This window comes from Butyricicoccus faecihominis (genome assembly GCF_014648015.1).
GTDB classification, from domain to species: domain Bacteria; phylum Bacillota; class Clostridia; order Oscillospirales; family Butyricicoccaceae; genus Agathobaculum; species Agathobaculum butyriciproducens.
The window spans coordinates 261,487-315,827 of sequence record NZ_BMQH01000002.1 but is presented as its reverse complement, the minus strand read 5'-3'; the positions used below and the strand labels follow the sequence as shown (position 1 = coordinate 315,827).

The window sequence follows — 54,341 nt, the reverse complement described above, 5'->3', positions numbered from 1 at the left end:
TTATCTTGTTACAAAGGCGGTCTCGAATTACAATGCCGCCTTGTGAATATTTTACTCTGTTTTACATCCAATGCGGAGTTTACACAGAATTCGGGATAGAGCCTATCTTTATGTTTGCCGCAATTCTTTTCAGCATCCTTTTCATTACAATATCTTTATGGGATAGCATGACAGACCCCAAACAGGTCAAAGACACATTTGAAAGCACATACCTTGTCATTGGCTTATTGATGTCATTCATTTTTCTTGTGTACTCGTCGGTCTTAACGGCAAAGCTGGTTATTGGAGAATATAATCATCGAACAATTACGATTATGTTTTCTTATCCTTTAAACAGAATAAAATTGATTGCCAGCAAATTAACTATAATCATGGTTTATACAGCGATTTCAATGACGATTGGATATATCTGTTGTAGCAGTTATATTATATTTGCGGATAAATCCTTTAATATGCTGGAGGGAACATTTCAACCATCAATGCTCCGAACATGGATACCAATGGCAATAACCACTGTGATTATATGTATGGTGCTGTCTCTGTGGTCATTTATTATTGGCATGATCAGAAAATCTGTTCCTGCAACAATCGTTACTTCTTTGATTGTTATTGTGTTACGGCAAGTTATTATCACCAAAAACATAACCAATCAGGAGTCCATAATGCAAGTTATCTTAGTTGCTATTGTTACCGTCATTGCTACACTACTTATCTTTAAAAGAAAAGTGCCTGAACTATATTGATTATTTCTATTTTTACAAATGGTAAAAGAAAAAGCCGTCGCAAAGCAGATTCAAATTCATGTATTTATATAACGGCGGCTTTGATTTTTAAAGTCAATGTTTTTAGTGATTACACAAACAGATGACAACTTACATGTATGTGGTAGCTGACGTAAGTTTGGATTATTTTAAAAGATTTCCAATGAATCTTCCGCATCTACCCACATCTGCATATTCCCATCCAGATATAATCGTACATATTCAAGCGGTTCATCAATTGCAAGTGCATTTAATGCACAATCTGAGCCAGGCGTAGTTTTTAAATTCTTTTCTGCTTCCCAACAGTCAATGCGGAGCATATAGCTCGCAGAGGTATAAACATCAACACTATTACGTTGTGGATTGTATTCTGCAAATATTGTTCTCATTGTATCAAATCTCCTTATCATTCAATCAATCATTTCTTACAAAAATCAGAAGCGTTTCAATCAGTTCACCATGTCATTTTCATTTTGTGCTATAATGTGTTATCAGTTTTTTTGCCCTTGTATTTGCCCTTATCAGAGTTCGTAAACACTGGTGGGACGATATAACACAAGGGAAACAATAAGGGAAAGCTCACCTGCGCCAAACTTAGTGTTTTCAAAGGCTTGAGAGATATTTGATAATAAAATATAACAATTATTAAATCCCTTGGAATACATGAAATCTCAATTCCAGATTGCCGAGCGACTTCGCCATGTTCGGGATCACAAATTTCAGTTCCATAAAATTACCTCCAAATTTTAATTCATTACTTCCGCGATACCCGCCATCACATATTCTGCACACGGCAGGGCAATCGAGTTGCCAAGTGCGCGATAACGGGCATGATCGCTGATTTCTTCATTCTTGCAGCCGTACTTTGTCCAGTTTTCAGGCAGACCCATCAACCGCTCACATTCCAGCGGTGTCAGCACGCGCAGGAATCCGTCCCGTTCCTCACCCTCGTACCAAAACGAAAACGGCGCCGTTACACTCGCAAGCAGAGTTGGGAACGGTTCTCCTCCTCGTCCGAAGCTGGCACAGAACCCTTTTTGATCTCCGACCTGTGCCATAGTTCGCATACGTCGAAGGGAAAACGGTCTAACGATGGGTACCTGCCGCCCTGTTTGAGCAACAGGCACTCCACCTCTTTGGGTGGCGGACAACCCGCCCGGACCGCTAATCGTAGAAAACGGGAGCACAGTCCGGGGCTTAAATAATACTTCTCCGGCACGCTGGTCTGCAAAATCTGCCACGACGAACACGCGCTTGCGCCGCTGTACGAGGGCGGGTTCTCCCCAATACTGGGCGTCCAGCAGTCGCCAAGCGGTATCAGCGCATCCCCCTCGCACCATTCCGGCGTGTGCCCATCCACGAGGAGGCACTGAAACCTCGGCACCTGTGAACGCACTGAGCATGGCTGCAAAATCCAGCCTGTCATTTGAAGAAAACGCTCCCGCAACGTTTTCCCAAACAGTGAAAGCTGGATACCTGCCGTTTGTTGCATATCTCATCTCCTCGATAATTCGCATTGCCTGATAGAACAGGCTGGATTTTTTGCCTGCGAAACCATTTCTCGTGCCAATCTGCGACAAGTCCTGACAGGGCGAACCGAATGTAATCACATCGACCGGCGGTATCTCTGCACCGCTGATCTTCGTAATGTCACCCAGGTGCAGCATATCCGGGAAATGCCGTTTGGTGATGGAGATCGGGCGTGCTTCGATCTCGCTCGCCCACACAGGTTCCATGCCGCAGTGTACCGCCGCCAATGGAAACACGCCGATTCCATCGAACAGACTGCCGAGTTTAAGTGCGGTCACGCGCATACCTCGTGCGGCCCATCGTGCCGTGGATACGACAGTTGCCCGTGCGGATTTTCTTGCCGCGTACACGGGCAAGGCAGTCGCAGTGCTCATCCGGGTCTAAGTGTGCGCCGCAGTGCGGACAGGTGTTGTAGTACATGAGTATCCCTCCTGCTATTACATGAATTGCTATACTATCTGCACACTGAACGGCGGCGGTCTGGCAAGCAGACAATAGATTTTATATTGAGTAAGCATAATCTTCTCCTTTTCGGGTAATGAAAAAGCCGTCCTCACTCGAGCACGGCTTTTGACCTGTATTGATATATCAAATCTTACAGTTTTCAGAAACAACTTATCTTATCGGCAAAATATAAACCAATTAATTATATATTTTCGTATATCTCTTGCCGATAATATGGTATACTATAAATACAGCTATCCCGCTCGGAGGTGAGCATATGAACTATCTTTCTGTTGCAGAAACAGCGAAAAAGTGGAATATTTCTGAACGAAGTGTGCGAAATTACTGTGCACAGGAACGTATTCCGGGTGCTGTGCTGATCGGCAAAACATGGCAGATTCCCGAGAATGCAGAAAAGCCTGCTCGCAGTAACGGCAAAAAAACGCCTGTCAAAACATTGCTTTCCATTCTGCAGGAAGAAAAACGAACCAAGTATGCCGGAGGCATCTATCACAAAACCCAAATCGACCTGACCTACAACTCTAACCACATCGAGGGCAGCCGCCTGACGCACGACCAGACACGTTATATTTTTGAAACCAACACCATCGGTGTAGAAAATGAGGTGCTGAATGTGGACGATGTGATTGAAACCTCGAATCACTTCCGTTGCATTGATCTAATCATCGATCATGCAGCCAGCACGCTAAGCGAGCATTTCATCAAAGAACTGCACCATATTCTGAAAAGCGGCACCAGTGATTCCCGTAAGGACTGGTTCGCCGTTGGCGAGTATAAGCGCCTGCCAAACGAGGTCGGCGGTATGCAGACCGCACTTCCAGAAGAAGTTGCCGATAAAATGAAAGCTCTGCTATCTGACTATAACGCCGTTCCTAAAAAGACACTGGACAATATTCTGGATTTTCACGTGCGCTTTGAGCGTGTCCACCCATTTCAAGACGGCAACGGCCGCGTTGGACGGCTTATCATGTTCAAGGAATGTCTCAAATACAACATCGTTCCGTTTATCATAGAAGAAAACCTCAAGATGTTTTATTATCGCGGTCTCAAGGAATGGTATAACGAAAAGGGATATCTTACGGATACCTGCTTAACCGCACAGGATAAGTACAAAGCCTATCTTGACTATTTCCGTATTCCATACTAAAATATTGTTCCATCCCCATATCCAAAGGAGTTCTCCCAGACTACCAATCACTCTTAACATCCAATGATACCTTTATCCGTAGTCGTTATATATTTAGAGGCGAGCATTCCCACCTTAATAAATAACGCTACTATAATGTGAAAAAACATTGCAGTGTGAAATAGCATATTACGTTATATTACAAATTTGTAATTGAAAGTGAGCGTAAAATATGATTATATCTGAATTAAAGGTTTATAACTTCCGTCAGTTTCAGTCTGTAGATGGTGCTCCCGGCTTAAAAATCACTTTTCACAAAGGCCTCAACGCGCTAATTGGTGAGAATGACTCAGGAAAAACCGCTGTAATCGATGCATTAAAATTAGTTTTACTGACTCAAAGCAATGAGTATATCCGACCATTAGATGAAGATTTTTATAAACCTATTGTCGGAGAAGCATGTTCAGAGTTTAAGATTGATTGCACGATTTCAGAATTCACACAGAATGAAGCAAAAAACTTTATTGAATACCTTTCATTTAACAAGGCCGAAAATGAGATTGAATATACGCTTGAGCTTCACTATCGCGCATGGAAAGAAAATCACAAGATTTATCAGGAATTGCGTGTCGGTGATATAGATGACGGGATTTCAATCGATGGAAAAGTAAGAGAATTGCTGAAAGCCGTTTATCTGAAACCTCTCCGTGATGCCGAACGAGAAATGAGTTCTGGGCGTGGTTCTAGAATCTCGCAAATACTTCTCAATCACCCTGTTTTCAAAGATAAGAAAGAACATACTATTCTTGACATTTTCCAGATCGCGAATAAACAAATCGAAGACTATTTTATCGGTGATTCAGATGGAAACCGTATTCTTCAGACAATTCGTGATAATTTAGCATCGTTTAACGATAAAAATCAGGCCAGTAATGCAGAATTGAAAACTTCGGATATCCAGCTCAAAGCTATACTGGAATCACTGTCGTTAAATGCACCAGAAATAAACCCCGGACTGGGCGAATTGAATCTACTGTTCATCGCAGCAGAGTTATTGCTTCTTAAAGATGATACAGATGGTGGTCTAAAGTTGGCTTTAATTGAGGAATTAGAAGCTCATTTGCATCCCCAAGCACAACTCCGACTAATCAGTTATCTTCAGAACGAGTATAATGAAAATAATGTTCAAATCATTATATCTACACATAGCCCCATTTTGGCATCAAAAATCAACCTCAAAAATTTGATTTTAATGAAAAATGCTACTGGATATGATTTAGCGGAAGGGCAAACCGGATTACAAAAAGGGGATTACCTGTTTCTCCAGCGTTTTCTCGACTCAACAAAGGCCAATCTGTTTTTTTCTAAGGGTATTATAATGGTCGAGGGTGATGCAGAGAATATTTTGATACCCGTCCTTGCAGACATTCTCGGCTATCCATTAGAGAAATATGGTATATCCATTGTAAATGTTGGAAGCACAGCTTTTCTTAGATATAGTAGGATTATGGTGAGAAAAGATGGTGGCGATATTGGAATACCAGTTTCTGTAGTAACAGATTGTGATGTAAAACCGGTATATAACACCAATCCGGCATCGCATGACAAGGAATTCAATGAAAAAGCAACCGAATCCTTGCAGGCTCAAGAAGAAAAAAACATCAAGTATACAACTGGTTCCGTCCACGGATTCACTTCACCTCGCTGGACACTTGAGTATTGCATTGCCATGAGTTGCCTTTCAGATGATTTCCATAAGGCAGTTCATTATGGAAAGAAAATTCTGAATGCACAAGAGTATATTTCGTTGACTGATGCCAAGATTGATGAAGCAAATCGTGCTGCCGAAGCAGAAGCGCAAGAGTGGAATAAGTTTTCCTCTGCCGAAAGTGCATACCATATTTATAGTTTAATGCTCAATAGCGATGGAAAGAGCGGCCTGAAAGCGATTGTGGCTCAATGCTTAGCTTCGATTTTGCGTTGGAAAACATCCATCATTCCGAATGGGTTGACACAAGAAAAGATGTTTGATTTAGACTTATATAGATTCAACACCGATGAAGATAAAAAAGCCGCATTAAAATCTAAGATTGAGAGCGATTCATTTTTACGCTATATTGCGAATGCTATCAAGTATGCAGCAGGAGAAACGATATAGATAAGGGGGATTCTATGATGGAATGGCAGATTTCCAATCAAAATATTCAAACTGTAGAGAAACTCCTTTTGCCACATGGTGCACACTTCTCGGAAGATGCAATAAAAGTTATACGTTGTTGGCATTCAACAGATGTAGCAGCCTGTCCGGGTAGTGGAAAAACAACGGTTCTTCTCGCAAAGCTAAAACTGTTGGCAGATAAAATGCCGCTCGAAAAAGGCGCAGGAATCTGCGTGCTTTCTCATACAAATGTTGCTGTCAATGAGATCAAAAATCGCCTCTCTGATTCTGCTGATAGACTTCTCGCTTATCCAAATTACATAGGCACAATCCAATCATTTATTGACAGATTTGTGACTATGCCATACTTGCGAAATATTTCTAGGCAAAACATTCAAGTGGTTGATAGCCTGACTTATGCACAATATATGCTTAACAAAATACAGCATAACGTGAAGTATAAAGCCCTTGACTATGTTACAAAATATAATTTTGAAACTGGCGGACAATTCTCAGAACGAATCAATCACACCCAAGCGTTGTATATACGAGATGATGGAGCGCTTTGCGTAGGAAAGCAGAGAAGGCCTTTGGCTGGCGCTGAAAAAGCTTCTACCAAGCAATATAAAGAACTGTTGACCGAACTTCTTAATGATGAAGGAATAATACGGTATCAAGATGCCTATGCATATGCACGAACTGCCATTAATGAATTACCAACAGCGTATACTGACCTCTTTTCATCACGTTTTCAATATGTGTTCGTCGATGAGTACCAAGACTGCGACGATATTCAGCGACAAGTCATAGCCTCAATATTTGACTCAACTAAATGCACGATATTCAAGATTGGCGATTCAGATCAAGCCATTTATAATTCCGACGAAAATACAACGCCAGATTGGATACCTCAACCGAACTTTCTCCCCATTAGGACATCTTGCAGATTTAGCCAAGAAATTGCTAATGTACTTTCTAAACTGAAAAAAGACAATACAGACATCATAACGCTTACGGGAGAAACGGGTGTTAAGCCTGTTCTCCTCATCTTCTCCCCGGAAACAATCGACAGAGTTATCTATGGTTTTATTTCAGAATTGGAAGCTCACGGACTCTATGATAATAATGGTATCTATAAGGCAATCGGTGCTATCAAAAAAGTAGATTCGTCCGGTCTAAAGATTGGAAGCTATTGGGCGAAGTTTGACAGTTCCTCAAACAGAAAAAATGAAAATAACTATTGGACTTTAGTAGATGAGATTATTCAATCTCTATCAGACGGTAGATTATATACAGCAGAACAAACAGTCCGCAAGCTCTTATGCCGAGTATTCCACCATGTTTCAAGAATACACTCCTCGTCAGGTAAAGAATATACTTTGTCAACACTGAAAAAGACTCTCGATGAAAAATACAGTGAGCCATATCGTCAATGGATATATGAGATGTCGAGAATGCCAATCATTGATCGACATTCTATAGATCAAATGGTACGGCAAAGAATAAACGATTTATTGAGAATCAACAATCCGAATCTAATCGATATATTCGACAAACTTCCAGTGCATTTTCTTAATGGACATATCGTTATCGATCATCCGAGTATACCTGAAAAGAACATACTGATTGACCCTATCAGAGGGCGCAGAATTGTATTCGACACCATTCACAGAGTCAAAGGTGAAACGCATGATGCAACGCTGTATCTTGAGACCGATAGACATGGAGCATCAGACTTAAAACGAATCCTTCCCTACTTTGGTGTCGGTCATTGCGGAAGTGCAAAACTCTATGATTACAGCCGTAAGCTTGCATATGTTGGTATGAGCAGGCCCCAAAAACTGCTATGCGTAGCAATGCAGGAAAAAACTTATCGTCAAAGCAATGGTGCATTCGATGATGATTGGGAAATTGTTGATTTAACGGACTGTTGAACGTAAGTATGTTTCATCGTTCTATAGATGTATCAGTCGCTCATGCAGACTTTCTTACTACTTTCAGACAACTGGAAAGACATCCATCTTTAAGAATGACTTCGGACTTATGATTATTTTCTGCTGCATAAAACAAAGCGCCACGTTTTTCCGTGGCGCTTTTGCCCTATTATCACTTGAAACTATCCCACCATGCTTCAAACGATTTCTTGGGAATCCGAATCGAATTGCCAATGCGGATAATCCGAAAGTCTGCTTCCTTAACAAACTTATATGCAGCCGTGCGACCAATATCAAGTATCGCTGCAATCTCCTCCACCGTGTAGGTACGCGATTCTGGCAAGCTCTTTTCCTGCTTATTTTCCATGATAACCTCCATATTTTCGTCTTGTCATTTTGCACAAACCATTGTAAAATGTCAGTAGTGGTCAGCCTTTATTGACTGTACCCTTGCTAATAATTTGCTAATTAGACTGTCTGACAGACGCATAACGACACATCACCTTGTGCAATTTGCACTATGGTTTTCTTGTGTTTTTCGTTGATTACGCGAACAGAACAACATGGGAAGTTACTATATGAACGGTTTGAATCGTTCACGACATGGTTCGCTGTACTCCTAAGCGTGGGACCAGAGGTTCAAATCCTCTCTGGGACGCCAGCTAACAACGCCGAAATCCTTTGTTTTCAAGGATTTTCGGCTTTTCTTATATAAAAAACTGTGAAAAAGCTCTTTCACTATATGAGATAAAATTCTACTCCAAAATTTGATTTTTGACAACCCCTCCGGAATCGAACGGTTGTTATAAGTCAAAAACGCCAGCTAATGTTTAGCAGAAAACGGGCTGTTCTTGCTAATGAAAATGCCCTTCCTGCTAATCAGACCAAAAATCGTGCTAAAAAACCTGCTAATCAAAAAGGCGGATGTTTTGAGTACCATGCTGTTATAGCGGATAAAATTGAATATCGTTATATACATAGAGCGTCTATTTGCCCCGCATCGGGGATATATAGGCGCTCTTTTTTTGCCCAAAACCATGGGCAAATACAAGAGATTGGAGGTGTTTTATTTGAGCAAGCCTGTTTATGCCGCAGAAAAGCCGAGCGATTGCCATTACTGCGACTTCTGGACGAATGGCAGAAAGGGTTGCCGTCTGGGTAGAAATAATTGCTACTACTTAATCTCTTTGCCACCGAAACCCAAGTCGGAATGTGATGGCTGTCCCTATGGGCGAGATCACCCGTGCATTGGTTGGTGTACGAAGAAGGTTATGCGTGAAGTGGGGCTTCGTTGATATGGATGCGTATGAACAGAAATACCGCTTCTGCTATTTTGCCCGATGTCCTTACGAAAAGACGGATATGGCTTTCCGCAGCATTCCGCTGACAACAGAAAGTTTTCCGCAGAAAGAAGGTGGTGAAGCCGTGTGGGTTTTGATTATTTTTACGGTCAGCAAGGCGTGGATTTACTTCCCACCGTCCATGAGGGCGCAACCGTCCGGGCGATGGAGAAGAAAGGCATACGCACCGAAAAGGGCGAGTTCAACCGCTGGATCAAGGCAACCAATGCCGTTATCCGAGACATCAAGAAGAAAATCGCTCTCCTGTTTGATTGGATTGCCGAAGCAAAAGCAGAGCTTGCCAAGCCGCAGGCACCCGACCTTGTTTCTCTGCTGAACGCCTATTACACCCAGCGCAAAGCCGGGGCGTATTCCCAGAAAGGCAAAATCAGCAACCTAAAGGAGATGAACGATACCTTCAATTACCTGCGGGAGAATGGCATTTACTCCCTTGAAGATTTGGAACACCGTGTCAGCGAACACAGTGCTGCCACAGAGAGCTTGAAGGTTGGACGCTGATGAATGGATTGATTTTCCTTGCGGTTTAGCGTACAATAAAATTGTCGAAATTACTCAAAACAGTTCAAGGAATAACACCTATTACGAATTACGCTATCGCACAGGAGACTTCTTTCATGCTTGAACAAGGCCTTTACGAGCAAGTAGTGAATACCGAAATCAAAGATGAGCTGCGTCAGCTTCCGGAAGGCAGCAAGCACGTCGAGAAAATCGATGCTGCCGAGTCCTCCGCGGTCTTAACGCAGTACCTGTCCGAAGTCGTTCACAAAGGTCTTGACCGCATTGCCGGTGACGATATTTCTGCGCAGTTAAATCTGGTCAACAAAATTGTTGATCTGATTTCGCAGGAGACAGCGCAGGACGACCTGCGCGATTTTACTGTGGACGATGAGGGCGAGCAGTTATTCGCATTGCTGTCCCGCGATGATCCTATGATGCGCATCGGTCAGAAAAAAGCAAAGGACCTCCCCCGCCCCGAAACATCGATTGTGCAAAGCAGCTTATTTACCGGAGCAGTTCATGAGCCGCAGATGTTTTCCGAGCTGAAGAAAGAAATCGCCTCCGCAGACCGCATTGATATGCTGGTTTCGTTTGTCAAATGGAGCGGTCTTCGTTTAATCATCGATGATCTTCAGCATTTTGCGGACCGTGGCGGCAGGCTCCGCGTTATTACGACAACATACATGGGCGCAACGGACGTGAAAGCGGTGGAAGCGCTTCGCAAGCTCCCCAACACAGAAATCCGTGTATCTTACGATACCGAGCGTACCAGACTTCATGCAAAGGCGTATATGTTCTATCGTGAAACCGGCTTTACCACGGCGTATGTCGGTTCTTCCAACCTCTCCAATCCGGCTATGTCCAGCGGACTGGAATGGAATGTTAAGCTGACAACCAAGGATATGCTGCCGACCATTCAGAAGATGGAGGCAACCTTCGATAGTTATTGGAACACCGCCAGCTTTGAAGTCTATGAGGACGGGTGCAAAGAAAGACTGGAGCGTGCACTGTCGACAACCGGCAAAGCCAATCCGACAAGCGAAATGCAGTTCGTTTTCGATATTCAGCCCTACCCCTACCAGCAGGAGATTTTGGATCGCCTGCAGGCAGAGCGCGAGGTTCGCGGCTATTACCGCAATCTTGTCGTTGCAGCAACCGGCACCGGAAAAACCTTAATCTCTGCCTTTGATTACCGACGGTTCTGCAAAGCCTTTTCCGGCTCGAAGCCTCGTCTGCTGTTTGTCGTTCATCGAGAGGAAATTCTGAAACAGAGTCGAAGTGCCTTCCGCGCTGTATTAAAGGACCCCAATTTCGGAGAGCTTTTTGTGGGCAGCTTCAAGCCGGGCAGCCTGGAGCATCTATTTATTTCAGTGCAGATATTAGCTTCTCAGAAGCTGTATGACTTTCTCCCGGAGGACTATTACGATTTCATCATTGTGGACGAGTTCCATCATGCAGCAGCACCTACCTATTAAGGACTGCTGAACCACTTCAAGCCGAAAATCTTATTGGGTCTGACCGCAACGCCGGAACGTATGGATGGAAAAAACGTTCTGGATTACTTTAATGGCCGCATTGCATCTGAAATTCGACTGCCGGAGGCAATCGAGCGCAAGCTGCTCTGCCCGTTCCAATACTTCGGCGTTTCCGATGATGTTGACCTGTCCAATATTCGCTGGACGCGCGGCGGTTATGATAAAGCTGAACTTAACAACGTGTTTTCTCTGAACCGTGCTGTTGCCGAAAAGCGCGCCGGCCATATTGTCAATTCTCTCTACCGGTATGCAACCGACATCAATAAGGTTCGCGGTCTTGGGTTTTGCGTCTCTGTCGAGCATGCTGAATTCATGGAGGAATATTTCTCATCGAAGGGTATCCCCTGCATGTCCCTTACCGGTACTTCTAGCGACAAGGAACGAAATGAAGCCAGACAGCGTCTGGTCTCCGGTGAAATCCGCTTTATCTTTGTTGTAGATTTGTATAACGAGGGCGTTGATATTCCCGAAATTGACACCATCCTCTTTCTGCGCCCTACCGAGTCGCTCACGATTTTCTTACAGCAGCTTGGCCGCGGTCTGCGTCTCTCGGAAGGAAAAGACTGCCTGACCGTTTTGGACTTTATCGGTCAGGCAAACAAGAAATACAATTTTGAAGAAAAGTTTGCTGCACTGCTCTCTCACAGCAATCACAGCATGCAGTACGAGGTGAAAAAGGGCTTTGTATCACTGCCGAAGGGCTGCTATATCCAGCTGGAAAAGAAGGCTTCCGAAGTCATTCTGGCGAATATTCGCCGCTCCTTCGGTGACCGTGCCGGTCTGATTGCGCGTATCGAAACCTTCACACCGGACAGCGGCCTTCCCCTTTCCTTGAAGAATTTCATCAGCTACTATCGCCTCGACCCGCGGTCTATCTACGGTAAATTCTCTTTCTCCCGTCTCTGTGCAGATGCAGGCGTCCTTGATGATTTTGCCGAGCCTGCCGAAAGCATTCTGACAAAGGCGTTCAGCAAGCTGGTTGCTGTGGATTCCCGGCGCTGGATTACGTTCCTGATGGATATTCTTCCTCGCTTCTCCTGTGAACTTGCGGCTTCGCTTTCCGATTTTGAAAAACGTATGCTTCAAATGTTCTACATCACCGTATTTCCGGAGGCGGCAGACTGGCGTTCCCATACTACGCAAGCCAACATGCAGCTGCTCACGGACAGTCCGATCATGATGCACGAACTGTATGAGCTTCTGGCGCTCAATCTGGAACGTATTGACTTTATCGATCAGCCTGTCCCGCTTGGCTTTGATTGTCCGCTGGACCTGCATTGCACCTATACCAGAGATCAAATTCTGATTGCAATGGACTATATGACGCCGAAAAATGTGCGGGAAGGTGTCAAATGGCTGCCGGACAAGCAGGTCGATATGTTCTTTATCGCGCTCAACAAGGCAGACAAGGACTACTCACCGACTACCATGTACAACGACTATTCGATCAACGAAAGCCTGTTCCATTGGCAAAGTCAAAGCACGACCTCCGATACGGCAAGCACCGGTCAGCGTTATATCAACCACCGGCAGCGCGGCAGCAAGGTCGTTCTCTTCGTGCGGGAGTTCAAGCAGGACAGCATTGGCGCTGCACCGTATACCTGTCTTGGAACGGCAGCCTATGTGAAGCACACCGGCAGCAAGCCAATGAATATTACATGGCATCTGGACCAGCCGATTCCGGCGAAGTATCTTCGCAAGACGAACAAGCTGGTAGTCGGATAAGGAAGGCATTTTATGAAAACAATTCGAGTGGTCGCCGCAGTCATTCGTGATGGCGAAAAAATCTTTGCCACCATGCGCGGCTACGGTGACTTTAGGGGACTATGGGAGTTTCCCGGCGGAAAAATCGAGTCCGGCGAAACACCGCAGGAAGCCTTAAAAAGAGAAATCCGGGAGGAACTTGCCTCTGAAATTGCTGTTGGTGAATTGATTGATACCGTTGAATTTGATTATCCGACCTTTCACCTTTCAATGGATTGCTTCTGGTGTCAGCTGATTCGCGGTAATCTTGAACTGTTAGAGGCCGCCGAAGCGCGATGGCTGACAAAGGAAACGCTGAAAAGCGTGGAATGGCTGCCGGCTGATTTAGCGCTGGTTGATAAAATTGAGAAAGCGCTCACTTTGCTGCCATCATGAACTGTAATGCAAGGCGGTGTACCATCCTCTACAAAGCCTTTCAGGTATTCAAAAACGAGGGAATCCATCACGGCAGTCTTGGCATTGCTCTGCTGGTCGGACTGGATGACGAAAAGGCGGACGCGATACAAAGTAACGCCGAAACTTGTTGACAGCGAAACCAATTGGAGGTATATTGGTTTACACAGAAACCAGACGCAAGCCGGTATTATGAATACCGAACTGATGCATTTATTCGTTAATCAGACAGCAAATTACATGAATGTTGCAAGAGGAGCATTACTTTGACCCATCTTTTTGCCCTGTCCGCAGCGGCCGCCGATATTATGAATATTTCGCTTCGTTCCCGCCTGTCCGCCGCGCGGCTGACGTATATCGACAGCCTGCACGGCACCTCCCGTCAGCAGAGCTTCACCGCTTCCCTGCTGCTGGATGAGGCAATCCGCCTTTGCTGTCCGTCCGTGCCGCGCCCGCTCGACATTGCCGCGAACGAGAACGGCAAGCCATATCTGACCGCCGCGCCGGATGTTCATTTCAGCCTGTCGCATTCCGCCGCATGGGCAGTCTGTGCGGTGAGCGACCACCCGGTCGGCGTAGACATTCAGCAGTGCCGCTCCTTCAAGCCCAATATTGCCGACCGCTTCTTCCACCCCGATGAAGCGCAGTATCTGTCCTCGCTCTCGCCTGCCGAGCGCGAAAACGCGTTCTACACGCTGTGGGCGCTCAAGGAAAGCTACGTCAAGGCCGACGGCCGCGGTCTGCGGCTGCTGCGGCAGTTCTGCGTAGATATTGCCTGTCAGCCGCCGGCAATCACCGTCGGCGCACCCGGCTCCCTGTTTGTGCCGGATTTCCCCGATCCCGCCTACAAACTTGGCGTATGCGTACAGGAAGAACACTCCGAAGCACCTGCTCTCACTGTTTTACAGCATCTATCCACCCCATAAAACGCAAAAAAGAACCGATACCATAAGGTATCGGTTCTTTCTGTTTATTCAGACTCTTTCGCCTTGCGGACCGCTGTTGCCAGCTGATCCGAGCAGCTTGTGCCGCGTCCGTTGCATGAAATACCCTTGAAGTAGCCTTCAATCTGCTCCACGGTCATGCCCTCGACCACGCGGCTGATCGCCTGCAGGTTGCCGTTGCAGCCGCCCTTGAAGGATACGTTGTGCACGGTATCGCCGTCCAGATCGAACGAAATATTCATCGGACATACGCCGTGCGGCTTGTAATCAAAATGCTGCATGTCTTTTCTTGTCCTCCCTAACTTATCAGAGCAGGGTGCGGATATGCGCCGCTGCCTGCTCGAATGTGCGTACCTCGGTATAGGACAACTCACCGACCGGTTTCGGCTTGTCCGTCCAGTTGAGCCATACGCCGTCAATGCCGACGTCAAGCGCGCCCTGAATATCGTGCGTGAAATTGTCGCCGACCATGACGGTCTCCTCCGGCAGACAGCGGCATTTGTGCATCGCCAGCCAGAAGATCGCCGAACCCGGCTTATCCACACCGGCTTCCTCACTCGTAACAAGGCAGTCCACCTTGTCGGCAATGCCGAGGTACTCCAGCTTTTCCATCTGGATATCCGCCAGCATGTTGGTGCAGATGGCCACCTTAACGCCCGCCGCACGCAGCTCATCCAAAAACTCAGCCACGCCCGGACGCAAGGTCATCTTGGCGAACACCGCATCCCAGTACACGCGGAATGCCTCGCGCGAATAGCGAACGGCGTTCAGGCCCATGCGCTCGAGTGCGCCCTGTGCAAACAGCACACGGTCATGCGTGGGCGGCATGGCAGGCTGCTGCCGTGCCAGACGCTTGCGGTTGACGCGGAATGCGTCCGCGAACCCCTTGCCCTTGTCTCCAAACGTGCTGATGGCCCACTCCTCCAGCTTTTCGTAGGCGTAGGCGTCCCCGGCCTGAAAGCTGGTGTATAACGTGTCATCCAGATCGAAAAAAACTGCTTTTAATCCCATAAAATCCTCACAAAAGTTTTTCGTTATAGACTGCGCGGCTGCCGCCTACAAACTTCGGACGGCGGCGTGCGCACAGCAGAACGGCTTCGCCGATCTTCTTGGTCTCAATGCGCAGCGGTACGACCACCGGCTTGATATGCATGCCGATCAGCGTTCCGCCGATGTCCATGCCCGCAGAGGCGCTCTGCTTGAGCGACTCAACCGCCACCGGATCATCAAAGCGCTTGTACGCGGTCGTGCCGAACGAACCGCCTGCCTTGGGCTGCGGAACGACGTTGACCTCCTCCAGACCGAACTGCTCTGCCACAGCACGCTCCACGATCAGCGCACGGTTGAGGTGCTCGCAGCACTGTGCCGCCAGTTCCACGCCGTGCTCATGCAGTACGCTGTGAATGCCCTCGAATACCGCTTCGGCTACCTCTACACTGGAATGCGTGCCGATCTTCTCGCCCAGAATCTCACTTGACGAGCAGCCGACCACAAACAGGTCACCGATCTTCAGCTTGGCTGCCTCGCAAACCTGCTCTGCCGCCTTTGCACTTTGTTCTCTGATTTCAGAAAGCTCCATTTTTCATGCCTCCTTTTTATCTATATAGTATAACACAATTTTGAGAACTTGTTAAGACCCCAGAGCATAGCATGACAATGGAGAATGCAATCATTATAGCTTTGTTATATTGCAGGGTGGGGTGCCCGGCAATATTTCGTTTCATTCATTTTCTATTCTCCATTCTTAATTTTCAATTTACAGGGTGATCTTATGAACAAAAATCCACAGACCAAGGAGAGTATTCCTGCCGGTCTGCTTTCGCTTGCGATGGCCTTTGTGCCGACGCAGGAATTTGATACGCCGTATGATCCGGTGCTGGCGTTCTCGCGCGGCACGATCTTTCCGGCACTTGACAAGCCGTTTCTCGGAGAGGAGGCAGTGCCGCAATGACCGAAAAGGAGAAGCTGCTCGGGCGCGTGCGCATGTACGATTTCGCGCTCGTTGAGGTGATCGAGTACCTCGACGGCCATCCGGACAACGCTGCCGCGCTCAAATACTACAACGAAATGCGCACGGCGTTTGACAAGGCCGCCGCCGAGTACGAAGACGCATTCGGTCCGCTGACCGCCCGCGAGGTGGATACCCGCAGCGGACACTGGACGTGGATCGACGATCCGTGGCCGTGGGAAGGAGCTGAGGACTGATGTGGTCATACGATAAACGATTGCAGTTTCCGGTAAAGATCAAGAATCCGAATCCGCAGACCGCCAAAATTGTTATCTCTCAGCTTGGCGGCCCGGACGGCGAGCTGGGTGCGTCCATGCGCTACCTCAACCAGCGGTACGCCATGCCGTATAAGGAATGCAAGGGCATTTTGACGGACATCGGCACGGAAGAACCCGCCCATCAAAGTTATCCATAACAAAAGCGCCGTCAACCGACGGCGCTTTCGCATTTTCTTATCAGAATCCCAATCCTTTCAAACCGCTAAGCCCCTTGAGCTGTTTAAGTCCGCCGGAACTGCTGCCTCCCGACTTCCTCGAGCCGCCGGAACTGCTCTTTTTGCCAGCCGCCGAGGACAGCTGCGTATAAACCGGCGAACCCTCGTAAACATACCCCGTCTTTGCGTTCTTGTAATCGCCAATCAGCGAGGCAGGGTCAACCGGCGTGCCGTCCTTGGTAATCGTCAGATCGAGGTGCGGACCGGTCGAGTTGCCGGTGCTGCCGACATTGCCGATCGTCTGCCCCTGCTTTACTTCCGTGCCGACCGCAACGCTGCTCTGGTTCTGCATGTGGTGGTACATGCTTTTGTACCCGTTATCATGCGTAACCTCAATCGTCCATCCGTAACCGGAGACCCAGCCGTTTGCGGTTACCTTGCCACCCTGCACCGACTTAATCGCCGTACCGGCAGGCGCGGCAATGTCAATGGACTTGTGCCAACGCGAGGACGAGGCACCGTTGCTTGTAGCGAACGTGTCACGCGGACCAAACTTGCTTGAGATAGTGCCGCCCTCAACCGGGTTTGCGAACTCGCCGCCCGAGTAGTGGTACTCGGAAACCGTTGCCGAGCCGAACGGGTTCTTCTTCCATTTCCGGTTCGAGCTTTGCCAGAGGTACGCCTTCTGCGCCTGCGTCAGTCCGTCAATGGATTCCACGGCCGCCTTGGCCTTTGCCTGGCTTACGCCCTTGCCGTCCGTGTCTGCGGCCTTGAGCGCCATCTGGTAAAGGGCGTAAACGCCCGGCGAAATACCGGCTTCCTTGGCAACTGCCGCCTTGGCCTCCCAGCCGGACAGCTTGTCGTTGTCCGCCACATGATTCTCGTAGCTGTTGAGCATGGAGCGCAACTCCTTCTTTCCGGCGTCCTTGAGGTAGCTGTAGAACTTGCGGTCCTTGATCGCGTCCTCGTATATGGATATATGGAACGCATTGCCGGAAGCGCTGTCGCTGTACGCGCCGAACAGCGCGTCCTTCTGCGTGTCGGACAGATTGCCATAGCCATTGAGAATGGCCTGCATCGCGTCGCTCTTGCTCATGCCGGAACCCTTGAACTCCTTGTTGTACGTTGCCATGTCGCCCGCAAACTGTACAAAGTCAGTTGCATTTACTGTACCCTTTACCGCATCCCAACGCTCCTTGTCGCTCTCGCCCATGGCGGAAACGAGCACATAGTCCGCAAACGCGTTCTTTTCCGCATTCGTGTGTTCGCCGTCCTTGGCATACTCGTCGAGGATGTTCTGCAGCACAGCGTTTTTCGCGTAAAGCTGGTTGTTCTCTCCGTCCTCGTAGTCCTTTGCGTCAACATAGTTGTCCGCCAGTGTCTGCTCGATCACGCTGTCCCACTTGACAAAATCATCGACAGAAATGCCGTGCTTGATTGCCTCGGCCGCGTCGTCCTGTCTGGACTCGCGCACATACTGGCTAATATCAAACGCATCCTGAGAGGTGTAGTCTGCGGAATCACCGGCTGTGATCAGTTCGCGGTCGAGCGTTTTCTTCTGCATCGGCGTAAGGTCGTTGTTTTCCAGCAGCATTTTGCGGATGGACGCCGCCGCAATCTCCTTGTAATTCTCTCTGCCGTATTTCTTCTTGGCGTCTGCAGTGGTTGCCTTCATCGCCTTAATGGCGGCAAATACTGCCTCGGAATTGTCGATAGTATTGCCATTCTCGTCCTTGTTCCAGCTCATGCGCTGCCGCAGCTCCTCGAATACCTTCGTCTCGTCTGCGTTCAGGCTGTTGTAATCATCGTCAGCCCACTCCTGCGCAGTTTTGAGCGAAGACTTGCCGAACAGCATCGCCTGTGCCCAGTCGCGCGGACTCTGGCCGTAGGTCGGAAACTGCAGGATCTTCTCACCGTTCTTGTCCAAACTATAGCTGCCGCCCGCGTAAACCGTGGCCGCGCCCTCGAGCGCCTTCTTCACCGCACCGCCGCCGAACGGCAGCAGCAGATACGCCGCCGAATTGGCCGCGCTCTTTGCCGCGTCAAGCGCAATGCGCTTACCGTCGTAGCCGTTCTCGTATTCCTTGGTCAGCTTATCAAACTCCGGAACCGCCGAGAATAATGGCACACGGCCGCCGCCGATTAAGCCGCCCACAAACGGAATCTGCTCTGCCACGTTCTCGCCGAGGTCAAGCGCGATATCCACACCGGACTTTTTCTTCTTGTCCTTGTCGTCATCGTCACCCAGACCGAACGCCTCCGCGATCAGTTCCAGCGGGTCAAGGTCGAACGCATCACCAACTATGCTGATGGGGTCAAACGCCGAATCACGGCCGGTCAGCTGATGGTAAACCGCGTTGAACAGGTACGCGCCGGTAAATACCTTCGTATACGCCCAAGCCAGTTTTGGTACGCTCTGCTTTGCCCGCGGCAAGTCCTTGAACAGATAGGAAAGCTGGTTGTTCACCTCAAGCTGGAACATGGTAAACACCTTGCGGACAGGGTTCACGCTGTTGAACGCGGTCGGCTGCGCGCCCTTGGAGCGGTCCGCCATCAGGTTGGCGGCAAACGTGTCCGCATTGTCGAACGCCTCCTGCACATTCATGCCGTTCTGAATATTCTGCAGATACTTTGCTCTTGTCACCACGTTGCTGGTGAAATGGTCGATTGCCTCCATCGGCATGCCGGCAATATCGGAGATTTTGCGCGTCAGTGTCCGGTCAAGGAACTGCGTGCCCTCGCGGTTGGTCAGGAAAACCGAGCCGTCCGTAAAGCCGTCATCCTTCACAGCGCTTTTCACCGTGTCGCGCATGGCTTTGATGAGGTTTGCCGTGCTCACCTCGCCTGTGGCCTGCGTGATGGGGATAAAGTTCGTGATCCACGAGCCGGGATTCATTGCGATCATGTTCGCCGCCACACGTCCCTCAACGTTCTTTGCCACCGTGTAAATCTGTCGGCCGATCATTTCCTCCCAGCCGCGATCCGCGCGTGCCTTCTTGCCCGCAAGGTTGTTGATATACTCGTGTAAGTTGGAAACATAGCCGCCCATGCCCAGCTTCTTCTGGTTGTACAGCTTCTGGATATTGTCCTGATTGGGGTTGTACGCCTCATCAATCTTCTGGTGCCGTTCCAGCGCGTTCAGACTGCGGTCGTTGCGGATCTGGTTTACCTTCTCCTTCGTGCCCTCGTCCGAAAGCCGGTACCGCAGCGCGTCCTCAAGCGAGCGCAGCTGCTGTACGCTGTCCGTCAGAAAGATAATGTCACCGGCAGTCTCAATGTACCGGTCAAAGCCCGCCACCGCGTCATAATCGGTGAGTTCACCTTCACGCTGCAGCAGGTTGCCGAACCACTTCTTTCCGGGTGAAAAATCATCTGTAATGCCCGCAAGGTCAGTGCCGATATTTACCGAACTGTCCTTGCCCCAGCCAAAGCTGTAGCGAATACGCGAAAGCAGCGTGTCCGGCTTGTCCTTCACGAAATGCGGCGCATAGTTCTTGCGGGCGCGTACCGGCTCCATGCCGTTAGAGAGCAGCGTTTCGTTGAGCGCTTCATACAACTCCTTGTAAATCGCCTGAAACGTTGCCACGCCGTCCGCCACATTCTTCTGCAGTTTGCTCGTCACCTTGATCTTGTTGTTCTTGATGTACTCGGCAGCAACGTCATTCCGTCCCTCAAGCGCCATCTGCACCAGTGCAGATTCGTGCTTGCTCAGGTGCAGGTCTGCCACCTGCTGGCGCATGGTGTTCACATAGTTCGTGCGGTCTGCAACCGCCTTGTGGACGGGCGCAAAATACTCGTCATTCAACTGTTCGGCCTTGTCGCGGTTGTTCTTTCCGAAAATGTCGTAGCTGTTGCGCTCCATCGTCTCACGGCTGTACGCACCGGGAATCTTCTTATCCTTGGCAAACTCGGCAATGGTGTCCGCCATTTCCTCGGCATTCAGCGCCATGGTCTCACCGCGCGTCCGCTGATAGTCCTTGATTGGCTGCATCCTGCGGTTCAATTCTTGCTGCAGCTGATACCGGTGCATGACGGCTGCCGGATCGTCGCACTGGCTGAACGTGTTTGTTGCGCCGTTCACCATAGCGGCCTGCAGCAGCTGCTCATCCTTTGCGGAAAGCGGGTGGTTCTTCTGGAACTTCTCGATCTGCTCGTGTACCGGTCGCGCCTGCTCCCATGTCTCGCGCAGCTCGGCGGACTGTACCGCGCGCACCTGCTTGTAATCATCGTCATGCAGGAACGAGCGCTTTTCCGTCAGCTTGTTCTGCAGTTCCCGCATCGCCTGTTCCCTGCTCTTGCCGTACATCTCATAGTTGCCAAGAGACTTCGGCTGCTCCTTCTGGTTCTGCCCAAACTGATATTCCGAATCGTCCAGTGACGGATTCAGCGCTTCCTCAGCGGCGGCCGCACGCTGCTGTTCCGTAGCCACCTCATAGGTGCCCGGTTCAGCAATCCGCTGTGCGTTCTCGGCTTCCACACGGTGGATACCTTCCGCGCCGGTCTCGTTGTTACGGAAAAACGCATTGTAACTGCCGTCCGGATTCTGGCTCAGCACCTCTCCCACATTACCGCGGTCTGCCGTGCGAATCATGTCGTTCTGCACCTGTTCGGCCTGCTGCACCGTTGCCCTGTCATACACCCCGCCAGTCTCCGCCTGCTGTTCCTCCGCGAAATGCTTTGCAAGCTGGCTCTGTAGCGCGTATTCTTCTTCCGGTGGCCGGTAGCTGCTTTCCGCACGCTGTTCGGTCTCCGTACCGAGGCGAGGCTTAATCTGGCCGTCCTGCCATGCGTCCACCTGTCCAGTGCGCTGGTTGAGGTATTCCGCCGCCTGTGCGCGCTGCTCAAGGCTCATGCGGTTATTGAGATCAGCGTCATAATTCGCGGTAAGCTCCGCATTCTGTGCAACCTGCTGCGTCATAAGGCCGGAAATCTTGTCGGCCATCTTGTTCTGCGCGGTCTGCACCGCACGTTCTCTGATCGGTCCTTCCGGCAGCTTACGCGCCGCCTGCAGCTCGCTGTCGAGCTGTACAAGCTGCTGCACCTGATTGTAATCGTATGCATCAGCAGCATTCATACGCTCCGTATCTGTTGCCGCTCTCGAACCGACCGCACCCGCCGTACCAAACACTAAGCCGCCGAACGCGCCGCCTGCGGCGCTCTGGGTCAGCTCCGCAAGAGAGAACTTTGCGTCCGGATCGTTTGCCGCCAGATCCGCAACATAGTTCATGAAATAGCTTGCGCTTTCCTCTGTCGCCTCCTCACCCATCTGGATGAGGATATTTTTTACGGCATTCACGCCGCCGGAGTGCAAAATCTTGCTCATCTGACCGAGCGGCAGTCTTTCGGTTGCCGCCTCAATCGCACCCGAGGTCAACCCTCGCGTCAGCGACTCCCGCGCACCCTTGCCCTGCTCATTCAGTTCAAACGAGCGCTGGCCTGCAGCCTGGCCGCCCATCATGATCGAGCCGACCGCCGGACCCACGACCGGAATCGCACTTGCCGCCATCAACGGCGCATTGCCCGCAAGGGAAATGCCCTGTTCGGTCAGCCAGCGCGGCGCAGGCGCTAAACCGGCCTCGGCGTTTGCCTGTGCCTCGTTTGCCTCGCGCAGCATGCGCTGTGACCATTTGTTGGGGTCTACGCCCTTGTTTACGGTCAGCTCGTTCTTGCGTTTTTTAACCTCCTGCAGTTGATCGTAAATCGCCTGATAATCTGCCGGAACCGAGCCGTCTGCCGCCGTGCTGTTCATACCCTGCAGGGTGAGTTCAAGCGTCTGCTCCTGCTCCTCAAGCTGGCGGTATTCCTCGTTCTGGCGGCTCTCCTCCACGTTCGTGCTTACCTGACGCGAGGTGTCCACGAGGGACGGCAGCGAAGCGATCCACCGCTTGCCGACAGCCTCCAGGCTGTTGCCGAGACGGTCCGCCGCGTGCCGCAGGTCAATGTTTTCCTGCACATAGGCAAGCGTCTGCTCGTCCGCACCGGCGGCTTTCAGCTGGTTCATGATATCGTCCGCGTTGTCGCGCGGCTGATAGTCCAGGCCGTACCGCTTCAAAATACGGAACATTTCATTGGAAAGTTCCTGACGTGCGCGGTCACGGCTCTGCGTGTCCTCGCTGCTCCATGTCTCATCCGAGCGGTTAAACAGGTCATACATCGTCTTGTGTGCGTTGTAGCCGGTCTGACCGCTGAAATAGTCCTCATCCAGTCCCTGTGCGGCCTGCATGGCGGTCGGGTAGACAGTTGCCTTGTCTGTCTTGCCCATCACACCCGAGGAATGCAGCAGCTTAGTCGCCTGACTCAGCCGTTCGGTCGGCGTGCTGCCGTAGGCCATGCGCACGCCGGCAGTCATTTCGTGGCCGAACTTATCAAAAGAGGCGCCGGTCTGCGGGTTGTACTCATAACCCAGCTTGCGCCGCAAGGCGTCGTTCTGCGCGTGCAGCTGTGCCCTCTTGTCCGGGTCGCTGGTTTTGTGCCAGTCCATAGAGTTTTGAAGGAACTGCGCGAGTATCGGGTTGCCGTCTCCGCTGCTCTTATTTCCGGCAGATACGTTCTGCCGCGGATTGCGCCGCTGCTCTGCCGCCTTCTTTGCCGAAAACAGCTGATTCTGCTGACTTGCCGCATACGGCTGACTTCTTGTCACGCTGCCGCCGGTCAGATAGGTGCTTGCAGGCTGCCGTACATTGTTCTGCTGCGTGTTCCGGCTGCCTGTGCCGGAAAGGCCCTGCCGCGTGTTCCCTCGCTGCTGAAAAACAGTGTTCCGCTGCTGAGAAGCCGCATACGGCTGACTTCTTGTTGTGCCGCCGCCGGTCAGATAAGTACTTGCAGGCCGCAGTGCATTCTGGTGCGCCTGTACACGCTGCTGTTCTCTGTTGCGCGCCGCCGTCGCACGGCGGCTGTTGTCCTGATGTGCCGGCTTCTGCGGAACAACCTGCGGCACCTTCAGCAGCGCGGACGTTTTGTTCTTGTTTTTCTTCTTCTCGTAATCGCTGTAAAAACTCATATGAACCTCCTAAAGAGAGAAGGCGGCGAAAATCGCCGCCTTCTGGCGTAGTTAAAGCTGGTTAAGCTGCCACTGAGAATACTTGTTGGAAAGGTTCTGACCGGTAGTCTGAGCCTGCATGTACGCAATCTGCGCATTGATATACTCAATCTGCTTAAGCGCCGTCTGACGGTCAACCTTGCCGTTCTCAATGTCCTCCTGCAGCTGACGCTTCTGCATTTCAAGCTGCTGTGCCGCGAGCGTCGCCTGACCATTGTACGTGCCGGTCTGCTCAGCCTGAGAAAGACCAAACTGCTGTCCCCACTGGTTTGCCGCAATAATGTTCTGCGTATTCTCGTAGCGCTTGGCGGCAATCTCCTTATAGAGATTGGCAAGCGCGTTTGCCGCCTCAATATCGCCGGTAAGCTGTGCCTGTGTAATGGCCTGCTCGATCTTGGCAAGCGTTTCGGTCTGCGTGGTAGCGTTGCTATTCAGCGCGTTCTGATAAGCGTTGCCGGCGCTTATCTGGCTGGACTCGGTAAGGCCGCTTGTCAGCAAACCGTTTGCCGCAAGGTTTTCCGCGTTCGAGCCGCCGGGCTTAATGCTCTGCATATACGCCTTTTCCGCAGCGGCGTTGTTGGCCTCGGTCTGCTTCATTACGTCGTATTTCTGACCGTTCAGGCTGGCAACCGCGCTGTCCACCTTGGCTTTAAGCGCCGCCTGCTGCTGTGCGGCCGCGTCCTCCATATACTTCTTGTAGGCGTCAAAGCCGCTATTAAGCTGATTGCTCATCTGCTTGCCCAGTACATTGCCGCTCACATAGCCCTTGCCGATGTAGTCCGAGCCGTCCGAGCCGCCGGAATAGCCGTACTGCGCACGCAGCGCCTCGGCGTCCGCATGGGCGGATTTCATAGCCGCAGTGTCACCGCGCGCCTGTGCTTCCGCATAGCGCTTTTTGATCGCCGCCATCTGGGCGGAATCCTCCACGCTCGTGTCCTTAATGGTCTGGTCGTTATGTGAGCCGAGTGGCGTATAAGTACCGCTGCCAGACGAACCGCCGCCCGAGCTGCTCCCGCCCGAGCCGCCGGTTCCGGAAGCGCCGCCGTAAGTGAACGTCTGGCCGCCCTTGCTGATCGTGGTCGTGCCGTCGCTGTTCTTCTTCCACGTCGAGCCATCACTGCCCGTCATGGTCGAACCGGCAGCCGCAGAACTTACAAAATCCTTGCCCTTGTCCGAGCCGATAGCGTAGCTGCCGCCCTTGCCGGTTGCCGCCATCGAAGCGCCGGACGAGCCGGAGGACGAGGATCCGCTCGAACCGGAAGAACCCGAGGAACTGCCCGAGGACGAGCCGCCGGTGCTGCTCTTGCTTGCCTTTGCCGCTGCAGCTGCCGCCTTAACAGCGCCCGCCAGCATAGAACCCAGTCCCATTTACTTCACGCCCTTTCCGAGCAGACCTAAACGCTGTAAAATCACCGAAAGCTGTTCGCGCGTCAGCGGACTCTGCGGCTTGGTGCCGTCCATAATACCGGCGTCTGTCGCCGCCTGCCAAGCCTCGGCAGCATACGGATGCGGCTTCTGGTTGGCCTTTTCCGCCTGATAGCGTTCTTCATGTGCCGCAAATTCTTTGTCTGTCATCTTGGTTTCCTCCTTTGGAGTTTCTTTGGCCGTCAGTCGTGCCTTGAACGACTTCCACTGGCTCTCATCACGCACCCACGGTTCCGGGCAGTCTTTACCGGTTACGTCGTAGTGGCGTACAACGTGGTCTACGTCAATGTTGTACTTTGCCATAAGCATTTTTACAAGCTCGACCGTACGATCCACAGTCTGTGCAGTGAAAATAAACTTACCGTTCACCTTGTCGCTACACATTTCCACGCCCAGAGAATTTCTGTTCATACAGATACCATGCAGCGGATGGTGCGGGCTTTCCAACGATCCGCCGCAGTGCCACGCACCGTCCGAATCGCGGACGCTCTGCACAACACTGTTCTCGTCCACAAAATAGTGCGCCGACGCCTGTACGCTGTTATTATGGAAATACTGTGCATTATTCATTGCAGTGTCACCGTTGTTCGCCGTGTAATGCATCACAATGTATTTAATGCTGTTTCCGCCTCGGCCTGAGTAAAAGTTGCTCGAATTCGCCTGTAAGAACGGAATATTCATACTTACTTCTCCTTGTTCGGCCTGTCGTAGCCGAGTGCCGTCTTGCTGTCTCCCACGCCTGCCGTAGTCGGGTCAATAAATACCGACAGGATAGCAAGCGCCATCGTGCACAGCTGCACCGGATTACTCAGTACCGCCTTGATGCCGTCCAGCACCGCCGCCCAAGAGGTAAACGTCATCGGATCCACGCCGATGGCGGTAATGGCAACGGAAACAACGCCGACCCAGAACCACGGGTTTTTCATTCGTACCGGAATATTAACTTTCATGTTCTAAATCCTCCAAATCGTCAATGCGGTGGTTGGCCACTTTCACTTTCTCATCCATCACGGCAAACTCCTGTTCGAGCTTGTACGTGCGCGTGATGAGATTGTTGTGCTTCTCCACCTTTTTCTCCAGCTGCTCAATGCGGTAGTTGGTCAGGTTGCTCGACAGCGCAATACCGCCGAGCGTTCCCACGAGTGTTCCGACCAGACTGAGCGCCGCCGTGATCACTTCCGCCGGCATGATCAAATACCCAGCAGACGCTTGTCCTCTACGCTCAGCAGCTCCGGAACACCGGTCTGCACCGAGCGCCAGTGCTTGTACTGGGCGCGGGCCAGTGCGTTGTGCTTGAGGCCGTGCGCGTTATCGAACATATCCAACTGCACGCCGATATCGCCGGGGTACTTCTTGATGGTTGCATAGTTCTTGATGTAGATGTTGTTGGGATACATAATGTTGTCCTTTCCGGGCTTCTGCCCTATCAAGTGTAAAAATTCCGGTGATTCTTACTTGTTGTAGTCATCGCCGGTGATTTTCTTGTACTGGTCGGCGGTGATTTTCTTCTTCGTCACCGCATTGCCGACCATTTTCTCGGTCCACAGACCGGCGTCGTAGTATTTCTTGATACGGTCAAACCAGTTCGTCATATCACTCGCCCTCCATATCGGTATCGGTCATCATGCTGATGTAGTCCACCTGTGCAGCCAGTGCGGTGCTGCTGGTCGTCAGCTCGTCCACCTTTGCCACCAGCTGCGAGATCGCCTGCGCGGTCGTGTCGTCGGCGGCCGTGGTACAGACTACGGTGTAGGTCTGCTTGTCCTTGTCGTAGGTGATGGCACGCAGCGCATAGCCGCCGTGCGCCTCAACCAGATCGCCGTCATCGGTGCGGACCTCGACCAGAGCGGTGTTCAGATTGGACACCGTTTCAAAGTCGGTTTCGGACAGCACGAGTGTCAGACTGTCGCCCTGGCACTGGTAGTCCAGAGCCTTGATTTCGTTGATTTTCATTTGTCCTTCCTTTCTGTGGTCAGTTCGCCACATACTTATTGTATTGATGCCTTACGCCCTCCTCATTCAGCTCGGCGTAGATCTGCGTCGTTGCAATGTCCTCGTGACCGAGCAGGCGCTGGATAACGGTTACGTCCATGCCTCCGTTTAACGCATGGGTCGCAAACGTGTGCCGGAGCAGATGCGGGTGCACCCTGTCCTCCAGTCCGGCACGCTCACTCAGGCTGCGGACAATACGCTGGATTGCCCGAGGTTTGAGCGGCTCGTAGGGCGATTTGCTGGACACAAACAGGCCGTCGCCGCCCTTGCGCTGAACAATGTACTCCTGCACCATCAGCCGCGCACGAACCGAGAAGTACACCACACGGTCCTTGTCGCCCTTGCCGGTGACCTGCACCGACCGGTCTGCGAGATTGAGATCCGCCGCACGCAGCTGCGCGACTTCGCTCAAACGGCAGCCGGTAGATACAAGGAACTCGATCAGCGCTTTCTCCCGGTACGTCTTGCAGGCATCGCGCAGACGTTCCAGTTCCTCAACCGTGAGAGCCTGACGAGCACCCTTCTTGTCCAGCTTGAGCGACTTGATCTTGCTCATCGGGTTCTTTTTAATGCGTTCCTCGGTGTGAAGCCATCCAAAGAACGCACGCAGTGTGTTGATGTGCGTTTGCAGCGACGTATCTTTCAGATGGCGCGTTTCATCGAGGTACGAAATGTAGCCGCGAATGTCGTCAGTCGTTACCTTGGCAGCACTCTTGTTCATCCTGGCGGCGAACATTTCGAGGTTGCAGCGGTAGTTCCCCAGGATCTTGTCGGACAGGCCGTCAATTCGCTTGGCGCCAAGATAATACTTGATCCTGCGGTGCAGATCGCTGCGCGTTTCGTCCGATTCTTTGGTGATAATGTAGTCCTTTAAGATTGCAGTGAGCGCTTCGGCAGTCACAGGCGTACCTCCGGAAAAAGTTTCGGAAAGCCGCTTTGCGAGTTCTGTTTTTGCGTTCATAACGTGATTCCCCTTTCGGATTTGGTGTATCTTTCATTATACACGAAACCCGAAAATCAGGGCATTTTTGTACGCATTAGACCGCTATGGCGGCTATTGCAGCGTCCTATGTTGCCGTGGCTGCTGTCTACGGGAGCGCGACGGCAGTTGAAGCCGTCAAGGCCAACGAAACCGCCAGCGCTACCCTTGCGGGAGCGACCAGTGCGGTCATGGGTAAGGCCGTGGCAGTTCTTGCCGGTCTTAACCCGGACAGCTATGCTGACATGGCGGCAGTAGCGGCATCTCAGACCGCTATGGCGGCTGTGATTAACAGTGAAGCAGCCCGAACGGCTCTTGTAAGTTCCAGTGACGCAAGAAAAGCACTCAAAGCATCCTCTCTGGCCGTTGAAATGTCCCTTGTTTCCTCTGACGGACAGTATTGGAATAGCGCCGGAACAAAAACAATGCGCGGTTTGATTCTCTACACAAAGGCCGGTAACACAGATAATGCTTTCACGATCACAAAGGTTGACAGCACCACACTTGCCTCTAATAATAACGCAAGAAACGCCGCAACCAGCGGAAGTACAGGATATAAGGATTGGTTGGAAGCCTTCCCGAATAGCTCGTGGGTCCTGTCCAGTATTACCTTTTACGCCTATTACCGGACCACAAAAATCAAGTATATTCCATGCTAAAACCAGTGCTTCGGTAATACGCATTAACATTCTAATGCGCACGAACATGCCGCTACAGCTCATTTTGAACCGGTATTTTATGCACATTTTAAGCATTCAGTCGTACCACTTGCTGAAAACAGTGGGTAAAAACACCTGCAAACGGTCAAGTGGTACGCCTTAGAATGTTAATGCGTAGCTGAGAGCGGCGATTTTAACAGGGGATATAGGTCACGCTGGAGGTAGAAGACCACCAGTAAATTGCCAAGGAAGATGTGAAAAATTTCCCCACATTTGTAGTGCCTGCGGGCTGGCTGGTTTGCGCCCCATCCAACTTGTACCAAGTAGATCCAGCCTCTCCACCGCTGTTTGCGTTGTAGCAACTGATTAGATATCCCATGCCATTGCGGATGGTACGGTTCTCCCAACCGTTTCCGTTGCCCTTTGTCACGGTTGTTTTCAAAGGGCTGGAGGCAAGGGCGTTCTTTGCCGTTGCAGAGTTCGTGATAGCTGTGCGGGCCGTGTTGGACGATGCAACGGCCGCCATAGCGGTCGAGGACGAAACAACTGCGTTAAGCGCAGTGCTGTTCCCGATGATAGCCGCCATAGCGGTCGAGGACGACGCAATCGCCGCCATAGCGGTCTGGGACGATGCAATAGCCGCCATAGCGGTCTGGGACGATGCAATAGCCGCCATAGCGGTCTGGGACGATGCAATAGCCGCCATAGCGGTCTGGGACGCTGCAACGGCCGCCATAGCGGTCGAGGACGAAACAACTGCGTTAAGCGCAGTGCTGTTCCCGATGATAGCCGCCATAGCAACCGAAGAGGTCACCACGGCATTAAGGGCAGTCGAGTTGCCAATTATAGCAGACATAGCAACCCGAGAGGCCGCTACAGCTGCCATTGCAGTTTCGTTTGCGGCTACGGCGGTCATTGCAGTTTTGCTCGCCGCTACCGCGTTGAGCGCGATAGTACCGGAGATTACCGCCTCCATTGCAGTCTCACTTGCAGCCACTGCCGTCATTGCGATATCGCTGGCGGCAACCGCGTTCATATCCCTGTACAAATTGCAGCTCTGTCCTGCCAGAGTTGCGATCCATTTCCCGGCGCTTACCGTGCCGGCACCAGCGGCACGAGACATAACCGGATCGTGCAGGATTTCCAGACAGCGAGCGCTGTCCGAGTACATCGCGTCCTGACTTTCCGCGCCTGCCTCGTAAATGCTTCCGAGAAACGTCTGTACCGCATCGTCGATATACGGCGAAGCCGCAAGCAGCGCATAAAGCTCCTGTGCGTTCTTGTCCGGCGTTTCCGGCTCGTAGCCGAGCACCACCGCAGTGCCGCCTGCATTGCTTACAAACGCCTGTGCCTGTGCCCTGCTGGCAAGGATGGTGCGCAGGCGATGTACGCCTTTTCGGTAGTTATCCTTAAACTCATGCGAGTAATAGCTGAAATCCTGCTGAATCTTCTTGATCATTACTCGTCACCTCCAAACTCAATCGCAATATAGTCCATTTCTACTTTCTCTGCCGTTGTTTCCGTGCCGAATGTCGGCAGCGTCACGCCGGAAACATAGGTGATCTGGCTGTGACCGGGTGACGTTCCGGTATCCGACCCGATATAGCCGGTCGCGGTCGCAACTGTGCCGCCCTGCAAACTCGGCTGACGCAGGCAATAGAGGAATCCTTCCGCAGTCACGTTCTTAATTTCGCAAAAGCCGTTAAATTCCTTCGGTGTCACGGTCACAACCGGTACGCCATCAAACGCATGCCGGAACCGGAAGGTATTCCATCCCGCACCGGCGTTGATAAAGCAGCCGGTTTCCATTGTGTAATCGTCCAGTTCATTGGTACTGCGTGCCGGCTCTGCGGCCTCGATCATGTCAAGCACATCCTGTGCCAGTCGGTCCGCCGTCACGGCCTGCAGTGCCAGCTTGATGGTTGTAACGCCATAGTCCGGAATGATACCCGCCGTTACATCGTCGATCTGCCTGCGGATTTCCTCAAGCGCCAACTGTACGGTATTTGCGGTCACGCCCTTGAACGGCGTAATGCCGACCCTACCCGCGCCCTCTTCGGATTTAACAGTATTGATATACTGCACAAGGTTAGCCTGCAGCTGCTCGAGCGCCGCCTGCACGGTGTTTGCGGTCACGCCGTCAAACGGCGTAATGCCGACATCTCCCGCGCCGTTCGCCTTTACCTCTCTGCGGTAGTCCTCAAGGTTCTTCTGAATGCTCTGCAGCTGCTCCTGCACCGTGCCGCCGGTCACGTTGGTAAACGCATCGGCGCCGATCTGTCCGGCGCTGTTTGCGGCCTGCAGGCTCTCGATCAGCTTGTTGAGCCTCTCGATAATAAGCAGCGGCAGCAGATCGAAAACCTTCTTGTTTTCCTCGGCCGAGCCGGTCAGCGCGTCCGGCTGGCTCTGCACGCCGGTCTCTGCCGCCTTTTCGGCTGAAATTTTGCTTTCATCAAACGTCATGTCCTCACCTCACTGTCTCTTTGCGTACTTTGCAATAAAGTACCGGATGACCACTTCGTGTACGCCGAAGCCCTCGTCCACCGTGTCGGACTGCAGAATGACCTGAATCGCCTTCCAGCCCTTTCGTTTGAAAAGAAACGGGATAATGGAGTTGACCACCGTTCCGAACGGAAACCGTTCAAAGCCGATATAATGAAAATTCAGCCGATCCGCTGTCACGCGCTTCATGAGCGTTCCGTGGTCGGTTTCGAGTCTTACCCAAATCTCAACCGCACTGCGCGTGTACGCCTTGAGGTGTACGCCGCTGCCGCGCTTGGGCATGGTTTTCAGTATCATCGGCGTGTTCATCGTATCGAGCTTGGTAGCCCACTCGGTGTGGATGGCCGCGCCGTCATCCGAGAACGCGTTCATCATAATGTCATTGTTCTCGTCTACCAGATCGTCATTAAACCGGCAAACTCTGCCGTCCTCGGTGCCGAAATACAGCGCCTGTTCGTGTGAACAGAGCACCTTTGCGGGCACGTTCGTCCAGTAGTACCATTCATACCCGTTGTCTGCCTTGTCCTGATTGCCGTCTGCCACATACGCGCAGCCGTCTATCACAAGCACATACCAGCCGCGCCAGCAGGCGGCTACAGCGTCCGCAAGTCTGCGCTCCTTGCACAGCTTGGGGTTGACACGCCTCGACCGGCAGAATAACTGCCGCACCTGCATGTTGTTGTAGTAGGTGGTTGTCGGTGCATATACGCCGCGCGGACTGAGATACAGCGGATCGTCGTTGAGGTTTGCCGAGGAATACTTGGCAATCGCGCCGTATCCGGGCACGCCCTCTTTCAGCGGAAAGGTTGCCACATCGTTCAGCATTGCGCCCGAATGGTGCCAGATCGTGCCCTCCTGCCGGTTATCCTTCTTGATGAGCAGCAGCTCGCCCTGCGCCTTGAGATAGCACATGATGGGGAAATCGCTCGAACCCACGACAGAATAGTTAATGTCGGGGAAATAGGTCGGGTCGGACAGGCCGGAAAACCATTCCATAGCCGCGTGCTCCTTGTTGCCGGAAATAAAAACGCGGTTGCTGCTGCCGTCCATGCCGTAAATCGCAAAGATGGTGCAGCCGAGCACCTTCTTCCGGTCCTCGGTGGTCTTGGCAAACTTCACCTCAAAATTAGAGATACCGGCATTCTCCGGCGCGCTCGGTGCGGTTTCAAACGTCACCGTGCCTTTTTCCGCGTCATAGCTTTTAACGGTTATTGCACTGCCGTTCAGGTAGGCGGCTGTCGGCGTGCAGTCCTTGTCAATGCCGGTCACGTCAAGCTGATAGGTCGTGCTCGTGCCGTCTCCGATAAAGCGGTTCTTGCGCCACTTGCACAGCATATTAACGTTCTCGTAGGTCTCGCCGCCGCCTGTCGCCTTGCGCTGATAGCTGGTCAGCGGACAGTAGGCGTTGTCGTCTACCGCGTGTACGGCAGTTTTGCCGTCATACACAACGTAGTGCTCGCCGGTCAGGATGAACAGCTTGCCGTGCATGTAAAAGCCCTGGCTGCGGCCGCCGCTGTTCAGCTTGTCCAGCAGCTCCTTGCGGCTGTCCTTTACTTCCTTGTAGTCAGTATCCAGCTTTACCGCATACAGCTTGCTGCCTGCATGAACGATGAGCGTGAGGTTTTCCTCGTCACTGTCGTTCTCGTACGGAAAGATTCCGGCAACAGGAACCGCTTTGCCATCCGCATCCGAAAACTGCAGCAGCGTGCGCCATCCATAGCGCCGCTCGGGAAAGCCGCCCTCGTCTGCGATAACGTTTACCGCACGCGGCGAGCGTGAGTCATCAATCTGGGTCTCGTCGGTTGAGTAATCCAAACCCTTGAAGCGCTTATAGTGCTTGGTGCCTTCATCGGATTCGGTAAAATCCGGCACCGTAACCTTACGCGGCATGTCTTACTCCTCCCCGTAATCCGGCACAGCGGGCGCAGCGTCCTCGAGTGCCGAAACAAACTCGTTTCGGAACATCACACTTTCCGCCTTGCGGTTCTCGTCATCAAACAGGAGAGCAGCCGCCAGGCCCCACGGCAGCGCAACGCGCGTGATCCGATCGTCCCAGTCGAGCGCCGTGCTGTCTATCGCCGTGACTTCCGGCGTGCTTGTCAGTTCCGCGTCACCGCGCTGTGCGCGGATGGCGTTCTCGTACGGCATCGCCTCCACAAGCAGGCTGTCAAGCAGTGTCGGCGAGTAGCTGTCAAAGTCAACGTCCGTTCCGGGCGCTTCAATAATTTTCGCCAGTGCCAGCGTGTAAATGCGTTTAATAGTCGTCGCCACGCTCTCACCTCCTAACAAACAGAGGGCGGGCAGCCGCCCGCCCTCCTGGGTCTTTACTTATCCGTAGCCTCCGCTACATCCGAAGTCAGCTTGCCGCCCTTGCCGAACGCAACGACCTTGATGGTCTCGCCCGCCTTGGTGGCAACCGTGCCGCCGGATGCGACCAGCATGCGGTTTGCGGAGAAGCGCGGGTCCGAGCCGTCCAGCGTGTACCAGATTTCGTCCGCATCTGCCGCCGTAACGGTAGCGGAGTGCGAGGAGATAGCCACGGTGCACGCCTGCTGGCTTGCCGCCTTAGCCACAACGACAACCGAATCCGCACGGCTGGAAAGCACGAACAGATCGAAAATCTGACGGCCCTCAACCAGAGAACCGGAAGTGCCGGGGGGATCGATGTGGATTTTGGTATCGTCAATGGTATACGGGAACGCAAGCGCCTGCTCGTGAATTGCCATCAGATAAACGTCGGTCGGGAACAGTCGGTCGGGAACCTTTACAACAGTAAAGCCCGCAACCTGACCGACAACGCCGGTGGGCAGCTGCTTGCCCGCCAGATTGTCCAGCTTGACCCACTCGTCCGAGAGGATGATCTTCTTGTAGTCACTCACGCGGACAAAAAGGATACGGCCGTCATCCGGTACATAGTGATTGTCCATATAGGCGGCAGCATCATAGACGGTGGAGATAATGTCGCTCTTGGTCGGTGCAGCAGAAACGCCCTGAATATGGCCGAATCGTGCAATGCGGCTGAAACCGTATTTGTCGCCGTACGGCACGCACTTCTCAGAGATCTGCTGGCGCAGGTACTGGCCGGCCTTGTTGCTGATAGCCTGCTGAGAGCCGTCGCCCTTGTCTACGGTGGCGGTAAACGACTTGTCCTGCGTGATGGTGTACTCGTGTACGATGTCCTGTACATCGTTCGGCACGCCGTAGCGGTCCTTGCCCTCTCGCTTGTAGTCGTTCAGCTCGCTGGTGAGGATCTGGTAAACCTTGCAGGTTTTCTTGCCGATCATGTCAACGTGCGCCTTGCAGTGCGGGCGCAGGAACGAGGTATGGGTATACAGCTTTTCTACAGCTTTTGAATACTGTTCAGTAAGATAAATAGGCATATTGTAAAATCACTCCTTTTACAGTCCCAGTAAGCCGCGCAGGAACGGGTCGCTCGTGTCGCCCTCATTGCCCTGCACACTTCCCGGGCTTGTCATTTTGTTCTGGTTGTTCTTCTTTTCGATCTGTACAGCCTGTGCATTCTGCTCAGCCTGATAGCGCCAGTGCGCGGCAACGGGCGTCATAGCTTCCTGCTGCACCAATTCAAGCACGCGTTTTGGCACTTCCTCGAAACTTTTCACGCCAGAGAGTGAAACATATTCTTCCCACGCGCGTGCATCGGCTTCTTCTCGTGCCTGTTCAACAGTCTGATCAATGCGCTGCTGCATGGCGGAAAGCTCCGCCCGCTGCTGTTCGGCGGCCTGTGCCGCGGCTGCACGCTGGGAAGCCATGCGGCCCTCGGCTATCGCCTTGAGCGCCGCATCCGGCGTTTCCGGAAACTCCGCGCGGCACTTCTCGATTTCAGCCGAGAGCAGCTGCTCATTGCGTGCGCCCTCCAGCTGTTCCAGGTACTGCTGCCGGTTCATGCCAGCGGCCTCAGCGTACTGATCCAGTACACGCATTTCCCGCTCAGCCTTGCGGTCATAATTCATGCCCTTCTGGAGCAGTTCGACCGGGTTCGCGCCGAGCGCACCGGTCAGCGCCTGCACTGCGTCTGCCGGCAGCAGGATCTGCTGTCCGTTGTAGACGAGCGGCACGGTCTGCACCGACTGTTCCACCGTCTCCGGCGGTACTTCGCCGCCCTCCGGCGGCTGATTCTCCGGTTCTTCCTGCTGCTCTTCGGCGCGCTGGTTTTCCGCGCCGTCCTGCACGGTCTCCTCTGCGCCCTCGGCGGCGGTCTGCTGGTTTTCCAGATCGTCATTGCCTTCAAGCGCCGCAAGGAAATCGTCGCCATTAAAACCGTCCATGTCCGCGCCGGTGTCGGATGTATTGCCGTCCTCGGCAAAATACTGTAAACCGATACTGTCACGGATCTCGCTTCCGCCCATATGATTGCTGGTTTTCCAATCCATTTAGACAATCCTCCTATATGCAAAAGACTTGCGTCTCATTGCCGTGTGTTTATCGTGTGTTCCTGCACTCCGGCGGGTGCAGCACCATTCCGCTGGTACTGCACCCGCTTGTATCCTTGCACGCACGGGGAATGCGTAACCCGGACGCAGGATAATATGGCGAGAATCCCACGCCCGCCGCAGTGCAGGAAAATATCGTGCTCCGGCGCTCGGACGGACGCCCTCGACCCGAACGAGGGTGCCCGCCATCAGAAAGAAATAAGGGGAATCAATGGGCGGGTGAGGTCAGCTCCCGCCCGTCCGAACGCCGGAACAGGGTTGTTATTATCTCGTGGGGACCTCTGTTTCCACGCAGCAGCCGCCCTCTGCACGCTCCAAATCACGTAAAAGGCTCTTAATGCAGAAACCGAGGTCAATCCCCTCGTACTCTGCACGAACTTCCATCGCGTGCAGATAATTACCCATGTGAAATTGCTGCTCAATCAGCAAATCAAGCGGACAGTCCGGCGTAAAATCCAGATTGTGAGCTTCTGCTTTAACAAGCATCTTACGCAGCTTATTATAGCGGATATTTGTTTCCAGAAATTCACCAAGAAAACGATCCTTATAGTCAGTGCTCTCCGTCAGAGGTGCTACATCTTTCAGCGTCAAATCTTCAAAGGTTTTCATGCCGTATCTCCCTTCTTAAAACCGAAACTTCCGGTCCGTCACCTTGGTGAACTTCGCCTTCTGCGTGTTCAGCTCCTCCTGCATCGCACCGAACATGGCCTCAACCTGCTTCTCGGTGTACTCATACGAGCTGGCCGCCAGATGGCCGATCATGCTGATTGCCTTGCAAGCACGGTTCACGCGCGGCTCTGCCAGTCTTACAAAGCGTTCCGCCTTGCTCTCATTCGTGTTATCCATTCGTTAAACCTCCCTGTAATGCCTGCTGCATGCTGGCCTGCTGCTGCACTCTCTTTGCAGCCTCGACCAAACCTTCCTGATCCTTAACCGAGCCTTCCGGCATGCGGCTGAGGAACTCAACCATATTGGGCATAACACCCGCCGTCTGCAGGTTGTTGAGCGTGGACACCTGCAGAATCCTCGACCAGTAGCTTGCCTCACCAATGTGAATATTGAGGTCCAGCGCCTCCACCGGAATCGCGCCGAAGTCAAACATCTCCACGCGGGTCTGCTCCTGCGTGTCACCGGTTTCCGGGTCTGTCGCCTCGTCCGTGATCTTGACCTGCCGCATCCCGTAGTAAGCGTGCATCATGTCGATGAGCACCCGCTCGTAGTCCTCGACAAACTGATAATATGCGATCTTGGTCAGTGCAAGCGGCGCAGCGTTCGCGGTCTGTACCGCTACGATCGCACTGCTGTTCTCCGGATTCTTGACGTTGCCGAGCGCCGCGTCATTGGCACCGGCAACACTCTTGAGCGCGTCCGTCATTGTTGACGTAATGCCGGTGGCCTCGGTCGGAATCGGCATCGAGCCTGCAACGCCGGTAAGCGCGTCCTTCACATCGCCGGTCACGCCGATACTGGTTGCATCCGGGTTCCAGCCGTCCGGGAACTTATTTCGGTTATACACCAGCTTGGGAATCGCATTGTTGCGAAGCATGATCGCAAGCGCCGTCCACTGCTTGTTGATCTCAATCTGCGTGTTGATGAGCGGCTTGATCTCCATCACGCCGTGATAGCAGTTCTTTCTCGGCTTCCAGCTCATATACGCGACGGGATAGAGTGTCATTTCCGTTGCCACATCCTGCTCGATCATCACGCGCCCGCAGCTGCGGCAGTAGTGTACCCTGCCGTCCTCGGACTTCCAGAACCGCACAAGCTCATTTCCGAGGTTGTCGCTGTCGGTCTGCTGATCGTCGCCCTTGTACAGGCCGTCGGAATCGCCCTCGATGCTCTCCCACTCGGCACAGCCGAGCCGTTTCGCGTCCTTACGGATTTCGGATACCGGTCTGCGGCGCACAATGATAAGATAAGGCTGCTCCTGCACATTGCTGTTCGCCGGATTTCCGAACAAAATGTTGGTGTTCATCGCCTGTTCGGCGCAGATTTCGCCCTGCACCCCGCCCAAACCGGACTGCTTGCTTGCGTCAAAGTAAAAATACAGCGCCGCGTCACCGTCCACGCAAGCATCGCGCAGAACCATGTGGTGCTTACTTTTCAGCTTGGTGCGCTCCACAACGCGGTCAATGCTCTGTTCGAGGATTTTCGCCGCATACTCGGCCTGCTCATCCGGCAGGAACGGTTCAATGTCCTGATCCACATCGTTGGAAACGATCTGCGCGACCTTGTAATGTACGATAGGGTCAAGTACATTCATCGTGATCGGCCGCAGATTCTTGGATTTCAGTCCTTCCCACTGCTTGCCCTCCACAAAATTCTCGCACTGCTTGACGTTCTCGTACAACCCAATGCCGGTGTTGTACTGCACACCTTTTTCGTACTCGGCCTGTATCCTGTCAGCCGTGAGCGTGATTTTCTGCTCATTCATCGCTCAAATCCTCCTGCCCGTGGGCGGTTCCGTCATAGCAGAGCAGATTATTCACCTCACGCATAATGCGGCCCTCGGTACTCAGCCGGTACGCCTGCTCCTTGAGTAATTCCTCTCTCAAGTGCTCTGCAGCCTCCCGCTCGGTGTTCAGCGCCTCGGTCAGCTTACCGTTCTCCTGCCCCAGATTATCAACCTCGTTGCGGGCGCTCCACATCGCGCTGATTGCCGCGTCGTGTGCATCCTTGGTGGAGTCGAGTTCTGCCTGCAGCTCCTTGTACTTCCTGCGCTCGGTCTGCAGCTCCTGCCGCAGACGGCAGGCCGTGTCCTCACTCTCTCGCAGGGCGGTCTCCACCTTGGTAATGCGGTCCGCAAGCTGCATGCGCGCCGCCTCCTCGGTGTGCAGTCTCTGCTCCATCGTCTGCGCGGTCAGCTGAAAGGATTCCGCTTCCACGGTCTTTTGCCGCAAATCCGTGCCCAAGCGCTTGGCGTTTCGGGTCTTCACAGCAGCCAGAAAAGCACACATCGCCGCAACGACACTAATAGCTAAATACATTTCCCATTTCCTCCTCAGTTGATAGATAATCCTCGTCTCTTACTCTCGGCAGTTCCGCAGGCAGCGGGCATCCATCGCAGAAATACCGGATCGCGTCCGGTCCGTGCGTCAGCTCGTGCGGCTCGGTTGCCGTATCGTTAGGGTTCTTCTCGTTGTGCTGCAAGCCCGGCAGTGTGCGAATGAGATTCAAGCAGGTATCAAAAATCTGCAATTTCGGTCTGAGTGTACCATCCACATCGGGCACAGGCTGCAGCCGGCGCTTGAGCTCGTACCATCCGGCCACACGGCCGTTGCTCACCTTGGAGAGATACAGACCGTACTCCGCAAACAAGTCGGATACGCTCTTGCCGGTCTCCTGCCGCCTGTTCCACAGGTCTTTTGGCGCGAACCATGCCGTGATATCGTCATTACAGTTTGCGTTCAGCAGTCGCTTGGCCGCCTCCGGGATGATAAGGTCGGGCTGGTAAACCTCACGGTAAACCACCGCATAATCGTTCTCATCCACCGCGATCCAGTACGCCGCCAGCATGTCGAGGCCGTAATCGATCGCAACATACCGTCTCCACCATGCCGGAATCTCAAACGGACGAACAACGTGCAGCTCCCGCTTGAACTCGGTGAAATACTGCCCAACGTAGTAATCCCAGTTGCCTTCACGCAGCGCAATGTAAATTTCACGCGGCAGGTTTTTCATACGTTCCTCGTACTGCGGGTCTTTGGTCAGCAGAAACGGGTTGTCCTCCAGCTTTGCCGGAATAAACAGTCGCGTGCCGCCCTCGCAGCGGTGCACCTCCATCGGAGCGCCAATGTCGATAAACCGGCTCTTGGCGTTGGTATGTCCCACGCTGCCGGGGTTAGCGGTCGATTTGACGTGTCTCGGAAACGGCCGCGTGCCACGCACACGAGAGATCATGTAGGTGTACATGCTCTCGGTGAAATGCGTCATCTCGTCGAACCGGATCACGTCATACTCGGCGGACTGGTACTGCTGCACATCGCCCTCGGTTGCAATGTATCCCATCTCAATGGTTGATTTGCCAATCTTCCAAATGTGTTTACTTGTGTTGTAGCTTGCCACACTGGCGGGGTACAACTCCATCGTCTGCGGTACCATGGAGCGTTCGAGTTCCTTAAACGTGCGTCTGAGGATTAGTTGCCTACTGCCCTGATACCGCAGCGCGTACACAAGAGCGTCCAGCGCCTGAATAAACGTCTTGCCGCCGCCTGCCGCACCGCCGTAAAGAACCTCGAAAGCATCCGTGTCCATAAACAGCTGCTGTTTCGGCGTGATCTGAAAATCAAGATTCATCGCTAACCGCCTTTGCCGGATCAACAAGCGTCAGCTGCAGGTTGATCTCCGGAGCCGCTTCTTCCTTCTCAGCCAGATGGGACTCCAGCGTTTCCTGTCTTGCTGCAACATCCTTCATGGTTCCGGCCAGCTCGCGCAGGCCGACGCCGGTGTAATCGCTTACAACGTTTCTTAGACTTGCCACCTCGGCCTCACTCAGCGCGATCACGCCGTCCTTGGCCGCTTTTTCAAGCACTGCCAGTCCGTCATTGATGGTCCGGGTGTCCTTCGCGGCGGCCTCAGCCTTGCGGTCGAGCGCCCGGAGCACCTTGTCCCCGATCTTCTCGCACCGTGCAATCTGCTTGCGGCGTATCTCCCGCCGTGCAGCCACACCGTCCTCGTCGCTCTCGTTCTGGGTATGTACCCAATCGGCAAGCGTGGACTTCGGGATGCGCATCCGGCACGCAGCGTTGGTGATCGAGACGCCGCTCGCCACGAGCGCAAGCGCCTCGTCTTTAATTTTCTGGTCATACTTGCTCCCGCGCTGCTGCATCCAATCACCTCCCGCGCGTGTCTTGTTTTCCTGGATTTAAGTATAATCGGGAAAATCGGACAAAACGGACAACTTTGTTCCAACAGCAAAAAAGCGCTTGGGCGAGCCATACAGCCCGCCCAAGCGCTTGTGTTTTCAGCTATTCGATTTCGCAACAACCTCCCGCTCGTACTCTTTCAGCAGCCGATCCAGTGTCGGCCTGCTGATCCCGTTTTCCCGTGCGATCGTCGCCTTGCTCTTGTGCCGTGTCACCCACTCGTGATACACGGCCGCCATATCCTCAATCTCCGTCTTTTTCCGCCCCTTGTACTTGCCCTCGCGCTTGGCGATTGCAACGCCTTCCCTCTGACGTTCGAGCATGTTTGCTCGTTCAAATTCGTTGATCGCGCCGAGAATGGTCAGCACCATACGTCCATGCGGTGTCGAGGTGTCAAAGTTTTCTTTCAGGCTGTACAGGTGCACGCCCTTCGCGCCGAGCCGATCAACCAGTTCCAGCAGGTCCTTCGTGCTGCGGCTGATACGCGACCAGTCGAGCACATACACGGTATCGCCCTCACGCGCAAAGTCGAGCATCTCCTGCAGCTTGGGGCGATCCAGATTTTTGCCGCTAATCTTCTCAATGTACCAACGCTCAATATCGTGTTTCTGCAGTGCCTCCACCTGCCGCGCCTCGTTCTGCTCGACCGTTGACACACGCACATAGCCAATTTTCATTTTGTCCACACTCCTGTTGATGGTTTGTAAAGTTTACATTCTTGATTTGCCTTTACACTTGTAAATATAACGTAAAACCGACTTTATTTTTACGTTTCCGCCGTTTTTCCGCTCCTGCACGTTGAGGCATGCCCTATTTTTACACCGCAGGGCACAGCAAAGCGGACAGGGTGCATGCGCGTCACCCAATCCGCAGGTATCGCTCCACGAGCTTGCGCGGTCCGCTTTCATCCGCATACCCCATCCGCCGGGCACACTCGCTCCAGCTTTTGCCGTCCAGGTACCGCAGCCGCAGGGCGCGCCGGGTCATAGAGTCGGAAACGCTGTCGATCCACTGCCGCACCGTGTCGCGCTCATCTTGGCACTCGACCTCAATGGCCTGCAGCCGATCCCGTGCCGCGTCCAGTGCATCCCGGCCGAACAGACAGCCGACGCCGTAAGTCTCCTCAATCCGCTTGTGGTGCCGCGCCTCCCGCGCAAACCGTTCTCTTTCTTCTTCCAGTTCACAGACCAGGCTTTCCACCTGTTTTAATCTGTCTTTTGTCATTGTGCCGTACTGCACCTCCTGCCGCGCAGATTTCCCGCCTTACTGCCGTCACCGTTACGCGCTTCCGCGCGCTCCGTCCTTTGAGAGAGTACAAACAGTAATGTGATTACATTCTGTATTCATTCGTCCGAACCTCTCCGACAAACTGCAGGGGAATTGTTAGACCCCCTACAAGGCTGTCAGGCGGACCCGGCCGCCGATATCTTAAACTTTTCTTTGCCGTCTCCTGCGCAGCCGTTCCCACGGATCGGGAGCAGCCTTGCGCCGCTGTATCTGCCACCATGCATCAAACGCCTTGTGATCGTAAATGCGGCCGACCATAACCTCATACCGGCCGAACTCGTTCGCATTCTGCACATGTTCGATGATCTTCACGCCGGGCGGCACTTCCGCTTCTTCTTCCTCGCCCAAACGCAGCCGTACCGGCTCTGCAGGCGGGGTCAGATTGCGGCTGGTGGAATACCGGCGGGCGCCCTTGCCCTTGTGGCTGTCCTCCTTAAGCAGATAGATGGCGGTGTCCTCGAAAAAGTCCGCGCCCTCGCGCAGCGTGCGCACATCGGCCAGACCGGAAGCCCAGCAATCACGCACCACCTTGGCCAGCTGCACGCCGTGCGCACCGCTGAGGATCAGGTGGTGATGCAGCCGCACCGGCTCGCCGTCCATGTCATGTTCTTCTGTTACCGCTATGTATTTGTAGGTGAGGCCAATCTTGGCATACGCCTTTTTCATCTTTGCGTGGAATTTCTCCAAAGCCCGCGCCCTGGAAGCCTCCGGCGCATACGTCAGGCAAACAAACAGATCCCGACCGCTCACAAAATTGGCGTTGATCAGCTGCATCAGCCGCCACTTGCGCTGCCGCCGGTTGATCTCCTGCTTGGCCTTCTCGGTTGTCCGCCGTCTGCCCGCCCTCTGCCTGGGCGACATGCCCGGCATCGTGCCCATGGAATAAAGGCACATCTGATAGAGCACACCATTGCACTCCTGTTTTTGATAAATCATAAATCACCTCTTGCGGCCGACTCCTGCATCTGTGCCGCAACATATAAAAACTTTCGCGTAAAAGTATTAACTTTCGCATAAAAGTATTGACTTTCGCGTAAAAGTTTGCTATAATAAAAATACAGAAAGAGATAAGAAACAAAGCAGGAGGTAATTATTATGTTAGCAACTCTCACTCTGTTCTGCGAGCCAGCCGAACGCCTCGACGAAGCCAAATCCACGCCGAACTATCCCGTCAAAAAATATGACGCTTTTGTCGTTACCGAGGACAGCGTGGAATCCGACCGTCAGGTCGGTAGACTTGGTTGGAGCACCTACGGCGGCTCTATTGCCTTGCGGCGTGTCCTTATCGAGATACCGGAAGGTGTGCATTACGGCCGCTGCAATTTCGGCGGCTATCATAGCACGAGGATGGAATACTACGGCGACTACGACGCGCACGACGGCAATCTTTGCTTAGTGCCTGTCACTGTCGGCAAGCCTGCCAGCCTGCGCGAGCACGGCGAAAACCTCGAAGCCGCATTCGATGCCGCGATTGATTCCGGTATCTTTTTCTCAATCCCGAACGAGGACGGCGGCCGACACACGGAACGCGCCCACATTTACAAGGTCGGCGAGGTCATGGATAAGGCACACGGCGATAAATGGCCAAAAGGCAAAATCTCCGTTGCAGATATCCGCGAAGCCGCAGGCTTGACCCAGCAGCAGCTTGCAGACGTGACCAGCATCCAGCTGCAAACCTTGCAGCAAATCGAAGCTGGTAAGATCACCGCCTACGAGGCAGGCGAGAATTACCGCGAGAAGATCGCCGAAGCGCTGAACTTTTACGACTATCAGAGTATTTTCTAATCTCGAAAGGAGCACCCAACAATGAATAAAGTAATCCGCGGCAAGCGCTACAACACAGAGACCGCGAAGCTGGTTGGCACGTGGGAAGCCAACGAGCCGGAAAACTCAGACTTCTGGGAAAAGGAAGAACTCTACCAGAAGCGAAGCGGCGAATTCTTCCTGATCGGTCAAGGCGGCGCACAAACGCAGTATGCACGTTTTTCTATGAGCGGCGAAAGTAAGCCGGGCATTGAACTCCGTCCGATCGAGCCGGAAGAAGCGTCTGACTGGGCCGAGGAACATCTCACGGCCGATGAATACGAAGCACTTTTCGGGCCGGTTGCCGAGGACGGCAGCCGCGGCCGCATTACTCTAACGCTACTCAACTCCACCATTGACACCGTGCGCCGTGAAGCGCAGCGCCGAAAAATGAATTTTAATGAGTACCTCGAAAAACTCATTGCACAGCAGATGAAGGAGGACCAGAAATGAAAGTTCAGTTATTCTCCACGCCTTCCGCGTATCCCGCGTATTATCTCCGCTTGAAAGATGGCGTTTACGATCGAGTAAACGTATTTCCCGCTCCTTGTACCGCACCGGGGACGCCGATTGACCAGCGCTATGCGCGCGCAATCGACAAAGACAGATATTTTCCTGTGATCACCTCAGCGCATGACGGATATATCTTTTTCGGTCTGCCGGAAGGCGCCGAGGTTTACACCGCCGCCGAGGTAGACGCCATTGACCACCCGAACCGTACGGAAAAATAAGAAAAGCGAAATAGTTTCCAAAGCCAGCCCTTCACGGGCTGGCTTTCTTTTTTCCATTTTTCATCTTCCAAATTTTCCGCGCCTCAGCCACGAAAACCTTTCGATAATCGCGCTCATACGCGCCGAAGCCGTAAGTAACCACAGCCGCCGTCATGCAGTTGATCAGCTCGTCCGCCGTCAGACCGTTCTCAGCAGCATTCCGGATAAACTCACGCATTTCATTATCCGGCGGTCTGCCGAAGCTCCGGCTGTAATGGGAATCAACCAGGTGTGCCGTCTCTGCCGGGCTGCGCTCCATCCTGAACACCACCCTCCACAATATCAAACAGCGTGTTCTCGTCGAGATCGCGCAGTTCGAGCTGACCGTCTACCTTGCGCAGTTTAAGCTGCTCGGCCACTGTGCCGCTGACCTTATCCTTCTGGGTAATAGATGAGGTGCAGCTGTATGCAAAATAAGGCTGATCAACATCATGCGGCATGCCGTCCTCGTCGATAATCTCCTTGCGCGCAAGATCAATGCTAACCTTGAGTGTCACCTCACCCTCGCACAGTCCCTGCCGCACCAGCGTAAACAGCACATCCTGCAGTTTGTCATCAAACAGATTGACAGCGCCGTTAAAGATTCCGCCGCGCAGGCTCATCTCGTGTCTCATTCGCCTGTTCCTCCTCTCTGATCCGCTTAAGTGTTTTCTGAATCCCCGCGTGCCGCGCCACCTTAAAATCGGTTTCCAGCCCAAACAGCTGAATGATCTGCTCGGTCACGTTCACCACGTCAGCCAGTTCCCCGGCAAGGTGCTCGAGTCTCGCGGTCAAGTCGCGTTTCTTACCGCCCAGCTCGTGATAGCTGAGCATCATCAATACCTCGCTTGCCGCGCTCGTAGCCTCACCCAGTTCTTCTATCAGCTTGCAGACCTGCTTTTCCTCGCCGTAATAGCTTGCGATCTGCATCAGCTTTGCCGCTCTTTTTGCATTCATTTCATCATATCCTCATAAAATGTAATTTCCCGTTTGGAGATTTCCTCCGCTCTCAGCCGCAGCTTCTCATACGCATAATCTCGATCAACCTCGTCGATCATTTTCTGCAGTTCATCCGCAGCCGACTGAAAGGCGTCAAAAAACTTGTCGAGCCGCTTTTCCGAAAAGCCGTATGCCTCATGCAGTGCAACCGCCGTCAGCCATAGGTGACGCTGCATGGAGATATTCACCTCGTGCAGGATAACTTCATCCTGCGCCGCCTGTTGGAGCAGACGCCGCCGTGCCTACACATCGGCGTAATTCATGCCCCGCGGCTTGCCTTTGCCTTTTTTCTTCACGCCAGACGATCCCCTTCCCTGCGCAGCCAGTCCGCAATCACCTTTGCGAACTTCTCGCGGGCGGCCTCATCCGTCTGCTGCAGCTCCGCGAGCGCCTGCTCGAGCCGCTCCTCCACGCCGCGCAATTCGCAAAACAAAAAGTTTACCTTGTGTGCGGCGGGATTCTTCACCTTGTCCAGCTTTTCCTCAGCAGCGCGGGCGCGTTCCTCTGCCGCCCTGGCCGCTTCGGCGTTCTCCGCTCGAATCTTGTCGCGGATTCCCTCAAGCTCCTCCTCGGTCAGCTCGCGCACTTCGGCAGGCTTGTCCTCAATCGCGCTAAGCTGTTCCTGCAGTTCGTCCGCCCGTTCCTTGGCATTCTCGGCATTTCGCACAGCTTCATCCCGTTCGCGCATAGCCTTGCCGCGGTTCTCCTCGGCAACGGACAGTGCCGCCTGCGCGGCATCGTTCTCACGCACCGCCTTTTCCGCCTCCGCCTTGGCCTCGTCGCGCTCCTTAACCAGAGCGGCAATCTCACGGCTCGACATGCTCGGCAGATTGTGTTCCTCAGCCAGTTCCTCGCGCTCCTCCTCGGCCATGCCGAGCAGCGGCAGAATCTGCGAATAGGACAGCTGTCCGAAGGCATCCGCCGCCGTCTTGCCGGAAAGGCTCACCTGACCGCCGCCAAACTCACGCGCAATACGCATGTAGTTCTGCGCCGTCGAGGGCTTGTAACCGAGCTTGTCCGTCAGATACGCCGTCCACTCGCCGGAGGGCACCATCTGCTTAGCCTCCTCCAGCCGCGTGCCGATCTGGATCACGCTCTCAAGGAATACTTTGCGGGCGTTATCCCGAATCATCGTGATTTCGGCGGTCACGATCTCAATCGAGCGTACCGCAACTACATTTTCGCTCATTTAAGCCGTCCTCCTGACAATTTTCGCAATCTCGCGCAGATGCGCTAAATACAAATTCATAAATTCCGCCGCCTCGGGTGTCCGTGCGCGGTTGTGTGCGGCGTAGCACTGCCGGCACTCCAGCGTTTCCGGGTTAATTTCGACCGTGTGCCACGGCGTGCGCGGCTCGCTGCATTTCCGCAGCACCATGATGATGGTGCTGCCGTTCGCGTGCCGCCCGGCGTAGCCGGCAACACAGTTGTTCTGTTCCTCGCCCTCGCGCACAATTTCCTCAGCGCTGTCGATCGGGCGGATAAACATACCCTTGTACTTCCACCGCATCCACGCCAGCAGATGACGCCGCGTGCGGAACTTCTCGTTTTTCTCGCGGTTCATAAGCCGACGTTCGCGTCCGCTCAGCCGAGCGTGCGCCTCATGCAGATCGTCCGGCAGCCTGTCCGCATTCGGCGCAAGCCGTTCCAGCTGCGCCTGATAGTCGGTAAACTCGTGCATCACCGCGCCGATCGTCAAACCGGAGCGCCGCGCCTGCCGTTCGATGTACTTCCGCAGCTCTTTTCCGCTCAAGCCGCACTGTTCAGCAGTCGTCTGCCACACAAACCGGCACCGTACCGTTGCGCAGGCATATTGCAAGCCGTCCTCGCTGCACTCCACCGCACCGGCCTGCCGCAGATCCTGATAAGCGGCACCGTCCGCGAGATTTACCCGTTCCCGCCCCAACAGGCGGCGGTCCGCCTTGTTGAGGTGCAGAAACAGCCGTTTCGGCTCCTTCGCCCGCAGGTTGACCAGTTTCCGAAACAAATGTCCCTTGCCTTCCTGCCGTTCGACCAGCCACCGGCCAAACCCCATTTTCCAGAGGTATTCCGCCCCCGGGAACTTCAGGTAAAACGCCAGATACTCCGGCAGATCCGACACACAGCTCCAGGCCTGCGTCAGCTGGCTGTACCGCAGGCAGCTTCCCGCAAGATCCTGCTCACTCGGCAGTGCCCAGAAATTATCGTAGCAGTATCCTCCCATCGCCTGCCACCGCTTGAAACAGATGCTTTTCGTTCGTTTCCAGCCGTTCTCCTTCCAGATCCACTTGCGCGAACCGAACTCGGAAAAGCAGTAACGCGCATATTCGTTCGCAAGATATTTCCCGCACTGGAAGTCGGGGTTCATCCGCACCTGGCAGGAAGTCAGCCACATATCCCCGTGCTCCCCGGGCTGGAAAAAGTGGAATGCGAACGCCGTCAGTGCGAGGAATTTCGCCTTGCCGTTGTTCCATCGGCGCGGCGTGATCCGTGCCCCGCACCGCGGGCAGGCATCCCAGTAGGACGCAGGGCCGCTCTTGCGGTCCTCAGCAAAATGCTGCTGACACGCAGTGCAAAAGCACTCGTAATCCTCGGCTTCGCCGAGGATCCAGTCCAGATCATCCCCGTGGTTGATACGGAAGAACAAAAATTCCTCGTGCCGAACGTTCTCACCGATCAGCTCCTGCAGCTCACAGCCGTCAATCGGCGGAATATCATTGACCTCAAACACAATCCCGCCTCCTTACAGCAGGCTCATCAAATCCAGATCATCACTGCCGCGCCCAAGCGGTTGGGTTTCCGGCGTCTCACTTGCCGCCGCGCCCAAATCCACCTTGTAAAAGTCAGCCGCAACCTTGATTACCGGGTTCTCGGGATCGTAGCTGTTGCACATACAGCCCCAAAAGCCGCCCCGCTGATGCTTCCGCGCATAAGCCCGCAGCGCATCAAAGCATTTCTGCAGGCTCATTTCCGGGTTATCGAGGTCAGCCGCAATCACCTCTGCGGCGTGCTCGTCCGCCTGGGCGATCATCAGTACAACTTCGCCCATCTGGCGGGCGTTGCCCTCGGCGGTGTCCACTGCCGCCTTGATCTTATGTAAACTCATCTGATAGCCCTCGTTTCTCGCAAGTGTTCGCGTACTGTTCTCATGTTTCGTTTGGTTGCCTTCGCAACCTCGCGCACGGACAGGCCGGAAGCAAACAGCCGCGCCATTTCGCGTACTTCCTCATCCGTCACGCGCGGAACGGGATCGGGCAGCAGTCCGCGCGTGCGCAGACGCGCCGCAACGGTAGCTTTGCTGCGTCTTGCCATCTCAGCGATATCCGCAACATTTCTGCCGGCTTTGTACCATTCGCACCATTGGTCTACGTCCTCGACGTAGACCGGACCCTGCACGCCTTTCTGCGGCGTAGGTTGTGCCGGCACAAAAATGCCTGTCGGCACCTCGCTGCACAGCCCGCGCGCATCGTCCTGCGGTGTAAATACGCATTCGCGCGTATAATATGTGCAGTGATCGAACAGACTGTAATGCTCGGTCTCCTGTATCTCAAACCGGCCGCGCGGGTGTCTCCAGATTACCCGCGTCTTTTCTTTTTCTCGCATATTGTTCCTCCTGGCGCGCCTTGAAAATGGCGCTTTCTATTTCTTCCTTTCGCTCCCATACGTCCGGCAGCTCGGTAAACGGCTGACAGATCGGGTACGCCCTTCCCTCGTCACCGTAGGTGCCGACAAGGTGATACTCCACCTCGCCGAACAGGGTGCGCTGTACCTCAACGCGCACCCTGTCGATCCGCACCCGCGGCAGCTCGGTCAGCTGAGAATACGGCTTAATTTCCAGCCCGCTAAATCTCTGCATTGCCCTTCTCCCTGTTCGCCTGTCTTGCCTGCCACCGTTCGAGCAGCAGTGCATCAAAGCGTGCCTTTCTGGCTTTCTCGGCGCGTTTCTCGTTCTTTTCGACAGCCGTCACGTACCGCATGCAGCGTTCCACCCGGTCATGCGGCATCTGGAACTTCTGCCGGTTTTTCTTCCAGTCCATCAGCGAATCTGCCTCATCAGGTCGGCGCGGTATGCAATGTGCGCCGCTTTGTCCATGGAGACGCGAGCCGCCCTGCGGGCCTTATCCTCCTGCATGGCCTTCCGGCGCTTTTCACGCTGCAGATCGGCATAGCAGATTGCCATGCAAACCAGCATCGCCGTTCCGAGCACCGCCGCCTGCATGCGGCTACAGGCGCCCGCGATCTGCATGTACATCACGCCGCCGAACACCGCCGCCGACAGGCTCATCATAAACTTACTTGCCTTCATTTCTCTTCCTCCGTTCCTGGTTCATCAGTAATTCCCACGCCGTTTTCTGCAGGCGCTCAATACGCCGCTGCATTTCCTCCGGCGGAACGTCACGGTAGCAGTCGTCGTCTATGCGTACCGTACCGTTCGGATAATGATATTCAGCCACGATTGCCACCGTAACCACCCCTTTCTAAAGCCTATGCTTAAACCGGCTTGTCTGTTGCCGTCCGCGCCGCTTCTGCCTCTAAATTGAACTTTTGTGCTCTCTCAAGCTCAATGCGGGCAGCGATCCGCAGGCTCTCCGGCGCTTCCGGGTCTGCCATGATCTGCTCAGCCGTCATGGCGAGATATTCGTTGAATGGTTTCATACAGGTTTCACCTCGATCTTTTCCGCCTTGCCGAGCCACTCCTCGACCTTCTGCAGCGCAACCTCTCGGCTGTCACAAAAATACTGCGTCCACTGGTACGCAATATGACCTTTATCGGTCAAAACCCAAACTTCGTACTTCATGTCGTTCTCCTTTCCGGCAGCCCCCGTCAGCAGTTGCCGGAGGGGGTTGCCTTATCCTCGCTGTTATACAAGTAGAAGAACTCAACCGGTACCCCGAGCGCTTTACAGATCATGCCGTATTCCTCAACCGAAATTCTATTGATTCCGTGGAGCATGCTGTAAACTTTTTGCTTAGACCAACCGCACTTATCAACAATAATCTTCTGCTGAATGCCGTTTGCACGGATATATGCAAGGATATTGTCAGCGATTTTCATAACTTGCACCTCCTCTGTAAACTTTATCTTTACTGTGCCTTTATTATAGTCACCTTCACGTTTACTGTCAAGAGTTTTTCGGAAAATAAGTAAACTTTTTCTTTACCTATATGTTTACATCCGCCGCCAGTCATGATATAATTTACTTATAGAAAGGAGGTGAACCCCAATGGATATAAGAGAAACGATACGCAAAAACTTGAAATACTATCTCGAACGTTCACCATATACGCAGGCAGAGATAGCAAGAGCACTCGGCGTATCAAAGATGAGCGTAACAAAATGGATGAAAGGTGACAATTCCCCGAATATAGAGCTGTTAGAGCCATTATGTAAACTTTTGAACATAAACATAACAGATGTGTTTGAGGAGCACCCAGAGCCAGCGGAAACGCTCACGACAGATGAGCAGCAGCTTGTCACGGACTACCGCTCATTCAGCGATGAGGGAAAAGAAAAGGTCCGCGATTACGTAACAGACCTGAAAGGAAACCCTCGATATAAAAAACGTGATGAGCCTGTCATGGATCAACAGGCATAAAAAAATGCCGCTGTCAGATCGCACCTGACAGCGGCTTGAAGAGAACCACTCCCTCTCAGAAGCAGAATCCCTCAGCACTATATTAACAGATGTTGGGGGATTTTGCAATATGAACAAAAAGCTGATTGCGGCACTCTGCTGTGCCGCCCTGCTGGTGCCGGTCGCCAGCGCAGAAGATTATATATCAAAGGACGCGCCGTTTTACGAAGCGCTCATGCAGGCAGCGGAGCAATCCGAACAGCTCGCTTTAGGCGACTACGGACCTGAAGCCGAAACCGACTTTGAAACCAAGCGCGACGCATATCTCAGCGGTTTCGAATCGGGTGTTGAATACTCTTACGATTCCGATGTTTCCGATACGCCATACAGTAAAGGTTACAACGAAGGCTACGAACGAGGCTTATCGGATAATCAAGGCGAAGGCTACGACGAAGGTTACGAACAAGGCTATAAGGATGGCTACAACGAAGGCTACGCCGCCAGCGATACCGCACCGGATAACGATATCATCGACCGCAGCGAGGTGCATACCGCCGTTCACGATCCCGATTTGTCCGCTCCGGAGCCGGAACCGAAAAAGCAAGCCAAAATCTCAATCACCGATCATATAGAATTGCTGGTGTTCGGCGCGCTCGGCATAGTGGTGCTGCTCGCACTGATCGTCAGCAGACAAAGGAGGTAAGATAATTGTCAACCGAATACGCCCTCTATCTCCGCAAATCCCGCGCCGACCTCGAAGCCGAGGCGCACGGCGAGGGCGATACCCTCGCCCGGCACGAGCATATCCTCATGGAGCTTGCCAAGTCCCGTGCCCTGCCTATCGGCGCAATTTACCGCGAGATCGTCTCCGGTGAGCGCATTGCGAACCGTCCCGTCATGCAGCAGCTTCTCTCTGAGGTGGAGGATGGCCGCTGGAAGGGCGTCCTCGTCACCGAAACCTCGCGTCTTGCGCGCGGCGATACGATAGATCAGGGTATCGTCGCCCAAGCGTTTAAGTTTTCGGGCACACTGATTGTCACGCCGTCCAAAACCTACGACCCCACGCAGGAGGCGGATGAGGAATGGATGGAGTTCGGCCTGTTCATGTCGCGGCAGGAGTATAGAATGATACGCCGCCGTATGACCGCCGGTATGCAGGCCGCCAAGCGCGAAGGCCGCTATATCAGCAACGTGCCACCCTATGGCTACGAGCGCTATAAGCTGGATGGCCGCGGCTGGTCTCTCCGGCCGATCGAGCCGCAGGCTAAAGTTGTCCGCATGATTTTCGACCTCTATCTCTCCGGCCTCGGCTACTGTGAGATCGAGAAGCGGCTCAACGCCCTGCACATTCCTGCACCGAAAAGTGATAAATGGTCTGCACGGACTATTCCCGGCATCCTGCGCAACGCGCACTATATCGGCTGTATCCCCGCCGCATTCCGTCCCGGCAAGAAAGTCGTAAAAGACGGACAGGTCAAAGTTACCCGGCCGCGTGTAAAGTCCTGTGAACTGTATAAGGGCCTGCATGAGCCTATCATTGACCGCGCTGTGTGGGATCAGGTGCAGGCGCGTCTCGGTAAAAACGCCGCTGTCCGCACGCCCGGCAATCGGCAGCAGAGCAACCCGCTGGCCGGCCTGATTGTCTGCGACTGCTGCGGCAAGCGTATGCAGCGCCGCCCGCAAACCGGTACCGGCAGCCAAACGCAGATCCAGTGCACAACCCGCGGCTGTGCCACTGTCGCACATAACGCCGATGAGCTGGAGCGGCTTGTGCTGGAGTCTCTCCGTACCTTTCTGGCGCAGATCGAAGTTGGCACCCCTGCCGCACCGGACCTGTCCGCCGAGCGGCACGCCCTCACCGAGATCGAGAAGCAGCTCACCGACCTTGACGCACGCCTGCGCCGCACCTTTGAGCTTGTCGAGGACGGCACCTATTCCCGAGAGATTTTCCTCTCGCGTCAAGCCGAACTGACCGCCGAGCGCGAACGCCTCACCGCAGACCATGCCGCCATCCGGCAAAAGATCGACCAGGCTCAGCATGAATACGACGCCCGGACCGGCCTCGCACCCGCTGTCCGTCACGTCCTCGACACCTACAACACGGATTTGCCCGCCGCTGACCGCAATAAACTGCTCAAGCAGGTAATCGACCGCATCGACTACCATAAGCGCACCCGCACCCGCTGGACCAAAGAGCAAGACCTCTCTCTCACCCTCCATCCCGTAGTTTTTTCTTCATCCTCCAACCGATAACATAAATGCGCGGGTGAACTTGCGCACATGGAGATGATCTCCGCTATCGTGTACCAGCTGACGCGCAATCTCACGCCCGAGCAGATCAAGGAGGGCGGCTTTGACGCCTACTTTGTCGATCACACGACCGGCATTTACCCGCAATCGGCCTCCGGTGTGCCGTGGAGCGCCGCAACGTTCCAGTCCAAAGGCGACCCGATCACTGATCTGTTTGAGGATATGGCAGCGGAAGCTACACCTTTGTAAGAACAATCTTTTAGCCTTTACGCATCATTTTAGCGTACATACTGTTCTTTTTTGTGTGTTATCATACGTAATATGATAAATACATGTCAATTTATGATAATCGATTAAAAATTCCAATGAATCTCCACAGGAACCGTTTTCGTGCCCTTTGCGCGCCGACCGACAGTCACATAGTCAATCAGCGTATCGACCATCTCACGGTTCAGGTGCTCAATGTTCATGTACTTCTCGACCAGTGCACGGCGGTTATCTCCGATAGCGATTCGCTCCTCAAGTTCTCGCATCTGCTTTTCGCCATCCTCGATCACATGCTCCAGCCGATCACGCTCTCCGGCAAAATCTTTCGACATAGCAAGATAGTCCTGCTCTGTCAGCAGTCCCTTTACCTTGTCGAGGTACAGATTGCGAATGCCTGTTGTATATTCCTCCTGCTTCTGACGATAGGTGTTGATCTCCTTTTGCAGGCATTTCTTCTGTTTCTGCAAATCCTTGCAGAACGCTACGCTCTCGGCCGCTTCATCCTTATCGAGAAATTCCTGCGCCATCCGGTTCAGCTCTTCCAGTACAGCTTCCTCCAAATGGCTGACCGCAATAAACGCACCGGGACAGGCTTCCACAGAGATATGC

The 54,341-nt window shown here is 53.3% G+C and carries 62 protein-coding genes and 4 pseudogenes (1 of these 66 running past the window's edge); 19 read left to right on the top strand and 47 right to left on the bottom strand.

The genetic code is table 11. From position 1 onward, the window contains the following. A partial coding sequence (locus IEY11_RS03220) for an ABC transporter permease (protein WP_456236989.1) occupies positions 1–743 on the top strand: 743 nt, incomplete at its 5' end. 167 nt (positions 744–910) lie between these two features. Here IEY11_RS03220 and IEY11_RS03215 read toward each other — a convergent pair. The 3 genes from IEY11_RS03215 to IEY11_RS03205 all read right to left on the bottom strand — a co-directional run bounded on the left by IEY11_RS03215 (position 911) and on the right by IEY11_RS03205 (position 2,711). After that, complete coding sequence (locus IEY11_RS03215) at positions 911–1,171, bottom strand: DUF6061 family protein (RefSeq protein ID WP_008118570.1); 261 nt, start codon at positions 1,169–1,171, stop codon at positions 911–913. Between the two features lie 336 nt (positions 1,172–1,507). After that, positions 1,508–2,569, bottom strand: a complete 1,062-nt coding sequence (locus tag IEY11_RS03210) for a DNA cytosine methyltransferase (protein ID WP_188885766.1) — start codon at positions 2,567–2,569, stop codon at positions 1,508–1,510. Further along, positions 2,556–2,711 carry a hypothetical protein gene (locus IEY11_RS03205; protein ID WP_158557278.1) on the bottom strand — a complete coding sequence of 52 codons (156 nt, stop codon included), beginning with the start codon at positions 2,709–2,711 and terminating at the stop codon, positions 2,556–2,558. The genes IEY11_RS03210 and IEY11_RS03205 overlap by 14 nt, the downstream gene beginning before the upstream one ends. Positions 2,712–3,012: 301 nt before the next feature. Between IEY11_RS03205 and IEY11_RS03200 the strand changes: the two genes are divergently transcribed. From IEY11_RS03200 to IEY11_RS03190, 3 genes are all read left to right on the top strand, one after another. Continuing rightward, complete coding sequence (locus IEY11_RS03200) at positions 3,013–3,903, top strand: Fic family protein (protein ID WP_188885765.1); 891 nt, start codon at positions 3,013–3,015, stop codon at positions 3,901–3,903. A 211-nt stretch (positions 3,904–4,114) separates the two neighbouring features. Further along, the gene (locus IEY11_RS03195; protein ID WP_188885764.1) at positions 4,115–6,040 is read left to right on the top strand and encodes an ATP-dependent nuclease; all 1,926 of its coding nucleotides are present in this window, start codon (positions 4,115–4,117) and stop codon (positions 6,038–6,040) included. A gap of 14 nt (positions 6,041–6,054) precedes the next feature. After that, complete coding sequence (locus tag IEY11_RS03190) at positions 6,055–7,974, top strand: UvrD-helicase domain-containing protein (RefSeq protein ID WP_188885763.1); 1,920 nt, start codon at positions 6,055–6,057, stop codon at positions 7,972–7,974. A gap of 172 nt (positions 7,975–8,146) precedes the next feature. Here IEY11_RS03190 and IEY11_RS03185 read toward each other — a convergent pair whose 3' ends face one another. Next, a complete protein-coding gene (locus IEY11_RS03185; RefSeq protein WP_201309141.1) occupies positions 8,147–8,341 on the bottom strand; it encodes a helix-turn-helix domain-containing protein in 195 nt (64 codons plus the stop codon). A gap of 1,078 nt (positions 8,342–9,419) precedes the next feature. Between IEY11_RS03185 and IEY11_RS03175 the strand changes: the two are divergent. The 4 genes and pseudogenes from IEY11_RS03175 to IEY11_RS03155 form a co-directional block, all read left to right on the top strand. Beyond that, positions 9,420–9,821, top strand: a pseudogene (locus IEY11_RS03175) (MobQ family relaxase); the annotation flags it as partial. Between the two features lie 128 nt (positions 9,822–9,949). Then, positions 9,950–13,093 (top strand): annotated as a pseudogene (locus IEY11_RS03170) (DUF3427 domain-containing protein). Between the two features lie 12 nt (positions 13,094–13,105). After that, positions 13,106–13,507 carry a (deoxy)nucleoside triphosphate pyrophosphohydrolase gene (locus tag IEY11_RS03165; RefSeq protein WP_188885760.1) on the top strand — a complete coding sequence of 134 codons (402 nt, stop codon included), beginning with the start codon at positions 13,106–13,108 and terminating at the stop codon, positions 13,505–13,507. A 284-nt stretch (positions 13,508–13,791) separates the two neighbouring features. Continuing rightward, positions 13,792–14,451, top strand: coding sequence for a 4'-phosphopantetheinyl transferase family protein (locus tag IEY11_RS03155; RefSeq protein WP_188885758.1), 660 nt, complete (start codon positions 13,792–13,794; stop codon positions 14,449–14,451). Positions 14,452–14,495: 44 nt separating this feature from the next. On the opposite strand, the gene IEY11_RS03150 is transcribed toward IEY11_RS03155, so the two are convergent. Genes IEY11_RS03150 through IEY11_RS03140 form a run of 3 tightly spaced genes read right to left on the bottom strand, consistent with a single transcriptional unit; the run spans position 14,496 to position 16,048 of the window. After that, positions 14,496–14,750 carry a TIGR03905 family TSCPD domain-containing protein gene (locus IEY11_RS03150; protein ID WP_110437245.1) on the bottom strand — a complete coding sequence of 85 codons (255 nt, stop codon included), beginning with the start codon at positions 14,748–14,750 and terminating at the stop codon, positions 14,496–14,498. A gap of 25 nt (positions 14,751–14,775) precedes the next feature. After that, complete coding sequence (locus IEY11_RS03145; protein WP_188885757.1) at positions 14,776–15,480, bottom strand: HAD family hydrolase; 705 nt, start codon at positions 15,478–15,480, stop codon at positions 14,776–14,778. A gap of 7 nt (positions 15,481–15,487) precedes the next feature. Then, positions 15,488–16,048 (bottom strand): TIGR01440 family protein, encoded by a 561-nt coding sequence (locus IEY11_RS03140; RefSeq protein WP_117491574.1) that lies wholly within the window; start codon positions 16,046–16,048, stop codon positions 15,488–15,490. A 192-nt stretch (positions 16,049–16,240) separates the two neighbouring features. Between IEY11_RS03140 and IEY11_RS03135 the strand changes: the two genes are divergently transcribed. The 3 genes and pseudogenes from IEY11_RS03135 to IEY11_RS03125 form a co-directional block, all read left to right on the top strand. Further along, positions 16,241–16,420 carry a spore coat associated protein CotJA gene (locus IEY11_RS03135; RefSeq protein ID WP_118360178.1) on the top strand — a complete coding sequence of 60 codons (180 nt, stop codon included), beginning with the start codon at positions 16,241–16,243 and terminating at the stop codon, positions 16,418–16,420. Continuing rightward, complete coding sequence (locus IEY11_RS03130) at positions 16,417–16,674, top strand: spore coat protein CotJB (protein WP_188885756.1); 258 nt, start codon at positions 16,417–16,419, stop codon at positions 16,672–16,674. Before IEY11_RS03135 ends, IEY11_RS03130 begins: the two co-directional genes overlap by 4 nt. Beyond that, positions 16,674–16,877: pseudogene (locus tag IEY11_RS03125) on the top strand (manganese catalase family protein); the annotation flags it as partial. The gene IEY11_RS03130 and the pseudogene IEY11_RS03125, both read left to right, overlap by 1 nt. 55 nt (positions 16,878–16,932) lie before the next feature. Here IEY11_RS03125 and IEY11_RS03120 read toward each other — a convergent pair. Genes IEY11_RS03120 through xerA form a run of 9 tightly spaced genes read right to left on the bottom strand, consistent with a single transcriptional unit; the run spans position 16,933 to position 28,327 of the window. Then, the gene (locus IEY11_RS03120) at positions 16,933–23,910 is read right to left on the bottom strand and encodes a M23 family metallopeptidase (RefSeq protein ID WP_188885754.1); all 6,978 of its coding nucleotides are present in this window, start codon (positions 23,908–23,910) and stop codon (positions 16,933–16,935) included. Positions 23,911–23,961: 51 nt separating this feature from the next. Further along, a complete protein-coding gene (locus tag IEY11_RS03115) occupies positions 23,962–25,317 on the bottom strand; it encodes a hypothetical protein (RefSeq protein ID WP_119194458.1) in 1,356 nt (451 codons plus the stop codon). After that, on the bottom strand, positions 25,318–26,055 hold the full coding sequence (locus IEY11_RS03110; RefSeq protein ID WP_194461856.1) for a peptidoglycan recognition protein family protein: 738 nt from the start codon (positions 26,053–26,055) through the stop codon (positions 25,318–25,320). 2 nt (positions 26,056–26,057) lie between these two features. Beyond that, positions 26,058–26,324: a phage holin gene (locus IEY11_RS03105; protein ID WP_188885752.1), complete on the bottom strand. Its 267-nt coding sequence runs from the start codon at positions 26,322–26,324 to the stop codon at positions 26,058–26,060. After that, on the bottom strand, positions 26,314–26,562 hold the full coding sequence (locus IEY11_RS03100; protein WP_118647445.1) for a hypothetical protein: 249 nt from the start codon (positions 26,560–26,562) through the stop codon (positions 26,314–26,316). Before IEY11_RS03100 ends, IEY11_RS03105 begins: the two co-directional genes overlap by 11 nt. Positions 26,563–26,564: 2 nt before the next feature. Beyond that, positions 26,565–26,771, bottom strand: a complete 207-nt coding sequence (locus IEY11_RS03095; protein ID WP_188885751.1) for a hypothetical protein — start codon at positions 26,769–26,771, stop codon at positions 26,565–26,567. Positions 26,772–26,825: 54 nt separating this feature from the next. After that, positions 26,826–26,966, bottom strand: coding sequence for an XkdX family protein (locus tag IEY11_RS03090; RefSeq protein ID WP_188885750.1), 141 nt, complete (start codon positions 26,964–26,966; stop codon positions 26,826–26,828). A gap of 1 nt (position 26,967) precedes the next feature. After that, a complete protein-coding gene (locus IEY11_RS03085; protein ID WP_188885749.1) occupies positions 26,968–27,327 on the bottom strand; it encodes a hypothetical protein in 360 nt (119 codons plus the stop codon). A 19-nt stretch (positions 27,328–27,346) separates the two neighbouring features. Beyond that, positions 27,347–28,327, bottom strand: coding sequence for a site-specific tyrosine recombinase/integron integrase (gene xerA, locus IEY11_RS03080; RefSeq protein ID WP_188885748.1), 981 nt, complete (start codon positions 28,325–28,327; stop codon positions 27,347–27,349). Positions 28,328–28,413: 86 nt separating this feature from the next. Between xerA and IEY11_RS03075 the strand changes: the two genes are divergently transcribed. Then, a complete protein-coding gene (locus tag IEY11_RS03075; RefSeq protein WP_188885747.1) occupies positions 28,414–29,004 on the top strand; it encodes a hypothetical protein in 591 nt (196 codons plus the stop codon). Positions 29,005–29,197: 193 nt separating this feature from the next. On the opposite strand, the gene IEY11_RS03070 is transcribed toward IEY11_RS03075, so the two are convergent. The 15 genes from IEY11_RS03070 to IEY11_RS03000 all read right to left on the bottom strand — a co-directional run bounded on the left by IEY11_RS03070 (position 29,198) and on the right by IEY11_RS03000 (position 43,045). After that, on the bottom strand, positions 29,198–30,463 hold the full coding sequence (locus IEY11_RS03070) for a hypothetical protein (protein WP_188885746.1): 1,266 nt from the start codon (positions 30,461–30,463) through the stop codon (positions 29,198–29,200). Beyond that, positions 30,463–31,467 carry a hypothetical protein gene (locus IEY11_RS03065; RefSeq protein ID WP_188885745.1) on the bottom strand — a complete coding sequence of 335 codons (1,005 nt, stop codon included), beginning with the start codon at positions 31,465–31,467 and terminating at the stop codon, positions 30,463–30,465. The genes IEY11_RS03070 and IEY11_RS03065 overlap by 1 nt, the downstream gene beginning before the upstream one ends. Before the next feature lie 9 nt (positions 31,468–31,476). Next, positions 31,477–33,396, bottom strand: coding sequence for a hypothetical protein (locus IEY11_RS03060; RefSeq protein ID WP_188885744.1), 1,920 nt, complete (start codon positions 33,394–33,396; stop codon positions 31,477–31,479). Between the two features lie 3 nt (positions 33,397–33,399). Further along, positions 33,400–33,777: a hypothetical protein gene (locus tag IEY11_RS03055; protein ID WP_188885743.1), complete on the bottom strand. Its 378-nt coding sequence runs from the start codon at positions 33,775–33,777 to the stop codon at positions 33,400–33,402. A 53-nt stretch (positions 33,778–33,830) separates the two neighbouring features. Then, positions 33,831–34,886 carry a chitobiase/beta-hexosaminidase C-terminal domain-containing protein gene (locus tag IEY11_RS03050; RefSeq protein ID WP_188885742.1) on the bottom strand — a complete coding sequence of 352 codons (1,056 nt, stop codon included), beginning with the start codon at positions 34,884–34,886 and terminating at the stop codon, positions 33,831–33,833. An 18-nt stretch (positions 34,887–34,904) separates the two neighbouring features. After that, positions 34,905–35,897, bottom strand: a complete 993-nt coding sequence (locus tag IEY11_RS03045) for a hypothetical protein (protein ID WP_188885741.1) — start codon at positions 35,895–35,897, stop codon at positions 34,905–34,907. A gap of 324 nt (positions 35,898–36,221) precedes the next feature. Next, positions 36,222–36,566 (bottom strand): crAss001_48 related protein, encoded by a 345-nt coding sequence (locus IEY11_RS03040; RefSeq protein WP_188885740.1) that lies wholly within the window; start codon positions 36,564–36,566, stop codon positions 36,222–36,224. 15 nt (positions 36,567–36,581) lie between these two features. Then, on the bottom strand, positions 36,582–36,803 hold the full coding sequence (locus IEY11_RS03035) for a hypothetical protein (RefSeq protein ID WP_119194443.1): 222 nt from the start codon (positions 36,801–36,803) through the stop codon (positions 36,582–36,584). After that, complete coding sequence (locus IEY11_RS03030; protein ID WP_188885739.1) at positions 36,796–38,391, bottom strand: portal protein; 1,596 nt, start codon at positions 38,389–38,391, stop codon at positions 36,796–36,798. Before IEY11_RS03030 ends, IEY11_RS03035 begins: the two co-directional genes overlap by 8 nt. Next, positions 38,384–38,944 (bottom strand): hypothetical protein, encoded by a 561-nt coding sequence (locus tag IEY11_RS03025; RefSeq protein WP_188885738.1) that lies wholly within the window; start codon positions 38,942–38,944, stop codon positions 38,384–38,386. Before IEY11_RS03025 ends, IEY11_RS03030 begins: the two co-directional genes overlap by 8 nt. Beyond that, the gene (locus IEY11_RS03020) at positions 38,928–40,253 is read right to left on the bottom strand and encodes a terminase large subunit domain-containing protein (RefSeq protein WP_188885737.1); all 1,326 of its coding nucleotides are present in this window, start codon (positions 40,251–40,253) and stop codon (positions 38,928–38,930) included. The genes IEY11_RS03025 and IEY11_RS03020 overlap by 17 nt, the downstream gene beginning before the upstream one ends. Continuing rightward, complete coding sequence (locus IEY11_RS03015; RefSeq protein ID WP_188885736.1) at positions 40,243–40,785, bottom strand: hypothetical protein; 543 nt, start codon at positions 40,783–40,785, stop codon at positions 40,243–40,245. The genes IEY11_RS03020 and IEY11_RS03015 overlap by 11 nt, the downstream gene beginning before the upstream one ends. Before the next feature lie 135 nt (positions 40,786–40,920). Then, positions 40,921–41,499, bottom strand: coding sequence for a recombinase family protein (locus IEY11_RS03010; RefSeq protein ID WP_188885735.1), 579 nt, complete (start codon positions 41,497–41,499; stop codon positions 40,921–40,923). 181 nt (positions 41,500–41,680) lie between these two features. Then, positions 41,681–42,046: a hypothetical protein gene (locus tag IEY11_RS03005; protein ID WP_188885734.1), complete on the bottom strand. Its 366-nt coding sequence runs from the start codon at positions 42,044–42,046 to the stop codon at positions 41,681–41,683. 204 nt (positions 42,047–42,250) lie between these two features. Continuing rightward, positions 42,251–43,045 (bottom strand): rolling circle replication-associated protein, encoded by a 795-nt coding sequence (locus IEY11_RS03000; RefSeq protein WP_188885733.1) that lies wholly within the window; start codon positions 43,043–43,045, stop codon positions 42,251–42,253. Positions 43,046–43,204: 159 nt separating this feature from the next. Between IEY11_RS03000 and IEY11_RS02995 the strand changes: the two genes are divergently transcribed. From IEY11_RS02995 to IEY11_RS02985, 3 genes are read left to right on the top strand one after another with little or no spacing between them, the layout of a single operon-like run. Next, on the top strand, positions 43,205–43,894 hold the full coding sequence (locus IEY11_RS02995; RefSeq protein ID WP_188885732.1) for a helix-turn-helix transcriptional regulator: 690 nt from the start codon (positions 43,205–43,207) through the stop codon (positions 43,892–43,894). A gap of 21 nt (positions 43,895–43,915) precedes the next feature. Further along, on the top strand, positions 43,916–44,365 hold the full coding sequence (locus IEY11_RS02990) for a hypothetical protein (protein ID WP_188885731.1): 450 nt from the start codon (positions 43,916–43,918) through the stop codon (positions 44,363–44,365). Then, positions 44,362–44,643, top strand: coding sequence for a hypothetical protein (locus IEY11_RS02985; protein ID WP_188885730.1), 282 nt, complete (start codon positions 44,362–44,364; stop codon positions 44,641–44,643). The genes IEY11_RS02990 and IEY11_RS02985 overlap by 4 nt, the downstream gene beginning before the upstream one ends. A gap of 31 nt (positions 44,644–44,674) precedes the next feature. Here IEY11_RS02985 and IEY11_RS02980 read toward each other — a convergent pair whose 3' ends face one another. The 15 genes from IEY11_RS02980 to IEY11_RS02910 form a co-directional block, all read right to left on the bottom strand. Beyond that, positions 44,675–44,941 (bottom strand): hypothetical protein, encoded by a 267-nt coding sequence (locus IEY11_RS02980; protein WP_194461855.1) that lies wholly within the window; start codon positions 44,939–44,941, stop codon positions 44,675–44,677. Then, on the bottom strand, positions 44,904–45,296 hold the full coding sequence (locus IEY11_RS02975; RefSeq protein WP_188885728.1) for a hypothetical protein: 393 nt from the start codon (positions 45,294–45,296) through the stop codon (positions 44,904–44,906). The genes IEY11_RS02980 and IEY11_RS02975 overlap by 38 nt, the downstream gene beginning before the upstream one ends. Then, positions 45,259–45,618 (bottom strand): nucleoside triphosphate pyrophosphohydrolase family protein, encoded by a 360-nt coding sequence (locus tag IEY11_RS02970; protein WP_188885727.1) that lies wholly within the window; start codon positions 45,616–45,618, stop codon positions 45,259–45,261. Before IEY11_RS02970 ends, IEY11_RS02975 begins: the two co-directional genes overlap by 38 nt. Further along, the gene (locus IEY11_RS02965; protein WP_188885726.1) at positions 45,615–45,836 is read right to left on the bottom strand and encodes a hypothetical protein; all 222 of its coding nucleotides are present in this window, start codon (positions 45,834–45,836) and stop codon (positions 45,615–45,617) included. The genes IEY11_RS02970 and IEY11_RS02965 overlap by 4 nt, the downstream gene beginning before the upstream one ends. A 116-nt stretch (positions 45,837–45,952) precedes the next feature. After that, positions 45,953–46,849 (bottom strand): DUF3102 domain-containing protein, encoded by an 897-nt coding sequence (locus IEY11_RS02960; RefSeq protein WP_188885725.1) that lies wholly within the window; start codon positions 46,847–46,849, stop codon positions 45,953–45,955. After that, the gene (locus IEY11_RS02955) at positions 46,850–48,370 is read right to left on the bottom strand and encodes a PcfJ domain-containing protein (protein ID WP_188885724.1); all 1,521 of its coding nucleotides are present in this window, start codon (positions 48,368–48,370) and stop codon (positions 46,850–46,852) included. A 12-nt stretch (positions 48,371–48,382) separates the two neighbouring features. Then, positions 48,383–48,745 carry a hypothetical protein gene (locus IEY11_RS02950; RefSeq protein WP_188885723.1) on the bottom strand — a complete coding sequence of 121 codons (363 nt, stop codon included), beginning with the start codon at positions 48,743–48,745 and terminating at the stop codon, positions 48,383–48,385. Next, on the bottom strand, positions 48,742–49,242 hold the full coding sequence (locus IEY11_RS02945; RefSeq protein WP_188885722.1) for a response regulator transcription factor: 501 nt from the start codon (positions 49,240–49,242) through the stop codon (positions 48,742–48,744). The genes IEY11_RS02950 and IEY11_RS02945 overlap by 4 nt, the downstream gene beginning before the upstream one ends. Further along, on the bottom strand, positions 49,187–49,495 hold the full coding sequence (locus IEY11_RS02940) for a hypothetical protein (RefSeq protein WP_188885721.1): 309 nt from the start codon (positions 49,493–49,495) through the stop codon (positions 49,187–49,189). Before IEY11_RS02940 ends, IEY11_RS02945 begins: the two co-directional genes overlap by 56 nt. After that, positions 49,482–49,676 carry a hypothetical protein gene (locus IEY11_RS02935; RefSeq protein WP_188885720.1) on the bottom strand — a complete coding sequence of 65 codons (195 nt, stop codon included), beginning with the start codon at positions 49,674–49,676 and terminating at the stop codon, positions 49,482–49,484. Before IEY11_RS02935 ends, IEY11_RS02940 begins: the two co-directional genes overlap by 14 nt. Next, positions 49,676–49,945: a hypothetical protein gene (locus tag IEY11_RS02930; RefSeq protein WP_188885719.1), complete on the bottom strand. Its 270-nt coding sequence runs from the start codon at positions 49,943–49,945 to the stop codon at positions 49,676–49,678. Before IEY11_RS02930 ends, IEY11_RS02935 begins: the two co-directional genes overlap by 1 nt. Continuing rightward, positions 49,932–50,102 carry a hypothetical protein gene (locus IEY11_RS02925; protein WP_194461854.1) on the bottom strand — a complete coding sequence of 57 codons (171 nt, stop codon included), beginning with the start codon at positions 50,100–50,102 and terminating at the stop codon, positions 49,932–49,934. Before IEY11_RS02925 ends, IEY11_RS02930 begins: the two co-directional genes overlap by 14 nt. 28 nt (positions 50,103–50,130) lie before the next feature. Next, positions 50,131–50,295 carry a hypothetical protein gene (locus IEY11_RS02920; RefSeq protein ID WP_188885717.1) on the bottom strand — a complete coding sequence of 55 codons (165 nt, stop codon included), beginning with the start codon at positions 50,293–50,295 and terminating at the stop codon, positions 50,131–50,133. Continuing rightward, complete coding sequence (locus tag IEY11_RS02915) at positions 50,292–50,438, bottom strand: hypothetical protein (protein WP_188885716.1); 147 nt, start codon at positions 50,436–50,438, stop codon at positions 50,292–50,294. Before IEY11_RS02915 ends, IEY11_RS02920 begins: the two co-directional genes overlap by 4 nt. 26 nt (positions 50,439–50,464) lie before the next feature. Then, positions 50,465–50,695 carry a helix-turn-helix domain-containing protein gene (locus IEY11_RS02910; protein WP_119194421.1) on the bottom strand — a complete coding sequence of 77 codons (231 nt, stop codon included), beginning with the start codon at positions 50,693–50,695 and terminating at the stop codon, positions 50,465–50,467. 169 nt (positions 50,696–50,864) lie between these two features. On the opposite strand from IEY11_RS02910, the gene IEY11_RS02905 reads away from it, so the two are divergent. From IEY11_RS02905 to IEY11_RS02890, 4 genes and pseudogenes are all read left to right on the top strand, one after another. Then, complete coding sequence (locus IEY11_RS02905) at positions 50,865–51,236, top strand: helix-turn-helix domain-containing protein (protein ID WP_119194420.1); 372 nt, start codon at positions 50,865–50,867, stop codon at positions 51,234–51,236. Positions 51,237–51,345: 109 nt separating this feature from the next. Next, positions 51,346–51,918: a FliH/SctL family protein gene (locus tag IEY11_RS02900; RefSeq protein WP_188885715.1), complete on the top strand. Its 573-nt coding sequence runs from the start codon at positions 51,346–51,348 to the stop codon at positions 51,916–51,918. Between the two features lie 5 nt (positions 51,919–51,923). Next, positions 51,924–53,468, top strand: coding sequence for a recombinase family protein (locus tag IEY11_RS02895; RefSeq protein ID WP_188885714.1), 1,545 nt, complete (start codon positions 51,924–51,926; stop codon positions 53,466–53,468). A gap of 15 nt (positions 53,469–53,483) precedes the next feature. Beyond that, positions 53,484–53,699 (top strand): annotated as a pseudogene (locus IEY11_RS02890) (manganese catalase family protein); the annotation flags it as partial. 119 nt (positions 53,700–53,818) lie between these two features. On the opposite strand, the gene IEY11_RS02885 reads toward IEY11_RS02890, so the two are convergent. Further along, positions 53,819–54,341, bottom strand: the 3' portion of a protein-coding gene (locus IEY11_RS02885) for a recombinase family protein (RefSeq protein WP_188885712.1). Its footprint extends 1,034 nt past the window's final position; the window shows 523 of its 1,557 coding nt (coding positions 1,035–1,557); the start codon falls outside the window, past its right edge; its stop codon occupies positions 53,819–53,821.

What these genes read in the sequence shown, in the direction of transcription:
- IEY11_RS03215 (WP_008118570.1), bottom strand. Translation starts at nt 1,171, where the DNA reads ATGATAAGGAGATTTGATACAATGAGAACAATATTTGCAGAATACAAT.
- IEY11_RS03205 (WP_158557278.1), bottom strand. Translation starts at nt 2,711, where the DNA reads ATGTACTACAACACCTGTCCGCACTGCGGCGCACACTTAGACCCGGAT.
- IEY11_RS03200 (WP_188885765.1), top strand. Translation starts at nt 3,013, where the DNA reads ATGAACTATCTTTCTGTTGCAGAAACAGCGAAAAAGTGGAATATTTCT.
- IEY11_RS03195 (WP_188885764.1), top strand. Translation starts at nt 4,115, where the DNA reads ATGATTATATCTGAATTAAAGGTTTATAACTTCCGTCAGTTTCAGTCT.
- IEY11_RS03190 (WP_188885763.1), top strand. Translation starts at nt 6,055, where the DNA reads ATGATGGAATGGCAGATTTCCAATCAAAATATTCAAACTGTAGAGAAA.
- IEY11_RS03185 (WP_201309141.1), bottom strand. Translation starts at nt 8,341, where the DNA reads ATGGAAAATAAGCAGGAAAAGAGCTTGCCAGAATCGCGTACCTACACG.
- IEY11_RS03165 (WP_188885760.1), top strand. Translation starts at nt 13,106, where the DNA reads ATGAAAACAATTCGAGTGGTCGCCGCAGTCATTCGTGATGGCGAAAAA.
- IEY11_RS03150 (WP_110437245.1), bottom strand. Translation starts at nt 14,750, where the DNA reads ATGCAGCATTTTGATTACAAGCCGCACGGCGTATGTCCGATGAATATT.
- IEY11_RS03145 (WP_188885757.1), bottom strand. Translation starts at nt 15,480, where the DNA reads ATGGGATTAAAAGCAGTTTTTTTCGATCTGGATGACACGTTATACACC.
- IEY11_RS03140 (WP_117491574.1), bottom strand. Translation starts at nt 16,048, where the DNA reads ATGGAGCTTTCTGAAATCAGAGAACAAAGTGCAAAGGCGGCAGAGCAG.
- IEY11_RS03135 (WP_118360178.1), top strand. Translation starts at nt 16,241, where the DNA reads ATGAACAAAAATCCACAGACCAAGGAGAGTATTCCTGCCGGTCTGCTT.
- IEY11_RS03130 (WP_188885756.1), top strand. Translation starts at nt 16,417, where the DNA reads ATGACCGAAAAGGAGAAGCTGCTCGGGCGCGTGCGCATGTACGATTTC.
- IEY11_RS03120 (WP_188885754.1), bottom strand. Translation starts at nt 23,910, where the DNA reads ATGAGTTTTTACAGCGATTACGAGAAGAAGAAAAACAAGAACAAAACG.
- IEY11_RS03115 (WP_119194458.1), bottom strand. Translation starts at nt 25,317, where the DNA reads ATGGGACTGGGTTCTATGCTGGCGGGCGCTGTTAAGGCGGCAGCTGCA.
- IEY11_RS03110 (WP_194461856.1), bottom strand. Translation starts at nt 26,055, where the DNA reads ATGAATATTCCGTTCTTACAGGCGAATTCGAGCAACTTTTACTCAGGC.
- IEY11_RS03105 (WP_188885752.1), bottom strand. Translation starts at nt 26,324, where the DNA reads ATGAAAGTTAATATTCCGGTACGAATGAAAAACCCGTGGTTCTGGGTC.
- IEY11_RS03100 (WP_118647445.1), bottom strand. Translation starts at nt 26,562, where the DNA reads ATGCCGGCGGAAGTGATCACGGCGGCGCTCAGTCTGGTCGGAACACTC.
- IEY11_RS03095 (WP_188885751.1), bottom strand. Translation starts at nt 26,771, where the DNA reads ATGTATCCCAACAACATCTACATCAAGAACTATGCAACCATCAAGAAG.
- IEY11_RS03090 (WP_188885750.1), bottom strand. Translation starts at nt 26,966, where the DNA reads ATGACGAACTGGTTTGACCGTATCAAGAAATACTACGACGCCGGTCTG.
- IEY11_RS03085 (WP_188885749.1), bottom strand. Translation starts at nt 27,327, where the DNA reads ATGAAAATCAACGAAATCAAGGCTCTGGACTACCAGTGCCAGGGCGAC.
- xerA (WP_188885748.1), bottom strand. Translation starts at nt 28,327, where the DNA reads ATGAACGCAAAAACAGAACTCGCAAAGCGGCTTTCCGAAACTTTTTCC.
- IEY11_RS03075 (WP_188885747.1), top strand. Translation starts at nt 28,414, where the DNA reads ATGGCGGCTATTGCAGCGTCCTATGTTGCCGTGGCTGCTGTCTACGGG.
- IEY11_RS03070 (WP_188885746.1), bottom strand. Translation starts at nt 30,463, where the DNA reads ATGATCAAGAAGATTCAGCAGGATTTCAGCTATTACTCGCATGAGTTT.
- IEY11_RS03065 (WP_188885745.1), bottom strand. Translation starts at nt 31,467, where the DNA reads ATGACGTTTGATGAAAGCAAAATTTCAGCCGAAAAGGCGGCAGAGACC.
- IEY11_RS03060 (WP_188885744.1), bottom strand. Translation starts at nt 33,396, where the DNA reads ATGCCGCGTAAGGTTACGGTGCCGGATTTTACCGAATCCGATGAAGGC.
- IEY11_RS03050 (WP_188885742.1), bottom strand. Translation starts at nt 34,886, where the DNA reads ATGCCTATTTATCTTACTGAACAGTATTCAAAAGCTGTAGAAAAGCTG.
- IEY11_RS03045 (WP_188885741.1), bottom strand. Translation starts at nt 35,897, where the DNA reads ATGGATTGGAAAACCAGCAATCATATGGGCGGAAGCGAGATCCGTGAC.
- IEY11_RS03040 (WP_188885740.1), bottom strand. Translation starts at nt 36,566, where the DNA reads ATGAAAACCTTTGAAGATTTGACGCTGAAAGATGTAGCACCTCTGACG.
- IEY11_RS03035 (WP_119194443.1), bottom strand. Translation starts at nt 36,803, where the DNA reads ATGGATAACACGAATGAGAGCAAGGCGGAACGCTTTGTAAGACTGGCA.
- IEY11_RS03030 (WP_188885739.1), bottom strand. Translation starts at nt 38,391, where the DNA reads ATGAATGAGCAGAAAATCACGCTCACGGCTGACAGGATACAGGCCGAG.
- IEY11_RS03025 (WP_188885738.1), bottom strand. Translation starts at nt 38,944, where the DNA reads ATGTATTTAGCTATTAGTGTCGTTGCGGCGATGTGTGCTTTTCTGGCT.
- IEY11_RS03020 (WP_188885737.1), bottom strand. Translation starts at nt 40,253, where the DNA reads ATGAATCTTGATTTTCAGATCACGCCGAAACAGCAGCTGTTTATGGAC.
- IEY11_RS03015 (WP_188885736.1), bottom strand. Translation starts at nt 40,785, where the DNA reads ATGCAGCAGCGCGGGAGCAAGTATGACCAGAAAATTAAAGACGAGGCG.
- IEY11_RS03010 (WP_188885735.1), bottom strand. Translation starts at nt 41,499, where the DNA reads ATGAAAATTGGCTATGTGCGTGTGTCAACGGTCGAGCAGAACGAGGCG.
- IEY11_RS03005 (WP_188885734.1), bottom strand. Translation starts at nt 42,046, where the DNA reads ATGACAAAAGACAGATTAAAACAGGTGGAAAGCCTGGTCTGTGAACTG.
- IEY11_RS03000 (WP_188885733.1), bottom strand. Translation starts at nt 43,045, where the DNA reads ATGATTTATCAAAAACAGGAGTGCAATGGTGTGCTCTATCAGATGTGC.
- IEY11_RS02995 (WP_188885732.1), top strand. Translation starts at nt 43,205, where the DNA reads ATGTTAGCAACTCTCACTCTGTTCTGCGAGCCAGCCGAACGCCTCGAC.
- IEY11_RS02990 (WP_188885731.1), top strand. Translation starts at nt 43,916, where the DNA reads ATGAATAAAGTAATCCGCGGCAAGCGCTACAACACAGAGACCGCGAAG.
- IEY11_RS02985 (WP_188885730.1), top strand. Translation starts at nt 44,362, where the DNA reads ATGAAAGTTCAGTTATTCTCCACGCCTTCCGCGTATCCCGCGTATTAT.
- IEY11_RS02980 (WP_194461855.1), bottom strand. Translation starts at nt 44,941, where the DNA reads ATGGAGCGCAGCCCGGCAGAGACGGCACACCTGGTTGATTCCCATTAC.
- IEY11_RS02975 (WP_188885728.1), bottom strand. Translation starts at nt 45,296, where the DNA reads ATGAGACACGAGATGAGCCTGCGCGGCGGAATCTTTAACGGCGCTGTC.
- IEY11_RS02970 (WP_188885727.1), bottom strand. Translation starts at nt 45,618, where the DNA reads ATGAATGCAAAAAGAGCGGCAAAGCTGATGCAGATCGCAAGCTATTAC.
- IEY11_RS02965 (WP_188885726.1), bottom strand. Translation starts at nt 45,836, where the DNA reads ATGCAGCGTCACCTATGGCTGACGGCGGTTGCACTGCATGAGGCATAC.
- IEY11_RS02960 (WP_188885725.1), bottom strand. Translation starts at nt 46,849, where the DNA reads ATGAGCGAAAATGTAGTTGCGGTACGCTCGATTGAGATCGTGACCGCC.
- IEY11_RS02950 (WP_188885723.1), bottom strand. Translation starts at nt 48,745, where the DNA reads ATGAGTTTACATAAGATCAAGGCGGCAGTGGACACCGCCGAGGGCAAC.
- IEY11_RS02945 (WP_188885722.1), bottom strand. Translation starts at nt 49,242, where the DNA reads ATGCGAGAAAAAGAAAAGACGCGGGTAATCTGGAGACACCCGCGCGGC.
- IEY11_RS02940 (WP_188885721.1), bottom strand. Translation starts at nt 49,495, where the DNA reads ATGCAGAGATTTAGCGGGCTGGAAATTAAGCCGTATTCTCAGCTGACC.
- IEY11_RS02935 (WP_188885720.1), bottom strand. Translation starts at nt 49,676, where the DNA reads ATGGACTGGAAGAAAAACCGGCAGAAGTTCCAGATGCCGCATGACCGG.
- IEY11_RS02930 (WP_188885719.1), bottom strand. Translation starts at nt 49,945, where the DNA reads ATGAAGGCAAGTAAGTTTATGATGAGCCTGTCGGCGGCGGTGTTCGGC.
- IEY11_RS02920 (WP_188885717.1), bottom strand. Translation starts at nt 50,295, where the DNA reads ATGAAACCATTCAACGAATATCTCGCCATGACGGCTGAGCAGATCATG.
- IEY11_RS02915 (WP_188885716.1), bottom strand. Translation starts at nt 50,438, where the DNA reads ATGAAGTACGAAGTTTGGGTTTTGACCGATAAAGGTCATATTGCGTAC.
- IEY11_RS02910 (WP_119194421.1), bottom strand. Translation starts at nt 50,695, where the DNA reads ATGAAAATCGCTGACAATATCCTTGCATATATCCGTGCAAACGGCATT.
- IEY11_RS02905 (WP_119194420.1), top strand. Translation starts at nt 50,865, where the DNA reads ATGGATATAAGAGAAACGATACGCAAAAACTTGAAATACTATCTCGAA.
- IEY11_RS02900 (WP_188885715.1), top strand. Translation starts at nt 51,346, where the DNA reads ATGAACAAAAAGCTGATTGCGGCACTCTGCTGTGCCGCCCTGCTGGTG.